Genomic DNA, 52,711 nt, shown 5'->3' on the forward strand with positions numbered 1-52,711 from the left:
GTGCGGACACCCATCCCACAAGAAAATTTGGGATGTTTTTTTATTTGTCAGTCCCTTATTATTGGTGCAATGGATATGCTCATTGCTTCTCATGCGCTGAGTTTAGGAGTTACCCTAGTCACCAATAATGTGCGAGAGTTTTCTCGTATTCCTACGCTCCTATTAGAAAACTGGGTTGAGTAGTTGTGAATAGGCGAGGTGTTCGGTATTGTTAAACGAGTTTTTCCCAAAAGGTAATATTTTGAGTCATAAAGGAGTTAAAGCATGACTTAATTTTTATGACTTTTGAGGCTTTTATTGAATGAATAAATTCATCATTGGGATTGGGGTGTTTATTGGCTCTACGATTGGCAGCTACATCCCAGTCTTGTGGGGTGGAAGTTTGCTATCGTTCGTCTCGATCTTCTTTAGCGTTATTGGTGGTATTACAGGAATTTTGCTTGCTTATCGCGTATCAAAATATCTAGGTTTTATCTGAGCGGCGCTCTATGCCATTGTCGCTAAAAGTTTTAAACGAGTCTTTTTCCAACAGGTAAAATTTTGAGTGTGTCTTGTATCCGATCGCACTCTAAATTTGGGATGTCAAACACCTTTGTGTTTACTGCCTCAATCATAGCCAATACTGGAACAATGGAAGTAATGCTAAAGCGACATAACAAACTATGAGTGAACTTCCTAATACCCTTGAAGATGCGATCGCTCAATCTCGTACAGCCGTCCAAGCTGCCCTTGCAGATGGTTGTACTCGCATCCAAGTTGAGTTCCTGTTTCCAGAACTCAAGTTTATGCCGGTGGCGGAACAATTTCTGCCACTGTTTACAGAATACGATTCCCGTTTGAAGATTTTCTTTGCTGACGCGGGTGCTGCGGCCTTAGCCCGCCGCAATTGGGCTGATGCACCATTTCAAATTTTAGATATCGGTACGGTAAGAACTGCTTCTTTACAAACAAAAATTCAGCCAGAAGATGAAATTTTCTTATTCATCGCTCCCACTTCCGTAGAAGTACCGCAGGTGGAAAAGCTATGTCAAGAAATAGGCGATCGCCCTGTAGTCTTTTTAAATCCCCGTCTAGAAGATTCTGGGGTTGTGGGTATTGGTTATGCAGCAAGGCAAACTCGTCTGCGTTTTACCAATACCATTGAATCCTGTTATTACCTGCGCCCCATAGACGATCAAAGCGCCCTATCTCGCTGCTACCCAGGACAGTGGGAAGTTTGGCTGGAAACTGACGGCGAATATCAAAGAATTGCCGAATTACCCACAAAACCATCGGGTGATGATTTGGATCAGATCCTTTTAAAAGGACAACCGCAAACGACAACAGATGCAACACCTGTGAGAAAGCCCAATGTATTTAAGAGTTTGCAACGGTTCTTAAAGGCGTTGAGTAGTTAGGAGAAAGCAGAGGTAGCAGGAGGAAAGCTCATCTGCTGCCTCATTTTGAGTTTTTTATTTCTAAAACAGAAACTTGATGCTGAAAACCCTATACATTGTGCGACATTGCCAAGCAGTTGGACAGGAACCTAACGCGCCTCTGACATCACAGGGATACTTTGAAGCGATCGCTCTTGCTGATTTGTTATTCAGCTTTGGGATCGAGCGGGTGATCTCTAGTCCATTTATGAGAGCATATCAGTCAATTGCTCCACTCACTGAACGTCTGGGTATTTCAATCGAAATTGATAATCGACTTACCGAGCGCGTGCTGTGTGCAACACCGCTTGATGATTGGCGTGAGCGATTGGCTGAGTCATTTACCAATCTTGATTTATATCTAGATGGTGGTGAGTCTAGTCGTAGTGCTATGGCGCGTGGGATAGCTGTAATTAATGAAGTATTACAGCAAAAAACCAGCATAACTGCGATCGTCACACATGGCAATTTAATGGCGCTGATTCTGAAGCATTTTGACGATCGCATCGGTTACGCTGAATGGGAAAAATTGAGCAATCCAGATGTCTATCGCATACAGTTTCTCAATAGTGCAACACACGTAGAGCGAATGATATTTTAGTAACAAGCCTTTAATTTACGGCATGATCTGTATACTGCCGGATGTAGGGCGAGTGAAATCTAACTATCTAATTGCCACGAGTAAATTCGAGCAGCGATCGGCAGAGTGATTAGCACCAAACGTTTTTAATCCTCAAGTATGATAGGAGTACTTCGCTAGAAAACTCTTAAATACCTATGACACTTGAAAACCTTGAAGCTGAAGTTTTGGCACTTCCAAAAGACTCTCAAGCGGAACTACTGGCTCGACTCCTTGAACACTTGGGCAAAAGTGACGAAATTGATCGAGAAGTTGCATCCATCTGGGTTGAAGAAGCAAAACTGCGCGATCAAGAAATGGATAGCAGTAAATTAAGTGGTATTTCTGCCGAAAAAGTTTTTCAGCAAATTCGTGCATCTTTGCAATGAAAAACGTTATATTTCATCCCTTAGCAGAGCAAGAATTAATTGATGCTGTAGCCTATTACGAAGAGCAAGAACCCGGACTTGGTTTGGAGTATATTGGAGAAATAGAACACGCAGTCAGCTTTCTCATCCGATATCCCGAAGCTGGTTCAAAAATTCAAGACTCCCTTCGCCGCCTGATTTTGCCCAAGTTTCCATATTATTTGTTGTATCGGATTCTAGAATCCGATCAGATTCGTATTTTGGCAGTCGCACATCACAAACGTAAACCACAATACTGGGTTGAGCGTGAGTAGTTGACAGTGGTTTAAATAGCTGCTGCACTGAGAATGGAGGGCGATTAAAAGGGTTGTTTGCAGTCAGTGAGTTTGGTCGTTATCCCACAGTATAATCTGTATACTGCCGGATGTAAGACGGCTGAAATCCAACTACAATATCGTGTTTTGGTACTCCCATCGCCGTTAGTTGCTCACCCACATCCTCTTCTGTACCATTCCACTGAATCCAAATCTTGCCGTTTTTAATATCAAAGTGCATCACAGGGCCAAAAACCCGATGTTTATTTTGCCAACCAATATATAAGTTGGTAATGGTCTTGTTATCCATCAAAAATTGTTTGAGCTTCAATTTCATTATCAGATGATGCAAGTTGAGCATATTCTGTAAGTAATTGACGAATACAATTTCGATATTTATCTAAATCTGCCATCGGCTAATTTCCTCCGTTTCCACATCATAAACTAGCAGATTGATTTGACTTCGCTGGATAATATGGTAATCCTTGCAGGAGTTATCAACAAAAAGATCCCCGACTTCTTCAAGAAGTCGGGGATCTGAGCCTCTCGGTGTTTGCAATGCCGATTTTACAATGTTGTGAAATTTATGAGTTAGGAATTTTACTCCTAACTCCTCATTCCTAACTCCTAACTTTTTTTAATTCCCTTGCAACGGTGCATTCAAGACTTTCTCGATGCGATCGCGTGTTTCTAATAAATGCGCTTTGGTATATTCATCTTCAGAATTAACCCCCTTGAGTTTCTCATCTAGTTGTTTGAGTTTATACCAAGCCAGAGTCCGAGCATCTTCTGGGACATATTCTTTTCGCAACACCATATCAGTCAAAATGTCCAGGTATTGGCGCTGCAAGCCTCGCCGTAAACTGGCAATCTTCATTGGTTTACCTTTTGGTTTGATTACTTCTGTCCAGATACCTGATTGCAAAGTGTCAAATAGTTCTGGTAGAGTCAGTGCATTTTCTGGCTTAGTTTTAAGTTCAATATCCTTGAGGCGAGAGAGGCGATCGCCTGAGAGTAAATCTCGCAACACAGAACCCTGCATGAGTAGCACCAAGTCATGAATTGGAAAATCCAAACGCCCGACTTGGGGAGAACTACCCCAATGTCGCCAACGGGAAGGTGCTAATTTATTCAGTAGTTCTGGTGAAAAGCTCAGGGCATCTTCTGCAAACACATATTTTTGCAACGTTTCTAAAGCTTGTCGTTGTTCTTTAACTGGTACTGGTTCAAATGGTAATCGGTGTTGCTCAACTCCAGAGGGGATTTCGCTAGGGTGAATGCGATAAAAAGACTGTCCGCCGATGTATTTAGTGGTGTAATATATTTGTTGAAAATAGTTACCCAATACTGTGCTAAAACGTTCGCTGACATCGCTGTAACTATCACCAGCTAATGGGTAACGCTTATCGAGACGTTCCCACATCACCCGCGAATTATTCAACTGCCACTGAGAATAAAGCAGCACATTGCCACTGTTATCCCAAGCATCAGCAGTTGGGTCAAGGTCATAGACATCTTCATCTGTAGAATAACTCAACTCTGGCTTATAGGATTGGGCGGCAATTTCCTCTAAAATTGGCTTTTCTGCTATGGGAGTTGATGTCTTAATTGGGATGTAGCCATACTTAATCGCCCAGTCATCATAAGGCCCCACCATACTAGGAAAATAATCTCCCTGTTTTGTGCCTTGAGGGGCAATATTTGGGGGAATGTAGTCCATTACGGAAGTTGTCAGACCTTTATTTTTGGTAATTTCCGTATTATTCATCTCCTCTGGTGGTAGCAGAGTACTACCACGAAAGTTATGACGTAAACCAAGAGTATGTCCAACTTCGTGAGCGATGATTAAACGTAAATATTGATTGATATATTCTTTCACCTGATCGGGAGTGGCCATGGTATCTGGCAATAGTGACATCGCCAGGGAACCAAGGGCAAACTGGTTAGCAGCTTCCATCCCATAGCATAAATCGTACTCGCCTGCCATTTTAGATAAACGATTCAACAACTCTTGTTTCCCTGGCATCTGCTTCGGTACAGCATTGTTTTTGCTATCTAAACCATTAGCGCAAAGTAGACGATTTTGCATCAAAGCTGATAAGGTAGTCTGGCTTTGTGTTTGGCTGGGTTGGACAATTTTGCGATACTCATTCTTAAGTGCCCGGACAAAGCTGGCATCTACGAGAATGTCTGCATCCAAAATTTCCCCAGTCAAGGGATTAACGCGGGATGGCCCCATTGCAAAATAACCATCGACTGTGTTAATCCAGCGAATTGTGTTGTAACGAATATCTGCCGGGTCCCATGTGGCATCATCCGGCATCTGGCGGACTTCAATTGCATCCTTGAATCCCGCTTTCAGAAAGGCTTTATTCCACATTAGGATGCCTTCTTTCATCGCATCGCGGTATTCTAAGGGCACAGCGTTATCAATCCAGAAGACAATTGGTTTTTTGGGGCGAGAAATTAATGCTTTTGGGTCTTGTTTTTCTAAATCCCAGCGATTTATGTAACGGACAAAAGAATCGCCGCGATCGTCTTTGGATAAATCTTGGTAGGCGGTGATAAAATAGCCGATGCGATCGTCAGCAAGGCGCGGTCGATAATCTTTATCAGGTAGTTGAGAGAGACTATAGTGGACGCGCAGGGTAAAGCCACGGTTATCAGCTAGTGAGCCAAAACTTGGTGTTTCGCTCTCATGATCGGTGCTACCAGAGTAATTTAATACTGACTCAATTTCTAAGTTTTGCGGAAAAGCTTTAGCATTACCAAAATAGGACTGGTCTGTGGTTCCTGGGACTCCTAAGCTTGCAGATAATCCGCCTAAATCTGTCAGTAATAAATCGCCCAAATCGATCAGAAGAGTTTTGCGTTGTGGATGAATGCTTTTTATGGAAATGCTGTAGAGAACAGAATCACTAAAAGACCGGGCTAGCGATCGCACTTGAGGATCTCCCTCACGAGTGCGAAAATTGACATTGCGGATGACAAAGTTTAATTTATCATCTACCCGTTGGAAATAAAACAAAAAATCTTGCAGAGGCATACCACTATAAATACCCCGTTCGCCAATGCCCGATTCTAGGGTTGCCGTAGCGAGGTAATTTTTATTAAGTTGCTCTGGCTTAATTTCTAGATAAATTTTATTCTTTTCTTTATTGCGATAAAGGGTAAACAGCCCCCCTGACTTTTGGGTGTCTTTCACCACTTCATCAAACGGCTCTAAATCATCCTTTGCTGGTGGTGTTTTGCTAGGTTTAGGCTTTTCCTCGGGTTTTGCAACTTGCAAAAATGGTTGCTGTCCTGCTTTTTTAGAATCTTTGACTACCCAAACAAATGGTTTAGGCTGTACGTGTTTATTTTGATTAACCACCCAAATTTGTCCTGACGGTAGCCTTTGTTTCTGAGAAATATTGATATTATTTAGCGATAATGCTGAAATTTTGGTTGAAGAAGTTTCTGTCGTTAACTGACTATTGGCTGTAACTACGGCTTTTACAACCCGCACAGCCTTCTGGTTCGCTGACAAATCTGGATTAACTCCATTCACAAACGGTGACTTGGCACTAGCCGTTGCTATCCCTAAAAACAAACTATGTAACAAAATCATATAAAAAGTTAATCTTTTGTTCATCGCATCAATCCTCCAATAAAGATTCTGTAGTTAATTTTTAACTTTTGCAAAGCTATGTAGCCTATTTTTTCAGTTGCTTTATATAAAGCAGTAAAGTTTAGACTTCAATTTTAGTTGCCCTTTTTCCGCAATGTTCATGCTGTTTTACAGATGGATTTTTCCTAACAATTGCGTCTCTTACAATGAGTAAGCATTATTTTTACATCAGACTAGTAAATATCTTGGGAAAAAAGTATAACAAATTAACCAAAGTCGGAAAATTACTTGATTTTTGAAAGGATTTTTCTGATGACACTTTATTTGCATCAAGAGAAGAAGCTTCAAGTGACTATGAGTTAGCGAGAAGCCGCCCTCCAGGAACGCCGTCAGTGTAGCCCATCGGAGATATCGACAACGCATGATATTTTTCGTGTAGTATTTATTGATACTATTTATTTTTGGCAATGAGAAGCAAAGTAGCAAAGAAAAACTTTTAGTTCCAGATTATCAAAACAGTAATATAAATGTAACAACGGACACAGAAATGTCAACATATTTATCTCAAGTTTGGCAACTGCTGAGAAATTATGTGAGGGATATAAGCTTACAAGAGATGCCAAAGACCACATCGGTGGAAACTAAAGTTGGTTTATCTCTAGGAAAAAGTATTAAAAAACTAGACAAAGGCTTTAAATTTGCTCAAGATAATTTAAAGGAAGATTTATGGTTTCAAAGACTGCAAGAAAGCTTAGAAAAATGGACAACTCTAAAGAGCAGTTTGACTTCTAAGATAGGCGATCGCATATCGGGCCCGCTACCATCAGAGTTATATTTGAGAGTGGGCGTAGGCGTAGCCCGCACTTCGACTTCGCTCAGTGACCATCGTAGACATCGCCAGATGCATGAAGAGATTTATGATTTACTAGGCAATGGAGCGCTGAAATCAGAAATAGTCAACCAAATAATGGAATTGGTTCTGACTAGTCAAAAGATTCACCTAGAAGTGCTTTTCTGGCGGCTAGAAGACTTTTATCGTCGTTGGTGTCAGGGAGAATTTATTGATGCCACACCAGATGATAACCTGCCTCAGAGAACAAAATTAAAGCTAGCGGCACAAAATATTGCGATCGGGCTGAGACAGGTAGATATCTATACAGGGTTGAACGTACTGATTTTACTGTTAGAGTTACACCGCTACGCCCAAGAGCGAGATGAACTCAAAGAAAAAATTACCTTCTATCCATCAGCCCAACCAGATACAGACAATTTTTTCACATCCCAACTGCTGCGGATCATTAACTATAGCGATGCCCTAGAAATTGGCAACTTTAGCAGTATAGTTGGGCAATTCCTCAAAGGTGGTAACTTTCGTAGTGCTTACTTGGGCGATGCCAACCTCACCGGAGCAAACTTTAGCGGTGCCGACCTCAGCCTTGCTTATCTCGGTGATGCCAACTTAACTGGCGTAAACTTCATCGGTGCTAACCTTAGCGGTGCCAACTTCGGCGATGCCAACCTCAGTGGGGCTAACCTCAGTGGGGCTAACCTCAGTGATGCCGACCTTAGCAGCACTAACCTTAGTGGTGCTAACCTTAGCTGTGCCAACCTTAGCCGCGCCGACCTGAATCGCGCCGACCTTAGCAGTACCAACCTTAGCCGCGCCGACCTAAGCCACGCCGACCTCAGCCGCGCCGACCTCAGCAGTACCAACCTTAGTTATACCGACCTCAGCAACGCTATCCTTTTTGGTGCGAATCTAAGTGAAGCCAATCTCAGTAACGTCAACCTTAACCATGCTGACCTCTGCCGCGCTGACCTCAGTGGTGCTGATTTGAGTAACGCCATCCTCAACGGTACTAACCTCAGCGACACAATTCTTTTCAGTACCAACCTTAGTGATGCCATTCTCATGGCTGCTGACCTTAGCTATGCCAAACTTAACGGTGCCAAACTTAACGGTGCCAAACTTAACGGTGCAATGTTCTTAGGTGCAGACCTTAGCGGCGTAGACCTGAGTCGGGTAAGCCTCAACGAAGCTGACCTCAGTGGGGTGATTCTCAGCGAAGCAGACCTCAGCGAAGCCGACCTCACCGACGCGATCCTTTTCGGTACAGACTTCAGCTATGCCAACCTTAACAGTGCTAACCTCAGTGGCAGTAACCTGAGTGGTGCGATTCTCAATGGCGCGAATCTCAGCCACAGTAACCTAAGTTACGCCCTTCTCAGTGGTGCAGACCTCAGCGATGCCAATATGGAAAAAATGACCTGGGGTAAAAAACAGCAATGGGAAGGTGTGCGGGGATTAGAGACAGCAGTTAATGTCCCGGAGGCATTGAAAGAAGAACTGGGGTTGAATTGAGGGGACGTGGTGACATCTGTATTTGTGTACATTAAAACCTCTGCACCCTCAGCATCTCTACCGTTTTCAAAACATTCAGATGCTACCAGGTTTAATTAGAATTTACGCAAACAATAGTCAAAACCACAATTTTCTTCTTAGGGCAATTCATGAATTGCCCCTACCGCGTGTATTTTTGCGTAAGCGTCCTTGATAACGGGGCTTTGCACCCAGTTTTTCGGTAAAATATAATGCCATTGTTGCAGCAGTTCTCATGACTTCATCTGCGTCGTTTGACACATTAGAGTCTTTACAGGCGGATATCGCTGAATTGATCGCTCGTTTACCGACATTAAAAAATCGGCAACTTATTCAGCAAGCACTTGCTACTATTGTTCGTCTAGCTGATACCGAAATTGAGCGTCTCGACTGGAAAATATTGTCGGCTGCGTTAGCAGATATGGAACGCGGTTTCCAGCTTTTTTATGACTACCGACACGTTCGCAAAGTCACCATCTTCGGTTCTGCTCGTCTAGCGCCAGATACGCCAGAGTACCAAATGGCCGTTGAGTTTGCTCGTGCTGTTTCTCAATTAGGATTTATGGTGATGACTGGCGGTGGCGGTGGAATCATGCAGGCGGGTCACGAAGGTGCTGGACGAGAAAATTCCTTTGGATTAAATATTCAATTACCCTTTGAACAAGAAGCAAACCCTTTTATAGAAGGCGATCCCAAGCTAATTAATTTCAAATATTTCTTTACTCGCAAGCTTTTTCTTCTCAAAGAAAGTGATGCTGTAGCCTTATTTCCGGGAGGCTTTGGTACTCAGGATGAAGCTTTTGAATGTATGACATTAAGCCAGAATGGTAAGTTTGGCCCAGTACCTCTAGTTTTAATTGACCACCCTGGTGGTGATTACTGGCGGTCTTGGAGCGAATATATTAATAAGCAATTAGTGCAAAATGGTCTTGTGAGTCCTGAAGACCCCAGCCTTTACACGGTGACAGATAACCTGGATGTGGCTTGTGACGCTATTACTCGTTTTTACCAGGTTTATCATTCCTGTCGATATGTAGGCGATCGATTAGTCATCCGCCTGAAGAGCCATATATCAGACGATCTTGTAGAGCAACTCAATGCTGATTTCAGCGACATTATTGTTAAAGGACGGATTGAAAAAACTCAGGCATTACCTCAAGAAGCACAAGATGAAACGGTTGAACTACCTCGCCTCATTTTGTACTTCAATCAACGCGACTTGGGGCGTTTGTATCAGATGATTGCCACAATTAACCAAATGGGTACTGCTTCATTAGAAGATGCAGCACACCCAGAAAGAAAGTAGGGTTTAGGGGTGGATTTTTCCACCCGTATCCCAATATTTTTGACAGGCTTCTGTTGTCAGTTTAATATCTTTCGGATAAAAGACTTGACTAGCACCGCACGGCGTAAATAAGCAACCCATTTTAAATGTCTAGTTGATATGTCTGCTTTAGCATGACTTTGAAAGAGGTATTGAAGATTAAATTTCCAATGTATATAAATTATTATCAAATTTTTAATAAAAAATGATGAAATCTGAAGAGTCAATTTGCTTTGCCTCCTTTATACTGGCTTTCAAGAGACGTGGCTCTTAGCTCGACTTTATTTTGTAAAAAGTATAACGAAAATCATGTGATTCACCTTACTTTCAGATGTGAAATGCACCAGTTATTGTGACTCAATGCTGATCGGCATAAAAAAGCGTGTATATTGGCACAGGAAATAATATAAAACATCCTAAACACATATAGAGGAATAAAATATGCTGGAATTATTGGGTTCAGGTTTGGTGTCACTCTGGCTGGAAATGGCCGGAGTACAAATCAAGCCTCTAGATGCCTTAGATGCTTTAACTTGGCAAAGTAGTCCTGGCTTAGTTCTTGCCCCCGATCCCAATCCAACTGGGGCAACTACGGTGCAAGAATATCTGAAAAAGCTCATCACATCAAAAGTGGTGGCGCAAAATCTGGCTGAGAGTCAGGGCATTTGGATGCAGTCGGGGCCAATGCTGATGGCAAATCACCAAGGTACAACACCTCTCCCTGCTGCCTCTTTAACCAAAATTGCCACTTCCCTAGTTGCTTTGAAAACTTGGGGGCCAGATTACCAATTTGATACTTTGGTGAGTATTACTGGGCCAGTGGTAAATGGAGTTGTGCAGGGTGATTTGGTGATTACAGGCGGTGGCGATCCTTTGTTTGTTTGGGAAGAAGCGATCGCTCTTGGTAATACTCTTAATAAAATGGGCATCAAGCAGGTAAAGGGAAATTTAATTATTAATGGCAGTTTTGCCATGAATTTCCAACGGCAACCGATGCTGGCGGGTATGCTGCTCAAGCAAATACTAAATCGTGCAACTTGGGGCCGCCCCGCTATTTACGTCCACTCAATCATGGCGAAGGGAACACCCAAGCCTCAAGTTGTCATTTCGGGGACGGTGAAGGTTGAGGCCCAACCAAACTCTCAACAAACTTTGTTACTGCGTCATCGCTCCTTACCCTTGAAGCAACTGCTCAAGGAAATGAACATTTATAGTAATAACGATATGGCAGAGATGCTAGCAGAGTCAGTGGGAGGAGCAGCTGTAGTCCAATCCACTGCTGCTAACCTTGCGAGAGTGCCACAAGTGGAAATTCAGTTAATCAATGGTTCTGGACTAGGCCCCGAAAATCGCATTTCCCCCAGGGCTGTTTGTGCGATGTTTATGGCTATTCAAAGTGAGGCATCTGCCCATCAGCTAAATCTGGGTGACTTGTTCCCGATGTCTGGGTTTGATCACCGAGGAACAGTACACGCCAGACACATTCCCCTTGCTACTGTGATCAAAACTGGCACTCTTCGGGATGTGAGCGCTTTAGCGGGAGTTATGCCCACACGCGATCGCGGTTTGGTTTGGTTTGCTATTATCAACCGTGGGACAAATGTTTGGGGTTTGCGGACTGGACAAGACCAACTACTACAAAATGTTGTAAAACAGTTACAACTACCTCTAACCGTTCCTACTGCCCTCATTCCCCACTCAGCCATCAACTCTTTACCCCAGCTAGGTGCAACCAGTCGGAATGAAATTTTATTCAAAAGTTAGTTCATCATCTGCTCAGGTTTTGAACCAAAAGTGAGCGTGGGTGTCCTCTATCTTCTTTTTATAGTTCTAGTTTTGTTAGCAATCCAAAAGTTTTAACAAAGTTTAGGGGTTTAATTCCTCTACCTCTACAAGCAGAAAGTTTTGGGTCGGGGACTGCGAATGCAAAGTTGCTCCTCTACAGCGCTTCTCTGCGAGACGCTTTGCGAACGCGCATCCTGCGGCGGGGGAGACCCCAAGACCGCAATGCAGCGCTAAATCCCCGTCACAAAACTTAATTACGAATTACGAATTACGAATTACGAATTATTTAATGATGGGTAAAAACCGAACTTGTAAAGGGTAAATGTCCATAATAGCTTTTGGGTTAAATTTTCAATTAACTTGATTATAGGTAACTCGTAAAATGCCCTAACCACAGGATTGGGAAGAGCAGGCGAAACCGGAAGTAAAAATAACTGTAAATAGATTTGTCACGACTAAGCAACAATTAAGCTTATAAATTTAGATTGTGATTATGCGATTTCCCAAATTACCCAGATCCATACGTCAACTCAGTAGTTATGTTTTAGCGATCGCGCTAGGAGTTGTGCTAACGGTTAGCACATTGCAGGTGTTGCCCTCCCAAGCCGAACCCGCACCTCCAATAGGAGATACTTCACAACTGATTGCCCAACGACAATCACCAGCCACGGCTGCGATCGGTAGTACTAGCTTTGTGACAGCAGCAGTGAATCATGTTGGTTCAGCAGTTGTTCGCATTGATACTGAGCGGACAATTACTCGTCGCGTTGATCCATTTATGGAAGACCCCTTTTTCCGGCGGTTTTTTGGTGATGGTTTCTCCCAACAAATGCCCCCTTCTGAGCAGTTACGCGGTTTAGGCTCAGGTTTCATTATTGACAAGAGCGGCTTAGTTATGACTAACGCCCATGTGGTCGATAAGGCTGATAAGGTAACAGTCCGGCTCAAAGATGGCCGCACCTTTGAAGGAAAAGTTCAAGGCATTGATGAAGTTACAGATTTGGCAGTAGTCAAGATTAACGCTGGTAACGATTTACCAGTCGCACCCTTGGGTTCTTCCACTAATGTCCAAGTCGGAGATTGGGCGATCGCAGTTGGTAATCCTTTAGGATTTGATAACACCGTTACCTTGGGGATTGTCAGTACTCTCAAACGTTCCAGCGCCCAAGTTGGTATTAGCGACAAACGCTTAGACTTCATTCAAACCGATGCCGCCATTAACCCAGGTAACTCTGGCGGTCCGCTATTAAATGGCCAAGGTGAAGTGATTGGCATTAACACAGCCATCCGTCCCGACGCGATGGGTATTGGGTTTGCCATTCCTATTGATAAAGCCAAAGCGATCGCCGCGCAACTGCAACGTGATGGCAAAGTTGCTCACCCCTATTTAGGTGTGCAAATGCTAACTTTAACACCCGATCTTGCCAAACAAAATAACACCGATCCCAACTCTCCTATTCAGATACCAGAAATTAATGGTGTTTTTGTAATGCGAGTAGTTCCCAATTCTCCAGCCGCATCTGCTGGTATCCGGCGCGGGGATGTAATTCTGCAAGTAGATGGTAAAGCTATTACCAGCGCTGAACAATTGCAAAATGTTGTAGAAGACAGTCGGCTTGGTCAAGTATTACAGTTGAAAGTGCAACGGGGTAATCAGACACAGCAGCTTTCAATCCGTACAGCCGAGTTGCAAAATGCTTCGTAGGGGCAATATAGCCCAATACGCTTGGGTTAAGCATTTCTTTCTTCTCTCTGCGGACTCTGCGCCTTGGCGGTTCGTTAAAAAATTGACTTGGATAACAGAGTTTTAGCCTTAACTGAAGCGTATTGCAATATAGCCGATTTTAATTGTGTGGAATAGTGTCAACTTAAGTTAAAAGGGCGGTTAGAAACCTCGTCTACACGAAACTTTACCCACCGATCTGGGTTTCAAACCCTTAATTTTTTCTTAGTCCGCCTCCGCGGACTTTGCCTGTGTAGCTTCCTGTCGTAGGCATCGCTCTAACAGAGATTTCAAAATGCCAACGAGTCAAATCACTTACCAACAGCTAAAACTAGACCTTCATGGGCTAATACTGCTTGAGGAAAGGCAGATTTAACATCGACTTGAACCCGGTCAAGAAAATCATCATGGTCATCTGGGTGATGATGAGAAATAGCTAGCCGTTGCACACCAGCATTCAGGGCTGCATTCATCGCAGCTTGCCAGAGCAAATCAGCAGAGTCATGGTTGTGAGATGTAGGGGGAGTGTAAGTGGCATTGGCAATCAGCAAATCAACGCCTTTAATAAACTCTAAAATCCGCTCTCGCTCCACCTGCTCGGCATTCTGGTGCAAATCCGTGACGTAGGCAACACTACAATCTTGCCAAGTAACTCGGTAGCCAACTGAGCGCTGAGTTTGATTGATTAATGCGGTTGTAATGGTGACATCATCTAGCTTTACATCACTGTCTAAAGTTAGATTGTAAAACTGCAATTCCGACTGCATTACCTGTAAAGGATAAGGAAAGTGGGGCTGGAGCATCTGATCGTACAAACATTGTTTGATTGAGGCTCCATTTGAGGCAGCTGTGCCGTAAATATGAAAGCAATTTTCCCCAATAAATGCGGGAGCAAAAAAGGGAAACCCTTGAATCCGATTTGATTGACAGTTGGTAAAAAATAAATGGGCTTGTATTGGCTGTTGTAGTTCTTGCCAAGTTTTACCCAGTATGCGTAAGCCAGTACCGCCATCAAAAATCAAGCGTTTCCCACCTACATGTATTTCTACACAAGCAGTATTACCACCATAGCGGTTGGTGCTGGTGTCTGGGGTGGGAATCAAGCCCCGTACACCCCAGAATTGCACGATAAACTCACCTGCTGGGCTACTTGGCAGAGTAGCAGACTTTTCAGGTATGTAGCTCTGGGAATCCGACAACTCAAAATTTGACATTTTCCTTCAAATTAGACCTTAACGAGCAGGTCATCGTAGCGCCGAACTTCCAACAACCTGTTTTTTTCGTCCACAATGACTACCGTAGGAGAGTAACTTTTTAACTCTTCTGGAGTGAACTGCCCGTAAGTCATTATAATCAAGCGATCGCCAATAATGCCTAGACGTGCCGCACCCCCATTTAGCTCAATTACTCCTGAATGGGCTGGAGCCGGGATCGCATAAGTAATAAAACGCTGACCATTGGCACTATTAACTACTTGCACCTGCTCGTAAGGTAAGATCCCAGCTTTTTCCAAAAGGATTTCATCGATGCTGATACTACCCACGTAGTTGATATTCGCCCCCGTAAGGGTGCAATTATGAATTTTTGCCAAAAGGATAGTGCGCTGCATTTGAGTTTGGGGTTGGTGGCAGATTTTGCGATCCGTAACAAGCGAAAGTTATGAGTAGAGACGCGATTAATCGCGTCTATACAGAAGTTAGGATTGAGGAATAAAAATTTATAACTCTTAACTCCTAACTCCTAACTCTTCTATTATCCTCTATAAGCTTTGACGGATTTTTCTACTAAAGCTGCAACCTTGTCCACATCTTGCCAACCGAGAATTTCAGTCACCTTTTTTTCCAAATTTTTATAACTACGGAAAAATTCGGCAATTTCATCTAAGCGGTGTGGCGCTACGTCTTTCAGGGATTTTACTTGAGTGTAGCGCGGATCTTTGTCAGGAACACAAAGGATTTTTTCATCGCGATCGCCACCGTCAATCATCTCCAAGAAGCCAATTGGTCGTGCAGCAATAACACAGCCTGGAAAGGTTGGCTCGTCAATTATGACCATACCATCTAGGGGATCGCCATCTTCAGCTAAAGTATTAGGTACAAAGCCGTAGTCATAAGGATATTTTACCGAGGAATAAAGTACTCGGTCTAGAGCAAAAGCTTCTAGTTCCTTGTCGTATTCGTATTTATTTTTACTTCCGCCAGTAATTTCAATCAGAACGTTGATTAAACCGGGTTTCGGTTGGGCAGGAATACGAGATAAATCCACAAAAAAGTCCTCTGATAACAGTGAATCATGGGGCACTCAGTCAGCTTCGCTCCCCGTGTAGAATTTTAGGGCAATTATGGATCTCTTCCCAAGGTATTCATTCTATGGGATGGGGCATTAGGAATGGGGAATGGGAAGAGATAAGGGAGACAAGGGAGAGGGGGAAGACAAACAAGAAACTTGTTTAATAATTCTCCCTCATCTCCCCCTGCTCCCTGCTCCCTGCTCCCTGCCCCCTGCTCCCTGCTCCCTGCTCTTTTGAAAAATGGAAAAAGCGTTGCAAAGTTACTTCGCAACGCTTTTTCCAAGAGGGTATTATTTTTTGCTGCCTTTGATTGTTGTTGGAGGGGTTTCTGTCCCTACTCTGCCAAGACAACTGAAACCTGGAGTTACACTATACAAATTCAGGTTATTTCCGATCAACTACATCCACATCTACAGATACAGAGGTTGTCTCAAAATCAGTTTTCTCCTTTTTTGTAGCTCTCCTGCTGGTGAAATCATACTGGAGAACTTTATCAATCTTTACTTACTTGTAGGTTTTGGATCAGGGGTTGCTGGTTATTTTGAACATTAGTTGAAGAATAGTGAGCGATGACAAATACGGGTAGTGTAAGAGTCAATAGAGCGATCGCAGTTCCCACAATATCTGCCAAACGTTGGGAATATGTGTCGGTAGAATTGGCAGACTGGCTATTTGAATTCATACAAAATTGAAGTTTTTCGTAACACTGTATGGGTCTACTCTCTGGTTGAGAGTCTTAATGCTATGTTAGCTATTTTTAAACTGTAAAATGTGTAGCATTCTACAACTTAAACCAGTTATATAACTGTCATAATAGCCTTTTTATACATGGAGTTCTTAATACAAAGTTACAAGTAAACAAATCATGTTTTATTTTGTAATTAATATTTTCAGATGTTTCCCTGTATAGTGTAATGGTTTGCATACGCAAAGCCAACTTTGACAGCATCATAAATTACATTTTTTCGCTTGCTTAAAAATTAATTAGCAAAACATATTTGTTTGATACTTTATGATTATAACATCCTAAAACGCCTTTGATAAGGTCATTTTACTGAAATTGCCAATTTGTGATACAGGACACAAATTAGCAAAAGCACTGAATATCTATCAGTGCTTTTGATTCTTATCCGGTAGTTATACATACAAATATTTGGCAAAAAAGAAGAAATAGTAGGAATGATTTTTGTAACCAATGATAACTACCGAATAAATACAGATATATCAACTGCATTGTGCGGCATGAATTCAGTGATACTACTAAATAAATATTTAAGAATTTAAATTTCTAAATCTCTGCAATATTACTAGCATTTTGTCAATCTATATATAGGTAGAGTAAAGAATGTTTTAGAAGGTGGCATAGAGGTGTAGCCCCATGCCCAATGCCCATGCCTCATGCAAAATCTGGGTGGAGAATATTTAGAGAGGATCGCAAGCTACACTAAAAACAACATTTACAAAGAGTGCAAAGGTAGCGTTATGACCTCTGTAACCAATCCACCCAACGCCCTCACCCCTTTCCCAGACCATACCCAGCTTCCTGAGTCTGATGGCACGTTTGTAAGCCAGTCGCTTGCGGGGGTTCCCCCGTTGAAGGTAATTTGTTGTTGAGTAGCGATGAAAGGGCAGAACAGGAACGCCAAAGAGCCGACCGCCTAGCTGCCCAATTGCGATCGCTCGGCATTGAACCAGAAGCCTAATATTTTATACTGTAAATTACGAATTACTAATTAAATCTGTGGCTTAATTTGTTTAGACACAAATTTTACTGCTATCAGGGAAATCATAATGACAAATAAACCTCCTTCCGAACCAGAGTCATCTCAAAGAAGTGCCCTTGGCTTTGATGAATTTATAGCCATTCTGGTTGCCTTCACCACTATCGGAGCGATTCTTTTTTGGTCATTGTCCCGCAGGGATTCTAGCTGGAACTTTAACGGGCTGCTGTCGCCTTCTTCCACTCCTTCGCCTAGTGTTCAACCAAATCAAGTATTGCCCTCCCTTAATCCCAAGCTAGAGCCAAATGTAGTCCCTAAGACAGTTTTGCCCTATTCTCCACCGGAGGCTGTTGTTGAACCCAAGACACCTTCATTGCCAACTAACAGCGCCCCTCCTTCCCGTGTAGTCCTACCATCTGCTCAGGTAATTCCGACTCAATCCCCACAATCACAGACACCCGTACCCTCTTCAGCAGTACTTGAATCATCAATTAAAGTATCATTGCCTTTAGTAACTCCGGCAAAACAAAAATCTATTATTCCGCCGCCAATTGCATTTAACGATGTGCCCAATAACTTCTGGGGTCGGCGTTTTATAGATGTTCTTTCTTCCCGTAGTATTCTCAAAGGGTTTCCTGATTATTCTTTTAGACCAAATCAGCCTGTAAACCGCGCTGAATTTGCTACTATAGTGCAAAAAGCCTTTGACCAAGAACCGTCTAAGAGTGCGATCGCATTTGAAGATGTACCAACAAAATTCTGGGCAACTCCAGCTATCGATGAAGCCATCAGTGCCGGATTTCTCAAAGGCTACCCGAAAAAAACCTTCAAACCACAACAAAATATTTCACGAGTGCAAGTTTTAGTTGCCCTCGTTAGTGGGTTAAATTTGAAAGCACCCACTTCCCCAAATCAGATTTTAAGTGTTTATAAAGATGCTAAAGATATTCCACCTTATGCTATTAGCAAAATAGCTGCCGCTACAACTAATGGTCTGGTAGTTAACTATCCAAACCCACAAATTCTTGCTCCCAACAAAGTAGCTAGTCGGGCGGAAGTGGCGGCAATGATTCATCAAGCCTTAGTAAAACGGGGCAAGTTGGAGGCAATTTCATCTCCAAGTATAGTGCGTAGGCGTAGCCCGCAGCAGGTATCGCGCAGTGCGTCTCCAGAAATTTCGCGCACTCCAAAGGTTAAATTGTCTCCAGAAGCCTCGCCTCAGCGATAATTCGTAATTCGTAATAGAGCCTCCGGCACGCTCCGTGGTTTTCATGCCCAAAGGGCTGTACGTAATTCGTAATTAAACTAAAAGTAACCGCTCAATAATCCGGGGTAAATCGCTCAGTGACAAGGCTCAAATGACGTAAACTCGTTCCTGAACTGGTAGTTCGCCCCGATTTATTGAGCGGATACAACTAAAAGTCACAGTAAGCTACCTCTAGGAATAGTAGCGTTATGGGTCGGGTCTAAATACTCATCCATAACGTAATCACGAATTACGAATTGTTAATGAACTTGGTAGGGAATTTTGAGAGAAGTCTGAACGCCGACTTCCGGCATTCAGACTTCGGTAATTTGGAATTAGAGCGTATTCTTATCCAGGAGTACGTCTCATATAGAAGCGATAATTAGATATTAAGCTTCTGGAATTTGTTTACCAACCACTTGTGATTTCAAAGTGGTGATTTCACTAGTTAACTCTTTCCTCGTTGAGGCTTTGAGTAAATAGCGGTAAACAAACCAGGCAGAGTAACCAATCCCAATCAACTCAAAAGTAGGCGCTACTAAAGGGATATCATTCAAAGCGTCCAATATTGCCAAGAGTACTTTAACACCAACAATCGATCCCACAATTAAACCAACTGTTACCAGGGGTTGCTTATATTCATTAAAGAAGCCTCCCACATATTCTGGCAATGTTGCTAAAAATGTAGAAACTTGCTCCCCGTATTTTAGCCATTCATCTTGAGACTGTGTGGGAGGCTGGAGTTTTGTGATGGTTCCCGTTTGGGTGTTGATCTCTGCCACTGTAGTATCTTTGGATGCGGTTTCAGTAAATTCTTGTTCTGGCATTTTCACTCCCATTAATTTGACAGTTGAGTTTTTTTAATCTGGATAATTGCAACCAAAAGGCTGTTGATTAGGTAATGCACAAGTGCATCAGTACAATTTGTTAAAGGGCACAAAAGGGTTTGAGTGTCCTATAACTATAATTGCGCCGTAATATCTACTGCATCAACTACAAGGTAGACAGTCAGTAGGAGGGAGGATAGAATTCAGAAGGGAGCAGGATGTATTATGATCGTCCTTCCGAGTTCTTTTCTAAATCAACTGGAATCCTCTGGTTGTGATTATCCCATTCCGTGTCATTTGCTTATAATCGTACTAAATCTAAGTACAAATCAGGCAAAAATGAACCCACCTCTCATTTATATAAGCCTAAAAGCCGATTTTAGACAATATTAAAGCTATCTTAAGCCGCGTTCGTCAATTAACTCATTCGTATTGATATTAATACGTAATAAAAGTTTTTGTGTATTCACATAGGCTAGACTTTCAATCTATTTTATGATAGGCGTGCTGGTGATTGGGGATGGGGAATGGGGCATCAGGAAGACAAGGTGGACAAGAGAGACAAAGGGGACAAGGGGGAATTATTAAAATTAAGTCTCTTCCTTGTCTCTTTTCCATGCCCATGCCCCATAATCAATGCTTTTGTTTTTTTCCTGATTGTATTAATTTTATAAGGAAGCAGTAAGGTAGACTAGTGACGTACCTGATGGTAATAACTAATTGCTATCAACTGTATATTGAGGAAAGTATTGTGGTAAGGAGAAGACAGTCTCTGCAGGTCTTTAGTGCGGGAAATTATTTGTTACTGCTGAAAAAAGTAAATTCTGGTCGCTGCCAGTAAGTCTACTTAGCAACATTGCTATCAAAATCACTCATAGTATATGAGATTATGCCAATTATCTACTAAGCAATGATTTGCTGTTGCTATAAAAGAAGATAATGTAAATGTTCATCACCAATTAAACTGTTTGTACAAGCTAAACTGATTTGGTAATTTTTGCGGGAAGGCAAGGAGGTTTGAGAAATGCCAACTCAAAAGCCAACCCTTATCGATAGCAGTTCAGAAAGCAAAAAAGTGTCAGCCGAAGAGCCATCGACAGACGAACTACCGACCATAGAATTTCCCTCACGAGGGAAACTCAAAGCCAGTTCTTGGCGCATCCATCAAAAAATTGGCTATGGGTACTTTGTCGCTATCGGAATTGGTTTTTTTGGAGCGCTAACTGGATTAGTGATTGCCAACTACTACCGGGGAAGAGAAGTAAGGCAATTCAATCAAGCTTATGAACAAGGACAACTACTGAGTAATTATAGAGATGCAGTAGTAGGGGCGCAATTACATAGCTCTAATCTAGTTGCTGTATTAGAAAATTCACAACAACTACAAACCCAAAAAGCTGATTTTCTGAAGAATGTTGAAAAAGCCAAGCAATTAGAATCAAAAATTTCTGGATTTATTGACAGTAAACCTAAAAGACTAGCGGCAACAAGTTCGACTTTACAGACGCTATTGCTCGATTACAAGAATAATTTAAAAGCTTACGTTGACCAAATCGAGGTCGTCTTACAGAAAATTGACTCCCAACAAGTGCAGCCTCAGCAAATTTCTTCTGCCCGATCGCAATTATTGACAATTATGCGTGGTGAAACAGCCATGCGCCTAGATCAGCTTTCTGAAAGCTTGGCTAACATCCTGCAAACTGCTGAAGATCAAGAGCAAGAAAGGCAAAAAGCCGTTGAGCAGGCAAAAGTAGTTGAGCGATTGATCGTAATTATAAGTATGCTCGTTTCGGTGGCGATCGCAGCCATTGTCGCTTGGCGTACCAGTCGAGCGATCGCTGAACCAGTTATCACCGTCACCCAAGTAGCTGAACAAGTAGCCAGGAAACATAATTTTGATTTGCGAGCGCCCGTCACCACTGAAGATGAAATTGGCCTACTTGCCAAATCTCTAAATCGTCTGATTGAGCGAGTATCTGAGCGAACCAAAGAACTACAACAAGCTAAAGAATTAGCCGAAGCTGCTAGCAAGGCAAAAAGCGTATTTTTGGCTAATGTCAGCCACGAATTACGCACACCATTAAATGCTGTCATTGGCTTGAGCCAACTTCTAGAAGACGACGCTACCGATCTTGGTTTATCGGCAGACTTTATCACCGACTTAGAAACAATTAACGCTGCCGGTAAGCATCTACTGCACTTGATTAACGAAATCCTCGACTTGTCAAAAATTGAAGCGGGGAAAATGACTCTTTATCCAGAAACATTTGAGATTGCAACGCTAATTCATAACGTCGTCCTCACAGTCAAACCAGATATCGAAAAAAATGCCAATGTCTTAGAAGTGCATTTTGATGAGCAACTTGGCATTATCTACGCCGATCAAACTAGGATGCGGCAGGTGTTGTTAAACTTACTCAGCAACGCTGGTAAATTCACTACAAACGGCAGGGTGACGCTGACAGTTAACAGAGAAAAGGATGAATTACGACTGGATGCTCCTTTGGGAATGATTACTTTTACCGTTAACGACACAGGTATAGGTATGTCTAACCGTCAACAGCAGCAGTTATTTCAACCTTTTACACAAGGTGATACTTCGACGACGAAAAAGTATGGAGGTACAGGACTAGGGTTAGCAATTAGCCGCCACTTTTGCCAGATGATGGGTGGTGAGATTATTGTCAAAAGTCAGCCGGGAATTGGCTCTACTTTCACTATTCGTCTACCAATGACTGTGCAGGATTAAATAAGACTGGGCATGGGGCATTGGGCACTTGTACTGAGCGAAGTCGAAGTATTGGGCATGGGAAAAATTTACTCCCTCATCTCCCGGTTGGTGAGCGAAGTCGAACCACATCTCCCCCTACTCCCCCATCTCCCCAATCTCAATTAGGTAATGATATTCACCCTCCCTGTATCCAAGTCGTAACGACCGCCCACGATTTTCAATTTACCTGACTGTACCTGCTCAGTTAAAAGCTTTGAGTTCTTCAAGCGTTCAATTTGATATTGCACATTTGCCACCACAGCATTCTCAACTGCTTCACCTGGCTGATCCTTGACTTTTTTCAAAGCTGGCTTAATTGCCTTTACAAAAGTACTAATATCACCGGGTAACGATTCGTTTTTCACAGCTGCGGTTACAGCCCCACAACGTTCATGCCCCATCACCATCAGCAGTGGAGAACCTAATAAGACAACGGCATATTCAATACTACCGATCGCTTCAGATGTGGCAATATTTCCAGCAATCCGAACATCAAAGATGTCTCCGATACCCTGATCGAAAACAATTTCTGCGGGTACTCGTGAATCCGCACAGCTAAGAATAGTTGCAAATGGATGTTGAGCTTGAGCAACTTCCTGCAACCGTAGCGCCGATTGATCGGGGTATTGCGGTTGATGATCGACAAATCGCTGATTCCCCTTCATCAGCTTTTGTAAAGCAGCATCGGGACTTAGGGATTGAGTGGGCGCTGGGTGTGTTTCGTCAGCTTTAGCCTGTTCCACCCGCCAGAGGAAATCGCTGGCAGTTATCGCCATTCCAAATGCCCCAGTGATTCCCAACTTCAAAAAGTTACGACGTTCCATGAAATACTTCATTAAATTTATCACTCTCTTACATCGACGCGACACATCTGACAGAGCGAATCTCCATCACATCCGAAACGTAGCAAGTACCACCGAACTTGTTGAGAAGTGGTTTGATATTTTCTACAACAGGCTTGAGTTGGTCTGGCATACAAAATGCGAGGATGTAAACATTATCAAGCATGGTCATGTCTAAATCTTCTGTCGTTCCTCGTAATCCTTTGCCAGCAACATTTCGGATTACGGCATGGTTATGTACACCCGACTTGTCTAAATTGTCTAAAATTTTGGCAAGCTCAAAGGAGTTAGCGATAATTTCTATCTTTTTAACTACATGCATATTATTACCTCCAAAATAGGTTAATTCCGTAGAGATATAACGGAATTCCCACAATAATATTGAACGGAAATGTCACCGCTATAGCGGTAGAAACATACAAGCTAGGATTTGCTTCTGGAACAGTCATCCGCATAGCTGCTGGGACAGCAATGTAAGAAGCACTGGCACACAATACAGCGAACAAAAGCGAATCTCCGCGAGGCATACCGATGAGTTTGGCAATCACTAGTCCAATGCCTGCATTGAGTATTGGAATTAGTATGGCAAATAAAATCAGAAAAACTCCGGTTTTTTGCAAGTCTTTAATTCTTCTGGCAGCGACTAGTCCCATGTCCAGTAAAAAGAAGGTGAGAACACCATAAAACAACCCTTGAGTAAAGGGTTCTAATACTTTCCAACCGCGTTCACCTGTCAAAACACCTATTAATAGACTACCGACTAATAGAAAAACTGAACTATTAAGAAATGCTTCTTGCAAAACTTCTGGCCACGAAAACTCTCGCTTTCCATCGGCGGTGAATATATTCACCAAAATTAGACCAACTATAATCGCTGGAGATTCCATCAGGGCAAGGGCTGCCACCATGTAACCATCAAAAGCAATGCCAAGCTCAGTTAAAAAAGCGCTAGCTGTGATGAAAGTGACGGCACTGATAGAACCGTAGGTTGCAGCGATCGCAGCTGCATCGTAAGTATCTAATTTCCACTTCAGGATAAAAAAGGTGTAAATTGGAACAACACAAGCCATCATCATTGCTGCTGCGAGCGTTAGAACTACTTCCTGAGTAACACCGCTTTTAATTAGTTCTACCCCTCCTTTAAAACCAATGGCAAACAGCAGATACAACGAAAAGAGTTTGGGCACTGGTGCAGGAATTTCTAGATCGGACTTGACAAAAACAGCAGTCATGCCTAAAAAGAAAAACAGGATTGGCGGATTCAAAATGTTGGATACAATTAAACTCAGATCCATATCCACCCATCCTTGTATTGGTTAAACCTGAAATTAAAGAAATTTTTCATCTTTAAAAACTTAACGGTTGAATCGTGATGTATTGTGTATCGCTACCCCATGTTAATTGGGTACTCAAGGAGTGAATTGTCCTATTCGTGACAATACTTATTGATTAGGTGTTAAACAGCGCTGAGAACAAAAAAAGTTAGGGCTTGCCCTAACTTTTTTTGATGTTAGATTCCCCGTCGCTGATCTTACGACAGAAAGTGTAAGAAGAACTCGCGATCAACCTATTTAGCGTAGAAAAAATTAACGTATTGTAGGGGCAATTCATGAATTCGTACTACAGATGTGATTACCTATGTGTTGAATTACACAGAAAAAATAAGTAATTTTTCTAACCGCAGAGGCGCAGAGAAGCCAGTGCGTTGGGCGGGTTCCCCGACTTGAAGCAACTGGCGCGACACAGAGTAAAGAGCTTAAATAGGAATTTCTTGTCCAAAATTGTTATACACCTTGAAAAGGTTAGGAGTTAAAGCTTATAAATCTGCGCTGAATGCAAAGTTATTAACAAGAAGCAGGGAGGCAGGGGGAATGCTCTTTCTCAAGAGCCGCGAAACGAAGTGGAGCAAGGGTTACAATCCCCGTCTGAACATCCCCCTACTCCCTCTCTCCCTGCTCCCCTGCCTCTTATTGAATTATCTAAATGAAGCAATAAATATTTCATTTTGAGGCTAGGCTAATGAGCATTTTTTCAAAAATTCTCAACACAGGCTCTTCTCCATTGTCTCTAGTGAAAATACTATAATTTGGGTGAGAATTGATTTCAATTAACCAATATTGGTTATCTCGATCTAAGACGATATCTAAACCACCATAATCAATGTCTAATTCTTCAAAAATTGGTTTAGCAAAATTAGCAATCTCTGACAATATTTGTTGATCATTGATATGCTTTGCTTTCGCACCATCCCAGTGCAAAGGGCTGAGATTGCCTGCAAATTTTGCATTAGTTATATCTTTTTCATAGAGTAGAACTAACTCTTTATTTAAAAAAACGGCTCTATACTCAGATTTTATGTCAATGAACTCTTGAGCGATCGCAACGTAATCATACTTTTTATTATTGATATTAAAAATCTCTTTTAAAGCAGTTTGAACTTCATCTGTATTCTGACATAAAAAAACGTTATGTCCACTTGAGCCAGAGTTTCGTTTAACAATTACGGGTGTTTCAAAGTTTTCTTTTATTTCTAATATAATATCTTCAAAACTTGGAAATTTTAAGTAAATCTTATATTGCAGGTCACAAAAAGGGGAAAGAAAACCTACTGTCCGAGGAAGTTTAACTTTGTTCTTTAAAATATGGTAAGTATATTCCTTGTCTTTAATAATTTGTGCTATTGCCTGATTTATTATTGGAGTACTATAATTACAAAAATAATGTTTTTTATTATTCAGTTTTATTTTTACTAAGTTTTCAGTAGGATGAATAATTTCATAGCTGATATTCAAGTTTTCACAAGCTTTGAGCAATAACGAAAGGTTATCTAACATAAATAGTTCAAGTTAAACGTCCAAATTAAGTGTTGATATTAATTATCGCAGAAAAAATACTTGAATTGATGGATATCAATTCAAAGCTTTTACAATGTGCTATACGAATTACGTAAAGCCTGTGGCATAGCTTCTCTTCGAGACGCTACGCGAACGCTTAACGCGGATGCCGGAGGCTCTATTACGAGTTATTTGAGCTTGTTGTTTGCCGTTTAAAAATCACCATTTCAGTACCGACAACTGGGTTACGCGCTATCAATTTATCTTGAGAGTCGATAATTTCTAAATGGGTAAAATCAAGTTCTTGAGAACGTTGTAATATCTCCGCAGCTAATTTGTCTTGCTGAGATTCTTGGAGAGTGTACCAATCGTCACTAATTTTGACAGTCAAGTTACTCGTGCGGAAGTTGGCTTGAATTGACTTTATCAGACCAGAGGCAATGCGATCGCTAATTTCAGCCACCTGATTTTCAATAGCTGCAATCAAGGCTTGTTCTGGTGTCAATTCTATGACTGGTGTCGGCGTTGGCGTTGGGGTGGGAATTGGTTCAGGTTCCGGTTCAGGCGGCGGCGTAATTTCCTGTGGCGGCTGTGGTTCTGGTACGACTGACTCCGGTGGAGTAGTTATCGTTGGTGTCGGTACAGGAACCTCTTCAACTGGGGGAAGAGTTGCAACTTCAGTAGGTTTACCAGTAAAGACAGTTGCAGTCGTCCAAACGAGAATTACAGCAATTCCAGCCACAATTCCCGTCAAAGCTGTATCTGATAACTTAGTTGACAAATTTGATGGCAAAAACAAGCGGATTGTCCTTAATAGTCCACCCCATCGCAACTGAAGCTGCTGGAAAAAGCCGGGTGTTTGTTCAGTACCTGGTGGGGGTGCTGTCTCCAGTTTCTCCACCGTTGTTTCTAAAACCCCAATCGTCCCTTGGAGAAGTTGGATAATTTTAGCCTTCCAAAATGGCTGAACTCTCTGGTAAGGTTTTTGGGGAGGTTGATTTACCCGCTCATCCGTCGGTTTTGACTGATTGTCTTGTGACATGGAACTTTCACCAAAAGCAGCGAATCAAAGACAAACAACGTACATTATTACTTGTGCTGCCTTCTTTTGCCTTAATGTATCACTTCATTGCTCATTGTTTCCGTTAACCTGACTATTTATTAAATTTGGTGAATTATGAACATGAAACGCCGTCAATTTTTATTTTTAAGTAGCCTCAGCGCCATTGGTACAGGATTTTTTGCCTGGATGTTAACTAATCAAAATCATCAAAGTGCTGATATTAACGATTCAACAACAGCTATAGCCGCGAACCCACCGAAAAAAGACTTGTTATTACGTTTTGTGTCTGTAGCAGATACAGGCACTGGAGCTAAAGGACAGTATGCTGTGGCTGGGGCAATGAATGCCTATCACAAACAAAATCCTTATGATTTGGTAGTTTTAGCTGGAGACAATATTTACAATAACGGCGAAATTGAAAAGATTAGTGCAGTTTTTGAGCGTCCTTATCAACCTTTGCTGAAACAAGGTGTGAAATTTCAGGCTTGTTTAGGTAATCATGATATTCGGACTGCCAATGGCGATTTACAAGTCAAATATGCTGGCTTTAATATGAAGGGACGTTACTATACATTTAAACGTAATCAAGTACAATTTTTTGCTTTAGATACTAACAGTAATGCTGATTGGAAAAACCAGCTATCTTGGTTAGAAAAAGAATTAAGTATTAGTAATGCTCCTTGGAAAGTGGTGTTTGGTCATCATCCGATTTATTCATCAGGTCAGTATGGCAGTAATCCAGATTTTATTAAAACTTTTACTCCCCTATTTAAAAAATATGGCGTTCAACTTTATATCAATGGTCACGAACATAATTATGAACGCACCCGTGCTATTGATGGGACAACTTATTTAATTTGTGGTGCAGGTGCTGGTAATCGTCCTGTAGGGCGTTCTGAGTGGACAAACTATTCCACCAGTCATTTAAGTTTTGCCTTTTATGAGGTGTATAAAGACAGAATAGAAATTGGTGCGATCGCTACTGATAATCGCATTTTTGATCGAGGCATTATTCAATTAAAATCAGCTTAGTTATATGACTACAGTTGAGCAACTAAAGCATTATGTTCAGAACCAAAATCAACCAAACATTTGATAGCTGTCGCGTTAGTTGTTACCTGGTCATAATTCATCTGCCGTTAATTCTTTCCTACGGAATGCTGCGCGAGCGACTGTAACGGGAGTCCTCTTACTCCATTAAAATAAATTCAAGTTCCCATTAGATTTTGGAAAAACCCTTTGTTCTTCACATCGGGTTATAAGCATATATGTTTTCTGAAGTTAAAAAATGTCTTGTGTTAGCCGTACCTTTGACAGCAGCACAACTGGCTCAATCTTCAACTGGTTTTGTGGATACGGTAATGATGGGCTGGTTGGGAAGTCAGACTATTGCATCTGGAGGTTTGGGAGCTGTTATCTTTAGTTTTTGTCTGTTGATCGTTGCTGGTATCGTTTCTGCCGTCAGTCCATTAGCTGCCCAAGCATACGGAGCCGGAAATAAAGAAAAAGTTGGCACAATTGTTCGCCTGGGACTAGGGATATCTCTGGTAGTAGGAATACCAATTACATTGCTGCTTTACAATGGAGGTGCTTTACTACTTCTACTAGGGCAGGATGCTAACACAGTAGCACTAGCAGAGATTTATTTAAGGGCGATCGCACTGGGTTTTATTCCTGCTTTAGGCTTTGCAGTACTTAAAAGCTTTCTTTCTGCTCTATTGCAACCACAATTAGTTATGGTGACTGTGGTTTTGGGTACTCTGCTCAACATCACAGCTAACTATGTGCTGATGTTTGGCAAACTGGGATTCCCGGCGCTAGGTTTAGCTGGTATCGGTTGGGCAAGCACACTCTCACTTTGGAGTATGTTTGTTGCTTTGACGGTTTATATATGTAATCAGCCTCGCTTTGCGGTTTACGGTATTTTTCGACCTTTATCTAAAAAAGCTTTTCCCCTAGAGCATCGCTGGATCATTGGCGAGATTTTTCAGGTTGGATTGCCCATTGGGGGGCTGATTGCGGTCGAAGGGGGACTGTTCACCGTTGTTACTTTCATAATAGGACAATTAGGAACAAACGCTCTTGCTGCCCATCAAATTGCTTTACAAACAATTTCGATATCATTCCAGATTGCGGTAGGCATTTCTCTAGCGACAACAGTACGTGTTGGGCAGTTAGTTGGACAGAATGAACTGCTTGCTACTCGTCTGGCTGGATATGTAGGTATTGCTATTGCAGCTTTATCTATGGGTGTAGTAGGCATTACATTTTGGTTAGTGCCAAAGTCGATTATTTCTCTTTATATTGACATTAACGATCCAAACAATGCAGATGTGGTTGTCCTTGCAGTGAAATTGCTGGGAGTAGCAGCGATTTTTCAAATAGTTGACGGTGTGCAAGTTACTGCGGGGGCAGCATTACGCGGACTAAAAGACACTCGAATTCCGATGTTGATTGGTATTTTTGCTTATTGGTGTGTTGGTTTATGCACTGGTTATACTTTCGGAATCTCGTCAGGGTATGGAGCGATTGGTCTTTGGTGGGGATTGGCTATCGGTTTAGCGATCGCGGCAATAACCATGACTTGGCGGTTTAGCAACAAAACAACTAACCACGGATAATGATAGCCTAAAAGGAAAGAGATCAAAATATTAAGTTGCACATCGCGTTAACATTAGCCTAATTATCACCGCAAAACTTTATGATTCTTGAGGCAGTTATGCTTCATGTTAAACCTGGTCTAGAATCAGATTTTGAAGCTACTTTCAAAAAAGCTTCTAAAATTATTTCGTCAATGGATGGATATTTATCTCATGAATTGCATAGATGTATAGAAGTCCAAGGTAAATATTTATTACTTGTAAAATGGGAAACTTTAGAATCTCATACTGTAGGATTTAGAAGTTCTGCTGAGTATCAAGAGTGGAAAAAACTTCTGCATCATTTTTATGAGCCATTTCCCACTGTTGAACACTTTGAAGAAGTTGAAATATGAAAAACAAGACCCCCTACTTCTTTGAAAAATCGGGGATTTGCGGCCATATCACAATACGGTTCAGTTAAGGGTTATTGGTGTAGATAATTGGTATTTTAAGACGCGATTTATCGCGTCTCTACATGAGGGTTTTGTTGCTCATTCTGAACTGTATTGGGCTATATCACTCTACTCGTTGCAACTGTGCTACTCTTGGGTCAACAATTTTTTGTCCCAAACTGGCAAATTTAATTGCTACAGACATTTTATTACCTGTTCCAAAGACATGCGTAATTTCACCAATACCAAAGGTTTTGTGTAATACTCTATCGCCTACTTGCCAATTCTGCGTTGAGTCTTGTTTTCCATTAGAAGTAGAGGCACTTTTGGTATAACTTTGACGACTTGCGCGTTTGGTAGATAATAATTCTTCTGGTAATTCGTCGAGAAATTGCGATCGCATCGCAGGTTCACGAGAACCATACAAACGCCGTTCCCGCGCGTGTGATAAATATAACCGCTCTTGGGCGCGAGTAATCCCCACATAACACAGGCGGCGTTCTTCTTCCAAAGATGCAGGATCGCCCAGCGAACGGTAGCCGGGAAATAGCCCTTGTTCTAATCCCACCAAAAATACTACGGGAAATTCCAAACCTTTGGAAGCGTGCAAAGTCATCAAAGAAACGGCTGTTTGTCCTTCTTTTAAGTTATCCAAATCGGAACTGAGGGCTGCACTACTCAAAAAATCTCGGAGGGAAACCTCTTCATTTTCTTCTTGAAATTGCAGTGCGGCGTTGTAAAGTTCCTGAACGTTTTGTACTCTATCTGTGGCTTCATCTGTGCCTTGACTCATCAAGTCTTGAACGTAACCAGAATCTTCTAGTATTCCTTGCAAAACCTCAGTCACGGGAAGCGTGCCGATTTGTGCTTGCCAACGGCTAATCATTGCGGCAAAGTTATTTACAGCTTTTGTCGCTCGTCCAGCTAATGTATTAACTGATGTCTCATCGCTGAGTATTTCCCATAGGGTTGTCCCTAATTGTTGAGAGGCGTTCATCAAAGCATCAATAGTGGTTTTGCCAACTCCCCGGCGGGGAGTATTGATAACTCGTAATAAACTGACTGTATCAGATGGGTTAGCGATCGCTCTTAAATATGCAATGACATCTTTGATTTCTTTGCGATCGTAAAATCTCATTCCCCCCACAACTGTGTAAGGAATTTGATATTTCACCAACAATTCTTCAAAGGGACGAGATTGAGCATTTGTCCGATAAAGTATGGAAAAACTACCCCAGTCTAACTCTGGATTTTGGTTTTCTAAAGTGCTAATTTGATTAATCACAAATGCCGCTTCTGCGAGTTCTTCATCGGCTTTGTGACAAGTAATCTGCTCACCCGGCCCCCGCGTCGGTTTCAGGATTTTATCAATCCGTTGGGTGTTATTTTCAATTAGTTCATTAGCCGCTTGCAGAATGTTTTCACAAGAACGATAGTTTTCTTCTAGCTTAACCATCGTTCGGGTGTCATCATCTACTAAACCATCACCAAAATCTTCCTGAAATCCTAGCAAGATGGTGAAATCTGCCATCCGAAAGCTGTAAATTGATTGATCGGCATCGCCGACAACGAAAACTGAGCGATTTTGCCATTGCCATTCGCTCTTTTTAGTTTCGCCATTAGTAACCAATAAGTGGATCAGTTGATATTGAGTACGATTAGTATCTTGATATTCATCTACAAGGATATGGCAAAATTTGCGATGCCAATAACCCAATACTTGCTCATTTTGCTGAAATAATCTAGTTGGTACAAGAATCAGATCGTCAAAATCGAGAGCGTTATTTTCTGCTAACTTATCTTGATATAAATTGTAGACTTGAGCAATTACCCGTCCGCGATAATTGGGTTGATCTTGCTCAAATTCTTGGGGTGATAAACCTTGATTTTTAGCGTTACTAATAGCGTAGCGGACAGAGCGGGCATCAAATTTCTTATCGTCTAAATTTAGCTGTTTATTAACGATTTCTTTGATCAGAGTCATCACATCTGATTCATCAAAAATAGAGAAATTACGATTCCAACGCCGTCCTTTTTCGTCTACGTATTTTTCAATATCAAAACGGAGAATACGAGAAAATAGACTGTGGAAAGTGCCACACCACAAATCTTTGATAGTGTTTTTGTAAACTTGCGATCGCAGTAGCGTTTGTTGATATTCTGTCAACAAATCAAAACGCTGGCCATGTTGTTTCATCGCCAGTTGTTCTGCAAACAGACGTTGAACCCGTTCTTTCATCTCCCGCGCGGCTTTGTTGGTAAAAGTAACCGCCAGGATATTTTCTGGATCGACACGGTGTTTCAGAATCAGATTTGCAATGCGATAAGTCAGCGCTCGTGTTTTGCCAGAACCTGCGCCAGCAACAACTAGCAACGGGCCGCAGTAGTGTTCGACAGCTTGACGTTGACTAGGGTTAAGGTGACTGAGAAAGTCGATGGTTGTTGTCATGGATGTGAAAAAGCGATCGCCTGGTGTCACATCAATAGAGAGTCGCTATTGCCCAGGTTACAATATCCTAACGAAACTTGGTCAATAAAGATTGTGTGGCAATATTCTTAACCAGAGGTGCTATTATCTCTTGGTTTGGCTGAGTTAGGAGATATTCTAATAGAAACAGCGAGAACTTACTTTGAAGGTTAGCATCATTGGGCCCAATAATTTGGCCAAAAGGAAGCGATCGCCTCTAAATTAAATGTCAACCTAGCATAGAGTCCCAAGTCCTGAGTAGTCAGTTGTTCTCCCTCATCCCCCTCATCTCCCTCATCCCCTACTTCCCTTCGTCAAAATTTCCTAACAAAAGCACACTAAACTGCTCAGAAACCACCAATGTAAGCGAGAACCGCTATAAGCATTTTTAATCATTACTGGTAAGAGGGGGCTAAATGCAGGGAAAAAGTTTCTTTTGATTGTGTAATAACCAATAGTTTAAGACGGTAATACAGCATTATGCATCGTATAAGTAGCACTTCGGGTGGATGGAATCAGTCAGAGGGTTTAATTTTTTTAGAACAAACTCCAGCGCCTTTCGTGTTGATTACGGCTGCTGATACCGACATTCAAACTTTGGCAGTTGCGGTTACGAAATTACCTCCACAATTTCCTGCTTTAAGAGTCGCCAATCTATTGCAATTGCAGCAACAGTTAAGCATAGATACTTATGCGGAGCAAGTTTTAGAGCTTGCCCAAATAATTATTTTGCGCCTGTTAGGAGGACGTTCTTACTGGGGTTATGGCTTAGAAGTAGTGCAAGAAATTGTGCAACGTAATGGTAGAACCCTGATTGTAATGCCAGGGGACGACGCTTTTGATCCCGACTTAATTTCCCAGTCTACCGTGCCTTTAGGTGTTGCTAACCAGGTATGGCAGTATTTTAGTGAAGGCGGCGTAGAAAATTTTGTTAATGCTCTCCAATTTATTTCTGATAATTGTCTGTTAACTGCATATAATCCTGCGCCACCTCAGCCGATTCCGCGCGTGGGATTGTATGAATGGGGAGTAGGGGGACAAGGGGACAAGGGGACAAGGGGACAAGGGGACAAGGGGACAAGGGGACAAGGGGGACAAGGGGGACAAGGGGGACAAGGGGAATTAGAGAGTGATTCATCCACCTCGGAACTGGATTCATCCACCTCAGATACTCAAAACTTCCAATTCCCAATCCCCAATCCCCAATCCCCAATCCCCAAAATCGGCATCCTTTTTTACCGCGCTCATTATTTAGCGGGAAACACCAAGGTAATTGATGCTTTATGCCAAGCCTTGGTACAGAAAAATTTACAACCAGTGCCAGTGTTTGTTTCTTCATTGCGTGAACCTGATGTTCAAGCGGAGTTGAGTGAATTTTTCCAACCCAAAGAAGCTGAATCAATAGCTGTGCTGCTGAATACTACCAGTTTTTCTCTAGCACGGTTGGAAAGCGAAACACCTCAAACTGAACTATGGGAAAAATTAGATGTGCCTGTGTTGCAGGTAATCCTCAGTGGCGGCTCAATTGAACAGTGGAAGTCACAGTTTCAAGGGCTTTCTCCCCGTGATATTGGGATGAATGTAGCGCTACCAGAAGTAGATGGGCGGATTATTACTCGTGCTGTGTCTTTTAAAGCCGTACAAACTCGTAATCCCCATTTAGAGACAGATGTAGTAATTTATGAACCAGTGAGCGATCGCATCGAGTTCGTTGCTAAACTAGCAGCAAATTGGGCGCGTCTACGTTCCAAACCACGCCAAGAACGGCGAATTGCCCTTATTTTGGCAAACTACCCCAACCGCAATGGACGGCTTGCCAATGGTGTAGGACTGGACACCCCAGCTAGTTGTGTAGAAATTCTGCAAGCTCTACATCTTGCTGGTTATGAAGTCGAAAATCCACCTGCTCAAGGAGATGAGTTGATTCAAAGGCTGACAGATGGCATAACAAATGACCCGGAAGGTCGAGAATTACTTCCGGTACACCAAAGTGTTTCTTGGGAAGAATATCAAAAATATTTCTCTTCATTACCGCCAGCAGTTCAGCAAGGTATTAGTGAAAGGTGGGAAATGGGGCAAGGTGCGGGAGGCAAAGGTGAAAACTCTTCTCCCCTGCTCCCTGCTCCCTGCCCCCCTGCCTCTTTCCCCGTTCCCGGAATTCAACTCGGCAATATTTTTGTGGGAATTCAGCCAGCAAGGGGTTATGATAATGACCCAAGTTTGAATTATCATGCGCCGGATTTAGAACCAACCCATGATTATTTAGCTTTTTACTATTGGGTAAGAGAATGTTTTGGTGCTGATGCTGTAGTTCATGTAGGAAAACACGGAAATCTAGAATGGCTACCAGGTAAAAGCGTGGCTTTATCCAGTAATTGTTATCCAGAAGTGGCTTTCGGCGCACTTCCCCACCTGTACCCGTTTATTGTCAACGATCCTGGTGAAGGTTCCCAAGCTAAACGTCGCGCTCAAGCGGTGATCATAGATCACCTAACGCCGCCGATGACTCGTGCGGAACTCTACGGTTCTTTGCAACAGCTAGAAAATTTAATTGATGAGTATTACGAAGCGGACAGTTTAGATCCTTCGCGTTTGCCAGTAATTCGCGATCGCATCCGCGAACTGGTAATCAAAGAAAATCTCCATCTAGATTTAGGAATCCAAAATGAAACAGAAATTTTTAATTCTGAATCTCTAGTTTTGAATTCCATCGGTGGCTATCTTTGTGAATTGAAAGAAGCCCAAATCCGCGACGGGTTGCATATTTTTGGGCAATGTCCCCAAGGAAGACAGCTGCGAGATTTAATAGTAGCGATCGCTCGCATCCCCAATCGCCATTCTTCAGGGATTACCCGCGCCATAGCTCAAGATTGGGGACTAGATTTCGATCCCCTCACAGCCGATTTGTCAATGCCTAGTGGTGAATACTCAATAGTCAATGGCACAGAATGCCGCACCCTCGGCGATATCATCGAAGTCCTAGAAGAACACGCCGCCTTCTTAGTAGAACAACTAATAAATCAGGATTCAGAATTCAGAATTCAGAATTCAGAATTTAGAAATCAGGAATCTTGTACAGACGCGATTCATCGCGTCTCCCCCCTCAGCACAGACGCGATTCATCGCGTCTCTACGTGGATACGCGATCGCCTCCTTCCAGCTTTACAACAAACCGATCAAGAAATCACCAATTTATTACACGGACTCGATGGCGGTTATGTCCCAAGTGCCCCATCTGGCGCACCCACCCGCGGCCGCCCAGAAGTTCTACCAACAGGGAGAAACTTTTATTCTGTCGATATTCGCGCCATTCCCACAGAGACAGCTTGGGATATCGGTAGAAAAGCTGCTGAAACCCTTGTGGAATATTACACTCAAGAGCATGGCGAATATCCCAGAACACTAGGCTTATCATTGTGGGGCACAGCCACCATGAGAACAGGCGGTGATGATATTGCCGAAGCCTTAGCTTTACTGGGAGTCCAACCAGTGTGGGATGGTGCAGCACGGCGAGTAGTGGATTTTGAAATTTTGCCCCTAGCGATTTTGGGACGGCCCCGTGTAGATGTCACCTTGCGAATTTCGGGATTCTTCCGAGATGCTTTTCCCAACTTAATTGACTTATTCGATCAAGCAGTATCAGCAGTAGCAGACTTAGATGAACCGCCAGAACAAAATCCCCTAGCGGATGCAGTTCGCCAAGAAACTGAATTGTGGACAAGCCAAGGATTAACTATACAAGAAGCCGTGGTGCGATCGCGCTATCGCATCTTTGGTTCTCGCCCAGGTGCTTACGGCGCAGGACTCCAAGGTTTAATCGAATCGCAAAACTGGACAGATGATGAAGATTTAGCCCGCGCCTACATTAACTGGAGTTCTTACGCCTACTCATCGGAAAAAGAAGCAGGGGAGCAGGGGAGCAGGGGAGCAGAAATTCTTCCTAATTCCCAGTCCCCAATGCCCAATACTTCGGCTTCGCTCAGTACAAGTGCCCCATGCCCAATGCCCAATGCCCAATGCCCCATGCCCAACACTGAAGCCTTCAAGCAACGCTTGGCGCAAATGCAAATTGTCCTGCACAATCAAGATAACCGCGAACACGACCTACTCGATTCTGATGATTATTACCAATTTCAGGGTGGCTTAACCGCAGCCGTGCGTTCTCTACAAGGAAAAAACCCCCAAACATATTTCGGTGATAATTCCATACCCGCCCAACCAAGAGTCCGCCAACTCAAAGAAGAAATTTCACGGGTGTATCGTTCTCGCGTAGTTAATCCCAAATGGATTGCCGGAGTTATGCGCCACGGTTACAAAGGTGCTTTTGAAATGGCGGCGACAGTAGATTTTTTATTCGCCTACGATGCTACAGCTAAATGTGTAGAAGATTATATGTATCAAGGCATAGTAGAAGCTTACTTGCTCGATCCAGTTGTGTCAGAATTTATTCAGGAAAAGAACCCTTATGCTCTGCGTGATATTGCTGAAAAATTATTAGAAGCACACAAGCGCAATTTGTGGGAGGATGTAAATATAGGAACATTAGAAGCTTTGAGGAACCTAGTACATCAAGCTGAAGCAGTTATCGAAGAAAAATCAATGGTGTAGGAAACAAATATGGAAAATCTTGCGTATTTGCACCTAGCTTTCGCCTACGAAGACAGTACACCCAGTGAATTGGTCTCCCTCAGTTCTTTGTTTAACAAAGCAGCTGCACCAGACTGGAAACGGCTTTCTGGTAGGGCTTGGAAGTATATGTTGCCCCTTGCTCTGTCCTTGTCTATTCTTGGCGCTGTCACCAGCGTCATGGCACTGGAAAAAGGCGATCAAGGCCCTTCTGTCAGAAATCTCCAACAAAAGTTGAAAACAGCAGGTTTTTACCAAGCTTCTGTTACCCAAGTATATGATGTGTCCACACAAGAGGCTGTGCGGCGCTTTCAAAAGGCTGCCGGTTTGCCAGTTGACGGCATTGTTGGAGCAAGCACTCTGCAAAAGTTAGAAAACTGGCAAGCTAAAAAGCCCAGTACTACGACAACACAAGCTAAAAAAGCTACTGTTGTAAGTACACAAGCCAAAAAGCCCAGTACTACTAGTTCAGTTCGTTCAGCCACCAGCCAGCGCCGTAATCCCAACTACCTTGCTAAGGGGGATGAAGGTGAAGATGTCAGAGCTTTGCAAGAACGCTTAAGAGTCGCAGGCTTTTATTATGGGAACGCCACAGGAATATTTGGCCCAATTACCGAAGAATCTGTGAAGCGGTTCCAAGATTCTTACAAATTAAGCGTTGATGGAATTGCAGGCCCAGCAACATTGCGTAAATTGCCGGGAATTGGCATTGGCGATGGAGAAGAGGCTCCCAAAAAGGTAGTCAATCGAGATAAACTCCGTGTAGGCGATCGCGGTGAGTCAGTTAGAATCATCCAAGAACAATTGATCCAGGCAGGATATTTAGAGGGAGAGCCAAATGGCTACTATGGCCCCTACACTGCCGATGCTGTACGAAGATTCCAGGCAGCTAATTTTTTAGCAGCAAGTGGCGTTGCTGGCCCAACTACACGAGCTAAGTTATATAGCTCAGTTAATACTGCTAAAAAAAGCGAATTTAATACCCTGGAAATCCAAACGCGACTACGGGAGCGGGGCTTTTATAAAGGCAAGCTGAACGGTGTGATGGCAGATGACACCAAAAAAGCGATTAAACAAGCCCAAGAATTCTACGGCATCAGCCTCAAGGATCTTAAGAGCGGACGCTTTTAACATCCGCTTTGGTGTTGTTAGTATCAGTTCCCAACTCGTTGCTAGCCTCTAGTAACAGCAAATTACGAACTGCTCAAAATTCCACTTATTTGGTTAATTTGAGTAGTTTCGTCTGATTATCCACCCAAGTGCTAAAGCGGCATTAGCGCCCGTTGGCACTTGGGACACACTGCATGGATTGTCATTTGACAATCTAAGAGATGGAAACCTTCTTTTTGAGCGGTTTTCGAGCCAATTTTTAAAATTGAATCATTCTTAAACTCAATAGTTGAGTTGCATCTAACACAAATCAAGTGATGGTGATGATGAGGATAGGGCTGGTTGATCTCATAATGCTTATGTCCCTCGCCCAATTCTAATTCCCGTAAAATTCCCATCCTGGCCATCAACTTCAAAGTCCGATAAATAGTTGACAAACTGATCCCTTCACCATCAGTTTCTAGCCGATGATAAAGATCCTCCGCACTTAAATGTTCACCTTGCGGAAGTTCTTGAAAAATGTGTAAAATTGTTTCGCGCTGGGGAGTTAATCGCCAGCCTCGCTCGTTCAGTTCTGCCTTGAGTGAAGTAGTTGTGTAGACAGTCATACTAATATTTCTCAACAAAGCTTGTTAGTTGAGAATATAACAAATCTTGGGAGCAATTTGCAACAATCATTGCCTATTGAGAATTTATGCTAAATATTTAAGAACAATTCATTAAATCTCGATCAAAATTCAAATAATAAGCTGTATTGCATTTAATTTGCATACAGTTAATAGTTAGGATACTTGTAACGATTGCATCCCTTGACTTTAAATTTTGTATGAGTTAATTTTGAATTGTTTAGTTGATCCCCACCTTCAAGATATCTGAGCAAACCTCTGGGGAAACTCTTATACAACTAAATGAAAATTATTTGCTATAAGCCTCTAAAAGGCTTTCAACTCAGCAATTTTAGATTTTGGGTCGCACCTTTGGTGCGCTGGAAGCGCAACTTGGATTTTGGATTAAAATAATTTTTGGTTCAGCCCCGTCCCTTGCGATGCTCGTAGCTCTGCCGTTGGCGCAGCCTCTCGTAGAGAAGGGTGTGCAAAGTCAATCCAAAATTGCAAACTTGTACTGAGCGCAGTCGAAGTATCTAAAATCCAAAATTGTTTGACTTAGGGATCAAATCAGTCCTTTGTCCCTAGTCATTTGTCAAGTGTAGTTTTCTAATGACAAATGACTAATGACAAATGACTCTCAATCGTTGACTAACTTAGAGATTCCAAATAATCGCGGATAAGGTTGCGACGCTTAGGTTGACGGAGCTTTTGCAAAGCCTTGGATTCAATTTGTCGAACTCGTTCGCGCGATAAGTCGAGAGCGCGGCCAATTTCTGCTAAAGAATAAGGATGACCATCTGCCAAACCAAACCGCATCAAAATTACATCGCGTTCCCGGCTAGTTAAATCTGACAGAAGATGATGCAAGTCTCTTTGTAAAGATTCTCGCATTAACATTTCTTCTGGGGTTACACAGTCAGTTTCGAGTAATTCGCCTAACTCTGTGTCTTTATCCTTGCCTACTTTGGTTTCCAAAGAAACAGAGCGAGGAACCCGTAACAAAACTTCTCTTACTTGAGTTGGTGTCATCTCTAACTCAGTTGCTAAATCCTCTAGAGTCGGAGTGCGACCTTTTTCTTGAGCAATTTTGCGTTGAGCCTTTTTGATTTTGTTTAACTTTTCGGTAATATGGACAGGGAGCCGGATGGTACGACTAGAAGTAGCGATCGCTCTTGTAATTCCCTGACGAATCCACCAGTAAGCATAAGTACTGAAGCGATAACCCTTAGTGGGGTCAAATTTTTCTACAGCCCGCTCCAAACCGAGTGTGCCTTCTTGGACTAAATCCAACAATTCTAAACCGCGATTTTGATACTTCTTAGCAACAGACACAACTAGGCGAAGATTAGCCTTAATCATGTGTTCTTTTGCTTGCAGTCCTTGGGACTGAACTTGCTCTAACTCTTCTACTGTCAACTTGGCAATTTCTGCCCAGCGACGTTTGCCATCTGCCAAAGTCGGTCTGAGATCGGATAAAATTATGTCAGCAGTAGCAGCCCATCTTTCTAAAGACGGCCGATGTCCGAGTTCGGATGTCAAACGTTCCTGAACTTCAATTAACCTTAGATAGGGTGTAATCACTTCATCTCCAAGCTTTGCGGCGTTAGCAAGTACTATCCGCATCCGCAAGTAACGTTGGACTTTTTGAGCTTCTGAAACCTCTTCATCTCGCCCCAACAAGCGAACCCGACCAATCTCTTGAAGATATAGACGTACTAGGTCTGTACTCCGGCGGTTAGTGCTAGCAGCAAAGTTAGCATTTTCAACAGAAGCCATCTCTAGCTCCTGTAAATCATCTACCGATAACTCGCTTTCATCAACCGTGAGATCGGAGTCCAAAGCCTGGCGGGACTTTCTGGTGTTGTAGGGGGCATCTGCATAAAAAGATGTTGCTGGCATAAAGATCGTCTCAATGGCTCCAGGTAACAATAGATTTCGGTCAGCTTAGATTACGGTCAGCTATTCAACTGTTGCTATTGTTCCCGTGATTAACGATGAACTAACATAGTTGAAGGTTCCATTACAATTTTTTTAGAAATTAACTGTAATGGTTTTATTCGATACAGTATTACTGGACTTAATCGGCTGCTAAATTTTTGATTTAACCAATAGCTATTTAAATCGGCAGCTAGGCTTTCAATATTTCAACTACTTAGTTAACATTTCAACTTGACGGTTTTGATAGTAACTTTTGTAACACAGTATAAACATCCTTCAGTGAATGTCATCTTTATAATTGGCATAGTCACATTTACATGGCTACAAAAGTAATATCCTGACGATTTAGCAATTTTTTCTCAGGATTATTCAGGTATAAGTAAGACTAATAGATATCAGGGAAGTGATTAGTATTAACGGCAAAAATTCTATCGATACGGAGATAGAAAACGCGGGAAAGTTATTTAATACTCTCTCCGTAGCCCATCAAGCTAACGAAAGTCTGGTATGTAGTAAGCACTTCAGTGCTTAATATAAGGACTAAAGTCCTTACTACAAACTTATTTAGCCAGCATAGTTAACTTGACAGACTACTAACTAGTACCGCTTTGCGTAATTCGTAATTCGTAATTCGTAATTCGTAATTACCGTTGCATAAGGATTTTAGACATTTCAGATGGTCTGTTTATTTCTGCCGTACTGTACTAGTAGTTGTACTCTGGCTTGATATCTCGCAGCATCAGTTCATCAAGCGCTTGTCGGGGTGTGACTTCTCCCTGAAGTAACCGATAAACTTGCTCAGTAATTGGAACCGGAATGTTTTGTTGCTTGGCTCGTTGCATCAAAACTTGGCAAGTATTCACTCCTTCGGCTGTTCCTGGTAAATTTGCAAGAGTTTCTTTAAGTGTCTTACCACCAGCTAGCTGATAGCCGACTTGGTAATTGCGGCTTAAGGGACTATTGCAGGTTGCTAACAAGTCTCCAAGACCCGATAATCCATAAAATGTTTCCGTCTTTGCACCCCAGTCGTTACCGATGCGAACCATTTCTGTAAGTCCACGGGTGACTAAAGCAGCTTTGGCATTGGTTCCTAGATGTAAACCATCGCACACACCAGCTGCGATCGCAATCACATTTTTTAGCGTTCCCCCCAGTTCCACCCCCAAGGGGTCGGGATTGGTATATACCCGAAAACGATGAGAAGAAAATACTAACTGCACTACTTCCGCAGCTGTGGGAATATTACTGGCTACCACAGTTGCGGCTGGTAACTCTAGTTGAATTTCTTTGGATAAATTAGGCCCAGACAAAACAACCACTGCATGGTTAGGGAATACTGTTTGCCAAATTTGCGACGGCGTGCAGGTGGTTTGGGGATCTAAGCCTTTCGTCGCCGTCACAAAAATCGTCTCTGGAGAAAGGGGGAAAGACTGGACTTGGGAAGCAACATCTCTCACACCAATCATCGAGATAGCAGATAGGATTATTTGGGCATTTTCTAACACTGCTTGGAGAGTTTGGGAACCTTGACGCGACCATACGCGCACCTGATGACCATTCGCTGCGGCGAGATTTGCCAGAGATGCACCCCAAGCACCTGCACCAAGAATTGCTACAGATTTTGAATTAGTCATTAATCACCATTCTCCCCATCACCCAATCACCCCATTCTCTTAGCAATCTAAAATCTAATAGGACTTACGCAAAACTACACGCTGTAGGGGCAATTCATGAATTGCCCCTACCGAAAAATCAAGGTTTGGGCTATTTTTTGCGTAAGTCCTGTCTAAAATTAGCTCCGGGGATAACGTTCCATTAATTCCCTGACTTGCTCTGCATGATATGAGCTTCTTGTCAATGGAGAAGAAACAATTTGTAAAAATCCGATTTCTTCGCCGAATGCTTTCCAAGCAGCAAATTGTTCTGGGTTGATAAATTCATTTACTTGTAAATGTTTTTGACTGGGTTGGAGGTATTGCCCAATGGTCAAAATGTCGCAATCTACGGTTCGTAAGTCTTGCATGACTTGGCGAATTTCGGCATCAGTTTCACCGAGTCCAACCATGATGCCGGATTTGGTGTATGTACTAGGAGAAAGTTGGCGAGTTCGCTGTAATAATTCTAATGTGCGATCGTAGTTTCCTTGAGGACGCACCCGGCGATACAGGCGTGGAACAGTTTCGGTATTGTGGTTTAATACCTCTGGTGCAGCTTGTAGAATCAACTCTAGAGCATTCCAATTACCGCACAAGTCAGGAATTAGTACTTCAATTGTGGTGTTAGGTGAAACAGTACGAACCGCATCAATACACGCCACAAACTGAGATGCACCACCATCAAACAAGTCATCTCGATTTACAGAAGTGATTACTACATGATTAAGGTTCATGCGGCGAACAGCTTCTGCCAGTCGTGCAGGTTCTGTGGGGTCTAGTGGTTTGGGTTTTTTCTCAAAATCAATATCGCAGTAGGGACAAGCGCGTGTGCAAGCCGGGCCCATAATCAAAAACGTAGCAGTACCGGCATTGAAGCATTCGCCAATATTCGGACAGGATGCTTCCTCACAAACTGTATTGAGGGATAAATCCCGCAAAATGTCTTTAACGTTACCGATGCGCTCACGCCCAGGTGCTTTTACCCGCAACCAGTCTGGTTTTACAGTCACAATCCGCTTTTACCACTAGAGTTATACAAATTTAATCGTAGCAAGCAAAGCCTTGGGTGAAGCAATCATATATATAGATGTAATTCTGTCATTGGGCACGGGTTGTGATATTCTTAATTTACAATGCCATTTTCATGGCGGGATGTGGCGCAGCTTGGTAGCGCACTTCGTTCGGGACGAAGGGGCCGCTGGTTCGAATCCAGTCATCCCGATTAGTTGAAATAGAACAATATAAAAAATAGCTGGGCTTTCTATCTGACTTTGAGACAAATAGTTGTGTACCTCATCAAGTAGCTTTCCTGCTGTAATATCCCCAAGCAAGAGTTCCTTCAAAGCCTCAGACGATTAAAGTTTTACTGGCGACTTCGGCTGCTTAATTCAGTAGCTTCTCTCTGGGACTTCAGTTGAGATGCAATTAGGGGAACTTTTGGAGCCAGAAAAAATCCAATTAAACTGGCAAATAGGATTGGTGTAAAGGGACTCAAGTTAGTCAATTTTGACAGCAGCAAAGTCGTACTTATAGGTGTGCGCGTTACGGCTGCATTGACAGCCGCCATTGTACAAATCATGGCAAGGGCGGGATTAAGTCCCGGAATTAAGACTGCCACTGCTTTACCAATACAAGCACCTGTGAAAAATAAGGGGATGATGAATCCACCACGCCACCCACCTGTTACCGTAATGCTAATGGCAGCCATTTTACCAAGAGCTAGAGTTAAGAGAAAAACAGCACCAAAGCTAGTAGTGAGGACTGATTCTAACTCTTCATGTCCAAAATAACGGGTTAGGGGTAATAAAACTGCTAAAGTGCCAAGTGCGAATCCTGCTAGTGTTGTGCGTACATAAATGGGGCCGGGAATTCGAGCAAACAAGTAATCGCAGCCCCGAAAAATGCCCATAAAAATCCATCCCGCCACCGCCCCAATGATGCCGAAGATGATCGCGATCGCAAAATCATCAATTTTTTCTAGGTGGTACTGGGGAAAATACCAAGTGGGTGCAATTCCCAAATGTGTAATTGCTGCAAATACCAGATAACTAGCGCAACTAGAAACAATGGCTGGCATCAAGGCTTCGTAATATTCCACAATATGCTGATGGTGCAAAATCTCCAGGGCGAACATTGCACCGCCAAGAGGTGCGCCAAACAAGGCAGTGAAACCAGCCGCCATCGCTGCTAAACTCATAGTTCTGAGGTCTTCACCCTGGAGTTTTAAGCGATCGGCAACCCAAGTCCCAAAAGAACCTGTTACCTGTACCAGTGGTGCTTCTGGGCCAGCACTACCGCCTGCCGATATGCTGATTAGAGAAGCAAGAATCATTGAGGGATTTTTGCGAACATCTAGGCGTCCGCCACGAAAATGGATATTATCAACAATCAAGGCAATTTCACCGGGATTTCCCAAAAAATGAATCATCAGCCCGATAACTAAACCGCTAAGTGGCATCACTATCAGGAGGTTAAAACCTTCAAATCGTTGCAGTTGGTGCGTTAAAAACTCTAGAACATTCCAGTACAACGCCGCAAATAGACCACCAGCAGTCCCCACAAGTACCCAGCGGATCACCCACTGCGAAATCATCAGGGGATTACGCTTTACCAGTCCAAAAAGTTGAACAAATGTCCAGCGTTGAGTTTCATTGGTAGCGGGAGGCTTGTTTGGTAACACTGCTTATTTCCTAATTTAGTGAAACGGAAAGTACTGAATATTTACGCTTTTTATGGTACGGGCTATTTAGTTTAGCTTAAACAAAAAGAAGCCCCACATCTGACCCGTAAGGGCAGTGTGGGATGAATTTTTGGGCGACAACGAATTGACCCATAACCAATACGCCCAACCTTGCTTGTCTAGTAGGGTTACGCTATCGGTCACGCCTTTATTACCTACCACTGTGTGAAATAAGTCTCAAGATAGTGTGTGCCTCACCACAGAAGGATTTAAGCTTGGCGTATAAGTTTTGGGAAATAGTGATGAATAAGGAAACAGTTCCTAATCAAGCTGAAAAATCGAATCCAGAAGGTGAACCATCGCAACTAAGTCCAGAGGTACTGGACAAAATCAAACACCCTGCGAGAATCGACGATGTTATTCGGGAGCAATCGCCAGAAGAACGCAAGAGTAACCCAGCTTTAGTACCAGAAATGATTGATGATTCAACCGAGCAGTGAGCGGGTTGACGATGGAGTAATCTAAAAGCTCAGGTTTGTAACTTTTTAGAGAAGTGGATAATCTTGTTAGTAATTGGTAGCTGCCTAAGATTATGCAGTTTTTCTTGATATACTTCCGGCGTGTTGATGCTTAATAGCACCGCCGGAATATCGAGTTTCACTTGATGAATTACTGGATAAACTTATCTGATATTTTGTAAGTGCGTTCACGTAGTGTGTCGTAGACATTCGCATCCCATTACTGAATAAAAATTGATGCCTCATAGTATCGGGAGCATCCACTTTTGGAAGAAACACTGGGCGATTGGAATAGAGCCTCCGGCACGCTGACGCGAACGCGGCTACACAAACGAAGTCCGCCTACGCGGACTCTTCTGAAACCCGCGCAGGCGGGTTTAGTTTGTATAGCCCCAGACTTCTAGTCTGAGGGCGATCTGCCAAAACGGGATGCTCCCCATAGTATCTTTGTAGCTGGGTGCATTAATCAACCCTAGATTGTCTTTTTTAAATTAAAAATAAGCTAATTTTTTCCAATTATTCAAACCACGATGATTAAGCTGTAATCCATAATTTGTCTAAATAGATTCAGCCTAATACACTATACATAAAATTAGTATTAATTGAGTAAAAATTGCTGCCCAGATGCCCGACTTCTTCAAGAACGGGGAATCTAAATCTAGCTTCAGGAATTTCATTCAACTCTACATTACTCTTTAATCTAAAATTACTTCCTGTCATCTATACTAAGTTAGATTATACAGAGTTTTAATTTTCTAACCAAGGTTGTATATAGCGTTTTCTAGTCTGCTGAGGTACAAATCTCTGCGTACCTTTGCGCTTTACTTTGCGTCCCTTTGCGTTTCAAAATATTATCTGTACCTCACTTAACTGGGAATTGCCATATACAGGAGTTATCACAAAATAAATTCAGGAATTATGCAAGATTATGGAATAACATGAAATATTTACAAAGCGTCTCATTGGGGCAACTTCTCCTGGAGAATAGAAGCAGCTTGCCGCAAAGTTCTTGCGAAAGTCTTCATATTATGAAACCATAGTTTGTAACTTACTGATACAACTACGGCTAGTACAGCACGGCGTAAATAAACCACCTATTCCAAATCAACGAAACGCCTACGTTGTATTCATTTTTAATTTTTAATTTTTAATTCAGCCTTGCGGTACTAGCCTGTCTCTCGGCTCACTCCAGAAAAAAAGTACTGGTACTAGTAACGATAATGACGCGCTCTCCAAATTCAAAAAATAATCAGGAACCATCTAATCCTCGTTTATGGCTCCTCCTCTTAGGACGTACCAGTTTGGCTCTCTGTGTCGTTTTGCTGGTTGGAATTGCAGTAGGTGCTTGGTGGGCTAGAAACTATGTATATAAGGATTTAGCGCCATTAGTGCAGCAAAATCTGGAACAATTGCTTGGGCGGCCAGTAAAAGTAGGGAAAGTTGAACGTTTTTCGCTCTCTAGTCTGAGATTTAGCTCTTTATCTATACCCGCAACTCCCACCGATGCAGACGAGGTGGTAGCAAAAGCCTTAGAGGTGCAGTTCTCGCCCTTGGAACTTCTCTTAACCCGAAAACTAGCATTAAATGTAACGCTGGTTAAGCCCAATGTCTACATCCAACAGGATCGAGATGGGCGTTGGGTTACAGCCCAAGTTAAGGCTGGAGAAGGAAAAGGTGCTATTCAAACCGAATTGCAAACACTTCAGATTCAAGATGGAAATGTGGAGTTGATGCCGTTCGCCGCACCAACTAGACCGAAAGGTTCAGTAATATTAAATCAAGTTGGTGGTGTTGCCCGATTTTTTGATCAAAATCAAAGGATTGGTTATGACATTAATGCTCAACTCGCTAGGGGAGGCGGAGTTAAAATTGCTGGTGAAACACAACTAAAAGCTCAAAAAACTAGCCTAAATCTTTCAACACAAAATTTACAAGCATCTGATATAAGTCGATTAATACAGTTACCAATTGCCTTGCAAGCAGGGTATTTAAATGCTGACTTAGGGGTTCAGATTCCACCAAAACTTTCAGAAATAGCTGTTACGGGAACGGCTACTGCTAATCAAGTCACTGCTAAAATTCAAAATATTCCTCAGCAGGTTTCTAATTTTAATGGAAGATTTTCATTTCAAGGCCGGACAGTTGCTTTAGAAAATTTAAGTACGAACTTTGGCAAAGTTCCCATTCTGGCTAATGGAACAATTAATACTCAAACTGGTTTTAATGTCTCTGCTCAGATAAAACCAGTCAGTGCTAAAAATATTTTAGATACATTGAATGTAAATTCGTCAGTCCCAGCTAGTGGCGAAATTCAAGCAAATATTCAGGTGTTAGGCGCACTTCAAAAACCAGTCCTTAGCGGTACAGTAAGCAATACAAAACCTATTCAAGTTGACCGCGTTCTCTTCAAAGCTGTCAATACTGATTTCCGCTTGAATGTCTCTCAAACAGCATCTCAACTTGCTGTCTCCAATTTGAAAATAGTCCCCGCAGCCGGTGGTCAAATCACAGGTGGCGGTCAAGCTAATTTAGGAGTCAAAAGCGACGTAAGATTTAATGCTCAAGTTGACGGTGTATCCGGGGATATATTAGCGCGTGGCTATGATGTTAGTCTACCGATCGCAGTTGGCAATATTTCAGCAAAAGCACAAATTTCTGGCTCACTTGGCAAACAGCCATTAAACCTTGATGTTTCCAGTGTTCAGGTAACGCCACCAACAGGAGGGCAAATTACAGCCAGTGGTCAAATTCAACTAGCTCCCCAAGGTCAAGTAGATATAGGTATTCAAGCTCAAGGTTTACCAGGAAATGCGATCGCTCAAGGTTACAATATTTCAACTCCTTTGAATCTTGGTGGTATATCTGCGAACGCTAAAGTTTCTGGTTCTCTGGATAAACCCTTAAACGTTAATGTGGCTCGCATTCAAGCAAATCCAGAGGTGGGAGGGCAAGTAATCGCTAGCGGTCAACTTCAGCTTGCACCCCAAGGTAGGGTAGCATTTAATGTGCAAGCCCAAAATTTACCAGGGGATGCGATCGCAAAAGCGTACAAATCCTCACCCAGCATCACCATTGGGAACGTATCGGCAAATGCCAATATTTCCGGCACTCTGAGCAACCTGCAAGCAGTAGCGCAGGTGCAAGCGCCTACAGCGACCTATCCCACTACCGGAAGGGTTGTTGCTGCTAAACAAGGAGAGAATATCCTGTTACCAGGTGCAGTGTTTAACGTCGCAGGCGGGACAATCGTGGCTCAAGGTCAACTTGCACAACAACGTTGGCAAGGAGTTGTCAAGACTTCTCAAATTCAACTCAATCGGTTTTCACCACAACTGCGAGGACGGCTCAATAGCAATATTCAGTTAGCAGGCACAACAAAATCTTTCCAGCTTGCAGATATTCGCGCCGCCGGACAAATCCGCCTTTCCCAAGGGGTAGCGCTACTGGCAAAACCGCTTACGGCTCAATTTCAATGGAATGGACAGCAGATTATAGTTGAAAACGCAAGTACCCCAGGATTGAGTGCTAATGGTGCGATCGCAATTCAGTCTCCACCAACAGGCGCACCTAAAATTGCTGGATTTGATTTAAACGTACTGGCACAGAATTTTAACTTAAAAAATACTGGCTTTCAAGTTCCTGGAGACGTAGCTTTAGCGGGGCTACTTGATTTTAATGGAAAAGTTACAGGTAATCTCGATGTTCCGCAAGCTAACGGCAATATCCGACTGCGAAATTTCCAGGTTAGTGATTTAGCGTTTGACCCACTTTTAACCGGAAACGTGAATTTTCAAGGGGGACAGGGAGCAAGTCTGCGATTAGCTGGGAAACAAGACAGAATTGCCCTTAACCTGGGTGCAGATTATCGTCCAACTTCATTTTTAGTTCGGCGGGATGGCGCACTCACCACAGGTAGAACCGAGGGAGAGAACTTGCTTATCAACGCCCAACAGTTTCCTATAGCTTTGATTGGGGGCTTTTTACCTAACAATCAGTTGAAACCTTTAGGGGGACAGCTATCGGGAAATTTAGTTGTCAACCTTAATAATTATGCAGTTGCGGGAGACGTTGCGATCGCCGGGCCTCGTGTTGCCAGAGTTGCAGCAGATGAATTTCGCGGCACTATTAATTATGCAGATGGTAATGCTAGCTTGGCTAATGGTAAATTGCGGATTGGAGATAGCAACATCGCCTTAAGTGGAAATGTGCAAACAGGGAACGATCCCAAATTTCAACTCCAAGCTAATGTAGACCAAGCCAGAATTGAGAGACTTTTACAAGCATTTAATATCTTCGACTTTCAAGACCTTGGTAGCGGGTTGCAGCCTCCAACGTTGGCTGGAGCAGAAGTACTTAATACCAAGCCTATTAGTTTGCCCAATGCAGATTTGAAAACACAATTAGCATATTTCTCTAATATCGCAGCATTTATAGCAAAACAACAGCAAGTAGAAACAAAAAAATCCGCATCTTTACCTACCCTTGCAGAATTAACGGGTGCTTTGAGCGGAGGAATTACAGCTAATGGCTCATTAAAATCTGGGTTGAATGTCGGCTTTAATTTCCAAGGTGCTAACTGGAAATGGGGTGAATATTCCATTAATCAAGTCGTTGCTCAAGGTACTTTTGCTGATGGAATCGTCACACTTTCGCCCTTGAGTGTTGGGATAAATCAAGGACTGGTGGCTTTTTCGGGACAATTAGGAACTGAACAACTATCTGGAAAGTTGAATGTCGCAAGTCTACCTTTATCACTTTTACAACCTTTTATAGAAAGATATCCTGTAGATATCACTGGTAATGTAAATGCCGATGCCACATTAGGAGGTAGTTTACAAGATCCCAGAGTACAAGGGGAAGTGACACTGGCGAATGCGACTCTCAACCAGCAACCTATACAAACAGGACAGGCGAACTTTGACTACAACAAAGCTCGTTTGAATTTCGACAGTACCTTATTAGTGACAGGAACCCAACCAGTTATCGTTACAGGTAGCGTACCTGCGCCGTTACCATTTGCCGCAGTGCAACCAGATAGCAATCAAATCAGCATCAATGCCAATGTGAACAATGAAGGATTGGCACTGTTAAATCTGTTTACCAATAATCAAGTAACTTGGGTAGACGGTCAAGGAAAAGTAGATTTAAACGTTCAGGGTACTTTAAACGAACCAATTATCAATGGAAACGCCACAATTAACAATGCAACTGTTCGCGCTCAAGCTTTATCTGAACCCCTAACAAATTTGACAGGGACAGCGCAATTTAATGGCAATACAGTCAGCGTTGAAAACATTCAAGGTACTTACAATAAAGGGCAAATAATTGCATCAGGCATCCTGCCAATTTTTGATCCTCAGCCAGGCGCAGCGAATCCTTTAACAATATCAATAGCAGACAAACTCAACTTTAAGCTTGCAGGACTGTATGAAGGCGGTGTCGGCGGCGATGTCGTAATTCGCGGAACAGCCGTAAAACCTGTAATTGGTGGAGATATTAAGCTGAGTGATGGTCAGGTGATTATTGGAAACTCTACTGCTAAGGCAAAATCAGCAACAACAGAAGCTGACACTAACGTCATCAATAGAGAAGAAGTTAACGCTAATGCTATACCTACAGCAGACAGTAGCGCTAGCACCGTGACTAAACCAGATAATAATGCTAACGCAGTAACTCCACCCAATTTACCTGTAGAGTTTGCAGATTTAAAGTTGAGTCTAAATGACAATGTTCATGTTACCACTGAATCCCTACTAAGCTTTGTACCAGGAGGAGCCGCATTAAGTCAACCGATACTAAACTTTGAGGCCAAAGGCGACTTGACCATAAATGGTACATTAGCCAAGCCACTTCCTGAAGGAGAGATTCGTTTGACAGGAGGACGACTAAGTATATTTTCCACTGAGTTTGCTTTGGCGCGAGGCTACGAACAAACTGCGCGGTTTACTCCAAGTCAAGGACTTGATCCTACTTTGGATGTTCGGCTTACTGCGATCGTACCTGAAGCATCAGCAAGGAACAGCCGAATTTTGGAATCCCCATTGTCTGCTGAAATCAGTGATGTTTCTGCGACTAACTTTGGTACTTTACGTACCGTTCGCGTTCAAGCAAGAGTGGACGGGCCAGCTAGTAAACTAGGCGACAATCTGGAACTGACAAGTGAACCTAGCCGTAGTAAAGGAGAAATAGTTGCTTTGCTGGGAGGCTCGATTCTTGGTTCTTTCGGTCAAGCAGATGCAGGACAAGGACTGACTAATTTCGCTAGTTCTACCATTTTAGGTGGTTTGCAAGGAACTATCACTGCGATCGGGCAGGCTGTTGGTTTTAGCGAATTTCGGATCTTTCCTACCCCTGCTACTAGTAAGGAAGCATCAAGAGCTTCAGTTCTGAATTTATCAGCAGAAGGTGTGTTTAATATTAATAGAAATTTCTCTGCCTCTTTATCGCGAGCTTTATCTACAGATGAGTCTTTGCGTTACAACGTGCTTTATCGGCTCAACGACGAAATTTTGATGCGAGGCTCAACTAATTTGGGAGATGAAAATCAATTCCAAGTTGAGTATGAAACTCGATTTTAGATTAGTGCAATGCCAATGCAGACCGAAACAATAGCATTGTCAGTCGATACAATATGGCGGTTCTCAGTTGAGTGCAATACAGTCCATTATTCAGAAAGCCTTCAGGAGGACGAAACAGAGTCGTTTTCTCTCCAGTCGTCTTGTAAATAATATCTGCTGTGCGGTCAATTTTAATAGCCGCAGTCGCTCCATCCATCTGAAAATACCAATGATGCCATGTATGATTACCAATTACGTGACCATCAGCAGCCACCTATTTGGCCAGGGTTAGCGCGTCTCAAAGCCTATTGACAAGAGGACTTGCCTGATCAGCAATCTTTGTTGGAAACAAAGTGACACCATCCGAGGTAGGGTAAGATTTAATTC

At 42.6% G+C, this 52,711-nt stretch carries 38 protein-coding genes, 1 tRNA gene and 3 pseudogenes; 21 read left to right on the plus strand and 21 right to left on the minus strand.

Translation table 11 applies throughout. The annotated features are described in order from the left end of the window. From HWQ36_RS13170 to HWQ36_RS13195, 6 genes and pseudogenes are all read left to right on the plus strand, one after another. A pseudogene (locus tag HWQ36_RS13170) lies at window positions 1-183 on the plus strand (hypothetical protein); the annotation flags it as partial. A 118-nt stretch (window positions 184-301) separates the two neighbouring features. Next, complete coding sequence (locus HWQ36_RS13175; protein WP_292703116.1) at window positions 302-478, plus strand: hypothetical protein; 177 nt, start codon at window positions 302-304, stop codon at window positions 476-478. Between the two features lie 184 nt (window positions 479-662). Then, window positions 663-1,397, plus strand: coding sequence for a DUF1995 family protein (locus HWQ36_RS13180; protein ID WP_292703119.1), 735 nt, complete (start codon window positions 663-665; stop codon window positions 1,395-1,397). 76 nt (window positions 1,398-1,473) lie between these two features. Continuing rightward, on the plus strand, window positions 1,474-2,016 hold the full coding sequence (locus tag HWQ36_RS13185; RefSeq protein ID WP_292703122.1) for a histidine phosphatase family protein: 543 nt from the start codon (window positions 1,474-1,476) through the stop codon (window positions 2,014-2,016). A 176-nt stretch (window positions 2,017-2,192) separates the two neighbouring features. Continuing rightward, window positions 2,193-2,423, plus strand: a complete 231-nt coding sequence (locus HWQ36_RS13190; protein ID WP_292703125.1) for an addiction module protein — start codon at window positions 2,193-2,195, stop codon at window positions 2,421-2,423. Next, window positions 2,420-2,716, plus strand: a complete 297-nt coding sequence (locus HWQ36_RS13195) for a type II toxin-antitoxin system RelE/ParE family toxin (protein ID WP_292703128.1) — start codon at window positions 2,420-2,422, stop codon at window positions 2,714-2,716. Before HWQ36_RS13190 ends, HWQ36_RS13195 begins: the two co-directional genes overlap by 4 nt. A gap of 79 nt (window positions 2,717-2,795) precedes the next feature. Here HWQ36_RS13195 and HWQ36_RS13200 read toward each other — a convergent pair whose 3' ends face one another. The 3 genes from HWQ36_RS13200 to HWQ36_RS13205 all read right to left on the minus strand — a co-directional run bounded on the left by HWQ36_RS13200 (window position 2,796) and on the right by HWQ36_RS13205 (window position 6,350). Beyond that, window positions 2,796-3,026: a XisI protein gene (locus tag HWQ36_RS13200; RefSeq protein WP_366828952.1), complete on the minus strand. Its 231-nt coding sequence runs from the start codon at window positions 3,024-3,026 to the stop codon at window positions 2,796-2,798. Next, complete coding sequence (locus HWQ36_RS34370; protein ID WP_366828954.1) at window positions 3,019-3,129, minus strand: element excision factor XisI family protein; 111 nt, start codon at window positions 3,127-3,129, stop codon at window positions 3,019-3,021. Before HWQ36_RS34370 ends, HWQ36_RS13200 begins: the two co-directional genes overlap by 8 nt. 224 nt (window positions 3,130-3,353) lie before the next feature. Beyond that, entirely contained in the window at window positions 3,354-6,350 is a 2,997-nt protein-coding gene (locus tag HWQ36_RS13205) for a zinc-dependent metalloprotease (RefSeq protein ID WP_292703131.1), read from the minus strand. 523 nt (window positions 6,351-6,873) lie between these two features. Here HWQ36_RS13205 and HWQ36_RS13210 point away from each other — a divergent pair. The 4 genes from HWQ36_RS13210 to HWQ36_RS13225 all read left to right on the plus strand — a co-directional run bounded on the left by HWQ36_RS13210 (window position 6,874) and on the right by HWQ36_RS13225 (window position 13,520). Further along, window positions 6,874-8,688: a pentapeptide repeat-containing protein gene (locus HWQ36_RS13210; RefSeq protein WP_292703134.1), complete on the plus strand. Its 1,815-nt coding sequence runs from the start codon at window positions 6,874-6,876 to the stop codon at window positions 8,686-8,688. Between the two features lie 253 nt (window positions 8,689-8,941). Continuing rightward, entirely contained in the window at window positions 8,942-10,012 is a 1,071-nt protein-coding gene (locus tag HWQ36_RS13215) for an LOG family protein (RefSeq protein WP_292703137.1), read from the plus strand. A 459-nt stretch (window positions 10,013-10,471) separates the two neighbouring features. After that, window positions 10,472-11,794 carry a D-alanyl-D-alanine carboxypeptidase gene (locus tag HWQ36_RS13220; RefSeq protein WP_292703140.1) on the plus strand — a complete coding sequence of 441 codons (1,323 nt, stop codon included), beginning with the start codon at window positions 10,472-10,474 and terminating at the stop codon, window positions 11,792-11,794. A gap of 514 nt (window positions 11,795-12,308) precedes the next feature. Next, entirely contained in the window at window positions 12,309-13,520 is a 1,212-nt protein-coding gene (locus tag HWQ36_RS13225) for an HhoA/HhoB/HtrA family serine endopeptidase (protein WP_292703143.1), read from the plus strand. A gap of 329 nt (window positions 13,521-13,849) precedes the next feature. On the opposite strand, the gene HWQ36_RS13230 is transcribed toward HWQ36_RS13225, so the two are convergent. The 4 genes from HWQ36_RS13230 to HWQ36_RS13245 all read right to left on the minus strand — a co-directional run bounded on the left by HWQ36_RS13230 (window position 13,850) and on the right by HWQ36_RS13245 (window position 16,510). Next, a complete protein-coding gene (locus HWQ36_RS13230; protein WP_292703146.1) occupies window positions 13,850-14,752 on the minus strand; it encodes an MBL fold metallo-hydrolase in 903 nt (300 codons plus the stop codon). An 11-nt stretch (window positions 14,753-14,763) separates the two neighbouring features. Next, complete coding sequence (gene panD, locus HWQ36_RS13235) at window positions 14,764-15,147, minus strand: aspartate 1-decarboxylase (protein WP_292703149.1); 384 nt, start codon at window positions 15,145-15,147, stop codon at window positions 14,764-14,766. 143 nt (window positions 15,148-15,290) lie between these two features. Then, window positions 15,291-15,803, minus strand: coding sequence for an inorganic diphosphatase (locus HWQ36_RS13240; protein ID WP_292703153.1), 513 nt, complete (start codon window positions 15,801-15,803; stop codon window positions 15,291-15,293). Window positions 15,804-16,321: 518 nt separating this feature from the next. Further along, entirely contained in the window at window positions 16,322-16,510 is a 189-nt protein-coding gene (locus HWQ36_RS13245) for a hypothetical protein (RefSeq protein ID WP_292703156.1), read from the minus strand. Window positions 16,511-17,423: 913 nt separating this feature from the next. Here HWQ36_RS13245 and HWQ36_RS13250 point away from each other — a divergent pair. Together HWQ36_RS13250 and HWQ36_RS13255 are read left to right on the plus strand one after the other, a co-directional pair. Then, a pseudogene (locus HWQ36_RS13250) lies at window positions 17,424-17,531 on the plus strand (Uma2 family endonuclease); the annotation flags it as partial. An 88-nt stretch (window positions 17,532-17,619) separates the two neighbouring features. Continuing rightward, a complete protein-coding gene (locus HWQ36_RS13255) occupies window positions 17,620-18,777 on the plus strand; it encodes an S-layer homology domain-containing protein (RefSeq protein ID WP_292703159.1) in 1,158 nt (385 codons plus the stop codon). A gap of 407 nt (window positions 18,778-19,184) precedes the next feature. Here HWQ36_RS13255 and HWQ36_RS13260 read toward each other — a convergent pair whose 3' ends face one another. After that, window positions 19,185-19,622, minus strand: coding sequence for a CAAD domain-containing protein (locus HWQ36_RS13260; RefSeq protein ID WP_292703162.1), 438 nt, complete (start codon window positions 19,620-19,622; stop codon window positions 19,185-19,187). A gap of 1,024 nt (window positions 19,623-20,646) precedes the next feature. Between HWQ36_RS13260 and HWQ36_RS13265 the strand changes: the two genes are divergently transcribed. After that, window positions 20,647-22,371 carry an ATP-binding protein gene (locus HWQ36_RS13265; RefSeq protein ID WP_292703165.1) on the plus strand — a complete coding sequence of 575 codons (1,725 nt, stop codon included), beginning with the start codon at window positions 20,647-20,649 and terminating at the stop codon, window positions 22,369-22,371. 143 nt (window positions 22,372-22,514) lie between these two features. Here HWQ36_RS13265 and HWQ36_RS13270 read toward each other — a convergent pair whose 3' ends face one another. The 5 genes from HWQ36_RS13270 to HWQ36_RS13290 all read right to left on the minus strand — a co-directional run bounded on the left by HWQ36_RS13270 (window position 22,515) and on the right by HWQ36_RS13290 (window position 27,110). Beyond that, window positions 22,515-23,216, minus strand: coding sequence for a carbonic anhydrase (locus tag HWQ36_RS13270; protein WP_292703222.1), 702 nt, complete (start codon window positions 23,214-23,216; stop codon window positions 22,515-22,517). 28 nt (window positions 23,217-23,244) lie between these two features. Further along, window positions 23,245-23,556, minus strand: a complete 312-nt coding sequence (locus tag HWQ36_RS13275) for a P-II family nitrogen regulator (protein ID WP_292703167.1) — start codon at window positions 23,554-23,556, stop codon at window positions 23,245-23,247. Between the two features lie 4 nt (window positions 23,557-23,560). Beyond that, window positions 23,561-24,529 carry a sodium-dependent bicarbonate transport family permease gene (locus HWQ36_RS13280; protein WP_292703171.1) on the minus strand — a complete coding sequence of 323 codons (969 nt, stop codon included), beginning with the start codon at window positions 24,527-24,529 and terminating at the stop codon, window positions 23,561-23,563. A gap of 705 nt (window positions 24,530-25,234) precedes the next feature. Then, entirely contained in the window at window positions 25,235-26,068 is an 834-nt protein-coding gene (locus HWQ36_RS13285; RefSeq protein ID WP_292703172.1) for a YheC/YheD family protein, read from the minus strand. A gap of 181 nt (window positions 26,069-26,249) precedes the next feature. Beyond that, window positions 26,250-27,110: a hypothetical protein gene (locus tag HWQ36_RS13290; RefSeq protein ID WP_292703175.1), complete on the minus strand. Its 861-nt coding sequence runs from the start codon at window positions 27,108-27,110 to the stop codon at window positions 26,250-26,252. A 135-nt stretch (window positions 27,111-27,245) separates the two neighbouring features. Between HWQ36_RS13290 and HWQ36_RS13295 the strand changes: the two genes are divergently transcribed. The 3 genes from HWQ36_RS13295 to HWQ36_RS13305 all read left to right on the plus strand — a co-directional run bounded on the left by HWQ36_RS13295 (window position 27,246) and on the right by HWQ36_RS13305 (window position 30,126). Beyond that, on the plus strand, window positions 27,246-28,163 hold the full coding sequence (locus tag HWQ36_RS13295) for a metallophosphoesterase (protein ID WP_292703178.1): 918 nt from the start codon (window positions 27,246-27,248) through the stop codon (window positions 28,161-28,163). 236 nt (window positions 28,164-28,399) lie between these two features. Beyond that, entirely contained in the window at window positions 28,400-29,752 is a 1,353-nt protein-coding gene (locus HWQ36_RS13300; protein WP_292703181.1) for an MATE family efflux transporter, read from the plus strand. An 80-nt stretch (window positions 29,753-29,832) separates the two neighbouring features. Continuing rightward, window positions 29,833-30,126, plus strand: a complete 294-nt coding sequence (locus HWQ36_RS13305) for an antibiotic biosynthesis monooxygenase (RefSeq protein ID WP_292703184.1) — start codon at window positions 29,833-29,835, stop codon at window positions 30,124-30,126. A gap of 163 nt (window positions 30,127-30,289) precedes the next feature. Here the strand turns inward: HWQ36_RS13305 and pcrA are convergent, their stop codons facing one another. Next, window positions 30,290-32,614, minus strand: coding sequence for a DNA helicase PcrA (gene pcrA, locus HWQ36_RS13310; RefSeq protein ID WP_292703224.1), 2,325 nt, complete (start codon window positions 32,612-32,614; stop codon window positions 30,290-30,292). A 498-nt stretch (window positions 32,615-33,112) separates the two neighbouring features. On the opposite strand from pcrA, the gene cobN reads away from it, so the two are divergent. Together cobN and HWQ36_RS13320 are read left to right on the plus strand one after the other, a co-directional pair. Then, window positions 33,113-37,240 carry a cobaltochelatase subunit CobN gene (gene cobN / locus HWQ36_RS13315; RefSeq protein WP_292703187.1) on the plus strand — a complete coding sequence of 1,376 codons (4,128 nt, stop codon included), beginning with the start codon at window positions 33,113-33,115 and terminating at the stop codon, window positions 37,238-37,240. A 9-nt stretch (window positions 37,241-37,249) separates the two neighbouring features. Further along, on the plus strand, window positions 37,250-38,389 hold the full coding sequence (locus HWQ36_RS13320; RefSeq protein WP_292703189.1) for a peptidoglycan-binding protein: 1,140 nt from the start codon (window positions 37,250-37,252) through the stop codon (window positions 38,387-38,389). Window positions 38,390-38,520: 131 nt separating this feature from the next. Here the strand turns inward: HWQ36_RS13320 and HWQ36_RS13325 are convergent, their stop codons facing one another. The 4 genes from HWQ36_RS13325 to lipA form a co-directional block, all read right to left on the minus strand. Beyond that, window positions 38,521-38,976 (minus strand): Fur family transcriptional regulator, encoded by a 456-nt coding sequence (locus HWQ36_RS13325; protein WP_012407750.1) that lies wholly within the window; start codon window positions 38,974-38,976, stop codon window positions 38,521-38,523. A gap of 648 nt (window positions 38,977-39,624) precedes the next feature. After that, window positions 39,625-40,875, minus strand: a complete 1,251-nt coding sequence (gene sigC / locus HWQ36_RS13330) for an RNA polymerase sigma factor SigC (RefSeq protein ID WP_292703203.1) — start codon at window positions 40,873-40,875, stop codon at window positions 39,625-39,627. Window positions 40,876-41,618: 743 nt separating this feature from the next. Next, a complete protein-coding gene (locus HWQ36_RS13335) occupies window positions 41,619-42,548 on the minus strand; it encodes an NAD(P)H-dependent glycerol-3-phosphate dehydrogenase (RefSeq protein WP_292703206.1) in 930 nt (309 codons plus the stop codon). A 158-nt stretch (window positions 42,549-42,706) separates the two neighbouring features. Continuing rightward, window positions 42,707-43,579 carry a lipoyl synthase gene (lipA, locus tag HWQ36_RS13340; RefSeq protein WP_292703209.1) on the minus strand — a complete coding sequence of 291 codons (873 nt, stop codon included), beginning with the start codon at window positions 43,577-43,579 and terminating at the stop codon, window positions 42,707-42,709. A 138-nt stretch (window positions 43,580-43,717) separates the two neighbouring features. Between lipA and HWQ36_RS13345 the strand changes: the two genes are divergently transcribed. Then, window positions 43,718-43,791: transfer RNA gene (locus tag HWQ36_RS13345), tRNA-Pro, on the plus strand. A gap of 141 nt (window positions 43,792-43,932) precedes the next feature. Here the strand turns inward: HWQ36_RS13345 and HWQ36_RS13350 are convergent. Next, window positions 43,933-45,249: a chloride channel protein gene (locus tag HWQ36_RS13350; RefSeq protein ID WP_292703212.1), complete on the minus strand. Its 1,317-nt coding sequence runs from the start codon at window positions 45,247-45,249 to the stop codon at window positions 43,933-43,935. A gap of 302 nt (window positions 45,250-45,551) precedes the next feature. On the opposite strand from HWQ36_RS13350, the gene HWQ36_RS13355 reads away from it, so the two are divergent. Continuing rightward, a complete protein-coding gene (locus HWQ36_RS13355) occupies window positions 45,552-45,749 on the plus strand; it encodes a hypothetical protein (protein WP_292703214.1) in 198 nt (65 codons plus the stop codon). Window positions 45,750-45,778: 29 nt separating this feature from the next. Here HWQ36_RS13355 and HWQ36_RS13360 read toward each other — a convergent pair whose 3' ends face one another. Beyond that, window positions 45,779-45,910, minus strand: a complete 132-nt coding sequence (locus HWQ36_RS13360; RefSeq protein ID WP_292703217.1) for a hypothetical protein — start codon at window positions 45,908-45,910, stop codon at window positions 45,779-45,781. 1,077 nt (window positions 45,911-46,987) lie between these two features. On the opposite strand from HWQ36_RS13360, the gene HWQ36_RS13365 reads away from it, so the two are divergent. Next, window positions 46,988-52,345, plus strand: a complete 5,358-nt coding sequence (locus HWQ36_RS13365; RefSeq protein WP_292703220.1) for a translocation/assembly module TamB domain-containing protein — start codon at window positions 46,988-46,990, stop codon at window positions 52,343-52,345. Window positions 52,346-52,424: 79 nt separating this feature from the next. Here the strand turns inward: HWQ36_RS13365 and HWQ36_RS13370 are convergent. Continuing rightward, window positions 52,425-52,610, minus strand: a pseudogene (locus HWQ36_RS13370) (polysaccharide deacetylase family protein); the annotation flags it as partial. Window positions 52,611-52,711: the final 101 nt, after the last annotated feature.

It is taken from the genome of Nostoc sp. NMS2 (genome assembly GCF_017115105.1).
Taxonomy (GTDB): domain Bacteria; phylum Cyanobacteriota; class Cyanobacteriia; order Cyanobacteriales; family Nostocaceae; genus Nostoc.

Excerpts from the sequence above, each read along its gene's own strand:
- HWQ36_RS13265 (WP_292703165.1), top strand. The coding sequence starts at position 20,647 with ATGCCAACTCAAAAGCCAACCCTTATCGATAGCAGTTCAGAAAGCAAA.
- HWQ36_RS13335 (WP_292703206.1), bottom strand. The coding sequence starts at position 42,548 with ATGACTAATTCAAAATCTGTAGCAATTCTTGGTGCAGGTGCTTGGGGT.
- HWQ36_RS13190 (WP_292703125.1), top strand. The coding sequence starts at position 2,193 with ATGACACTTGAAAACCTTGAAGCTGAAGTTTTGGCACTTCCAAAAGAC.
- HWQ36_RS34370 (WP_366828954.1), bottom strand. The coding sequence starts at position 3,129 with ATGGCAGATTTAGATAAATATCGAAATTGTATTCGTCAATTACTTACA.
- HWQ36_RS13220 (WP_292703140.1), top strand. The coding sequence starts at position 10,472 with ATGCTGGAATTATTGGGTTCAGGTTTGGTGTCACTCTGGCTGGAAATG.
- HWQ36_RS13205 (WP_292703131.1), bottom strand. The coding sequence starts at position 6,350 with ATGAACAAAAGATTAACTTTTTATATGATTTTGTTACATAGTTTGTTT.
- HWQ36_RS13285 (WP_292703172.1), bottom strand. The coding sequence starts at position 26,068 with ATGTTAGATAACCTTTCGTTATTGCTCAAAGCTTGTGAAAACTTGAAT.
- panD (WP_292703149.1), bottom strand. The coding sequence starts at position 15,147 with ATGCAGCGCACTATCCTTTTGGCAAAAATTCATAATTGCACCCTTACG.
- HWQ36_RS13365 (WP_292703220.1), top strand. The coding sequence starts at position 46,988 with ATGACGCGCTCTCCAAATTCAAAAAATAATCAGGAACCATCTAATCCT.
- HWQ36_RS13325 (WP_012407750.1), bottom strand. The coding sequence starts at position 38,976 with ATGACTGTCTACACAACTACTTCACTCAAGGCAGAACTGAACGAGCGA.
- HWQ36_RS13275 (WP_292703167.1), bottom strand. The coding sequence starts at position 23,556 with ATGCATGTAGTTAAAAAGATAGAAATTATCGCTAACTCCTTTGAGCTT.
- HWQ36_RS13195 (WP_292703128.1), top strand. The coding sequence starts at position 2,420 with ATGAAAAACGTTATATTTCATCCCTTAGCAGAGCAAGAATTAATTGAT.
- HWQ36_RS13355 (WP_292703214.1), top strand. The coding sequence starts at position 45,552 with ATGAATAAGGAAACAGTTCCTAATCAAGCTGAAAAATCGAATCCAGAA.
- HWQ36_RS13255 (WP_292703159.1), top strand. The coding sequence starts at position 17,620 with ATGACAAATAAACCTCCTTCCGAACCAGAGTCATCTCAAAGAAGTGCC.
- HWQ36_RS13215 (WP_292703137.1), top strand. The coding sequence starts at position 8,942 with ATGACTTCATCTGCGTCGTTTGACACATTAGAGTCTTTACAGGCGGAT.
- HWQ36_RS13270 (WP_292703222.1), bottom strand. The coding sequence starts at position 23,216 with ATGGAACGTCGTAACTTTTTGAAGTTGGGAATCACTGGGGCATTTGGA.
- pcrA (WP_292703224.1), bottom strand. The coding sequence starts at position 32,614 with ATGACAACAACCATCGACTTTCTCAGTCACCTTAACCCTAGTCAACGT.
- HWQ36_RS13180 (WP_292703119.1), top strand. The coding sequence starts at position 663 with ATGAGTGAACTTCCTAATACCCTTGAAGATGCGATCGCTCAATCTCGT.
- HWQ36_RS13225 (WP_292703143.1), top strand. The coding sequence starts at position 12,309 with ATGCGATTTCCCAAATTACCCAGATCCATACGTCAACTCAGTAGTTAT.
- HWQ36_RS13290 (WP_292703175.1), bottom strand. The coding sequence starts at position 27,110 with ATGTCACAAGACAATCAGTCAAAACCGACGGATGAGCGGGTAAATCAA.
- HWQ36_RS13185 (WP_292703122.1), top strand. The coding sequence starts at position 1,474 with ATGCTGAAAACCCTATACATTGTGCGACATTGCCAAGCAGTTGGACAG.
- HWQ36_RS13320 (WP_292703189.1), top strand. The coding sequence starts at position 37,250 with ATGGAAAATCTTGCGTATTTGCACCTAGCTTTCGCCTACGAAGACAGT.
- HWQ36_RS13305 (WP_292703184.1), top strand. The coding sequence starts at position 29,833 with ATGATTCTTGAGGCAGTTATGCTTCATGTTAAACCTGGTCTAGAATCA.
- HWQ36_RS13230 (WP_292703146.1), bottom strand. The coding sequence starts at position 14,752 with ATGTCAAATTTTGAGTTGTCGGATTCCCAGAGCTACATACCTGAAAAG.
- HWQ36_RS13245 (WP_292703156.1), bottom strand. The coding sequence starts at position 16,510 with ATGAATTCAAATAGCCAGTCTGCCAATTCTACCGACACATATTCCCAA.
- HWQ36_RS13200 (WP_366828952.1), bottom strand. The coding sequence starts at position 3,026 with ATGGATAACAAGACCATTACCAACTTATATATTGGTTGGCAAAATAAA.
- HWQ36_RS13295 (WP_292703178.1), top strand. The coding sequence starts at position 27,246 with ATGAACATGAAACGCCGTCAATTTTTATTTTTAAGTAGCCTCAGCGCC.
- sigC (WP_292703203.1), bottom strand. The coding sequence starts at position 40,875 with ATGCCAGCAACATCTTTTTATGCAGATGCCCCCTACAACACCAGAAAG.
- HWQ36_RS13300 (WP_292703181.1), top strand. The coding sequence starts at position 28,400 with ATGTTTTCTGAAGTTAAAAAATGTCTTGTGTTAGCCGTACCTTTGACA.
- HWQ36_RS13210 (WP_292703134.1), top strand. The coding sequence starts at position 6,874 with ATGTCAACATATTTATCTCAAGTTTGGCAACTGCTGAGAAATTATGTG.
- HWQ36_RS13175 (WP_292703116.1), top strand. The coding sequence starts at position 302 with ATGAATAAATTCATCATTGGGATTGGGGTGTTTATTGGCTCTACGATT.
- cobN (WP_292703187.1), top strand. The coding sequence starts at position 33,113 with ATGCATCGTATAAGTAGCACTTCGGGTGGATGGAATCAGTCAGAGGGT.
- HWQ36_RS13280 (WP_292703171.1), bottom strand. The coding sequence starts at position 24,529 with ATGGATCTGAGTTTAATTGTATCCAACATTTTGAATCCGCCAATCCTG.
- HWQ36_RS13260 (WP_292703162.1), bottom strand. The coding sequence starts at position 19,622 with ATGCCAGAACAAGAATTTACTGAAACCGCATCCAAAGATACTACAGTG.